General features: G+C 54.6%; 37 protein-coding genes and 1 tRNA gene. 25 read left to right on the top strand and 13 right to left on the bottom strand.

Annotated features, from left to right (window positions below):
• Positions 1-147: 147 nt before the first annotated feature.
• The 3 genes from HMPREF3164_RS00460 to HMPREF3164_RS00470 form a co-directional block, all read right to left on the bottom strand.
• Entirely contained in the window at positions 148-882 is a 735-nt protein-coding gene (locus HMPREF3164_RS00460; RefSeq protein WP_048774519.1) for a hypothetical protein, read from the bottom strand.
• A 172-nt stretch (positions 883-1054) separates the two neighbouring features.
• The gene (locus HMPREF3164_RS00465) at positions 1055-2500 is read right to left on the bottom strand and encodes an NADH dehydrogenase (RefSeq protein ID WP_070448439.1); all 1446 of its coding nucleotides are present in this window, start codon (positions 2498-2500) and stop codon (positions 1055-1057) included.
• 267 nt (positions 2501-2767) lie between these two features.
• The gene (locus HMPREF3164_RS00470; protein WP_070448460.1) at positions 2768-4333 is read right to left on the bottom strand and encodes an MFS transporter; all 1566 of its coding nucleotides are present in this window, start codon (positions 4331-4333) and stop codon (positions 2768-2770) included.
• A gap of 193 nt (positions 4334-4526) precedes the next feature.
• Here HMPREF3164_RS00470 and HMPREF3164_RS00475 point away from each other — a divergent pair, with 193 nt between their 5' ends.
• Positions 4527-5117: a TetR/AcrR family transcriptional regulator gene (locus HMPREF3164_RS00475; RefSeq protein ID WP_070448440.1), complete on the top strand. Its 591-nt coding sequence runs from the start codon at positions 4527-4529 to the stop codon at positions 5115-5117.
• Positions 5118-5302: 185 nt separating this feature from the next.
• Here HMPREF3164_RS00475 and HMPREF3164_RS00480 read toward each other — a convergent pair whose 3' ends face one another.
• Positions 5303-5788 (bottom strand): SRPBCC family protein, encoded by a 486-nt coding sequence (locus tag HMPREF3164_RS00480; protein WP_070448441.1) that lies wholly within the window; start codon positions 5786-5788, stop codon positions 5303-5305.
• 185 nt (positions 5789-5973) lie between these two features.
• Between HMPREF3164_RS00480 and HMPREF3164_RS00485 the strand changes: the two genes are divergently transcribed.
• The 7 genes from HMPREF3164_RS00485 (at position 5974) to HMPREF3164_RS00515 (ending at position 12879) form a co-directional block, all read left to right on the top strand.
• Complete coding sequence (locus HMPREF3164_RS00485) at positions 5974-6297, top strand: putative quinol monooxygenase (RefSeq protein WP_070448442.1); 324 nt, start codon at positions 5974-5976, stop codon at positions 6295-6297.
• 129 nt (positions 6298-6426) lie between these two features.
• A complete protein-coding gene (locus tag HMPREF3164_RS00490) occupies positions 6427-7230 on the top strand; it encodes an NUDIX hydrolase (RefSeq protein WP_070448443.1) in 804 nt (267 codons plus the stop codon).
• A 399-nt stretch (positions 7231-7629) separates the two neighbouring features.
• The gene (locus HMPREF3164_RS11265) at positions 7630-8271 is read left to right on the top strand and encodes an MmpS family transport accessory protein (RefSeq protein ID WP_246822536.1); all 642 of its coding nucleotides are present in this window, start codon (positions 7630-7632) and stop codon (positions 8269-8271) included.
• Between the two features lie 107 nt (positions 8272-8378).
• Complete coding sequence (locus HMPREF3164_RS00500; protein ID WP_070448444.1) at positions 8379-8843, top strand: MmpS family transport accessory protein; 465 nt, start codon at positions 8379-8381, stop codon at positions 8841-8843.
• A 258-nt stretch (positions 8844-9101) separates the two neighbouring features.
• Positions 9102-9704, top strand: coding sequence for a class I SAM-dependent methyltransferase (locus HMPREF3164_RS00505; RefSeq protein ID WP_246822537.1), 603 nt, complete (start codon positions 9102-9104; stop codon positions 9702-9704).
• Between the two features lie 309 nt (positions 9705-10013).
• Entirely contained in the window at positions 10014-11789 is a 1776-nt protein-coding gene (locus tag HMPREF3164_RS00510) for an ABC-F family ATP-binding cassette domain-containing protein (RefSeq protein ID WP_070448446.1), read from the top strand.
• A 232-nt stretch (positions 11790-12021) separates the two neighbouring features.
• The gene (locus HMPREF3164_RS00515; protein WP_070448447.1) at positions 12022-12879 is read left to right on the top strand and encodes a bifunctional transcriptional activator/DNA repair enzyme AdaA; all 858 of its coding nucleotides are present in this window, start codon (positions 12022-12024) and stop codon (positions 12877-12879) included.
• A 404-nt stretch (positions 12880-13283) separates the two neighbouring features.
• Here HMPREF3164_RS00515 and HMPREF3164_RS00520 read toward each other — a convergent pair whose 3' ends face one another.
• Positions 13284-13913 carry a superoxide dismutase gene (locus HMPREF3164_RS00520; protein WP_006886979.1) on the bottom strand — a complete coding sequence of 210 codons (630 nt, stop codon included), beginning with the start codon at positions 13911-13913 and terminating at the stop codon, positions 13284-13286.
• 1683 nt (positions 13914-15596) lie between these two features.
• Here HMPREF3164_RS00520 and HMPREF3164_RS00525 point away from each other — a divergent pair.
• The 14 genes from HMPREF3164_RS00525 (at position 15597) to pknB (ending at position 34695) form a co-directional block, all read left to right on the top strand.
• Positions 15597-16139: a MarR family winged helix-turn-helix transcriptional regulator gene (locus HMPREF3164_RS00525; RefSeq protein ID WP_004006328.1), complete on the top strand. Its 543-nt coding sequence runs from the start codon at positions 15597-15599 to the stop codon at positions 16137-16139.
• A gap of 223 nt (positions 16140-16362) precedes the next feature.
• A complete protein-coding gene (locus tag HMPREF3164_RS00530) occupies positions 16363-16887 on the top strand; it encodes a ferritin (RefSeq protein WP_013398195.1) in 525 nt (174 codons plus the stop codon).
• A gap of 238 nt (positions 16888-17125) precedes the next feature.
• A complete protein-coding gene (nhaA, locus tag HMPREF3164_RS00535; protein ID WP_070448448.1) occupies positions 17126-18481 on the top strand; it encodes a Na+/H+ antiporter NhaA in 1356 nt (451 codons plus the stop codon).
• A gap of 395 nt (positions 18482-18876) precedes the next feature.
• Positions 18877-22179: a bifunctional lysylphosphatidylglycerol synthetase/lysine--tRNA ligase LysX gene (lysX, locus tag HMPREF3164_RS00540; RefSeq protein WP_083297305.1), complete on the top strand. Its 3303-nt coding sequence runs from the start codon at positions 18877-18879 to the stop codon at positions 22177-22179.
• A 341-nt stretch (positions 22180-22520) separates the two neighbouring features.
• A complete protein-coding gene (locus tag HMPREF3164_RS00545) occupies positions 22521-24074 on the top strand; it encodes an alanine/glycine:cation symporter family protein (RefSeq protein ID WP_070448449.1) in 1554 nt (517 codons plus the stop codon).
• Positions 24075-24122: 48 nt separating this feature from the next.
• Complete coding sequence (locus HMPREF3164_RS00550) at positions 24123-24473, top strand: PLD nuclease N-terminal domain-containing protein (RefSeq protein WP_070448450.1); 351 nt, start codon at positions 24123-24125, stop codon at positions 24471-24473.
• A 121-nt stretch (positions 24474-24594) separates the two neighbouring features.
• Positions 24595-24681 (top strand) — tRNA-Leu (locus tag HMPREF3164_RS00555).
• 252 nt (positions 24682-24933) lie between these two features.
• The gene (locus HMPREF3164_RS00560) at positions 24934-25842 is read left to right on the top strand and encodes an FhaA domain-containing protein (protein WP_048780282.1); all 909 of its coding nucleotides are present in this window, start codon (positions 24934-24936) and stop codon (positions 25840-25842) included.
• On the top strand, positions 25842-26318 hold the full coding sequence (locus tag HMPREF3164_RS00565; RefSeq protein ID WP_004006321.1) for an FHA domain-containing protein FhaB/FipA: 477 nt from the start codon (positions 25842-25844) through the stop codon (positions 26316-26318). Before HMPREF3164_RS00560 ends, HMPREF3164_RS00565 begins: the two co-directional genes overlap by 1 nt.
• A gap of 3 nt (positions 26319-26321) precedes the next feature.
• Positions 26322-27908 carry a PP2C family protein-serine/threonine phosphatase gene (locus HMPREF3164_RS00570; RefSeq protein WP_048754705.1) on the top strand — a complete coding sequence of 529 codons (1587 nt, stop codon included), beginning with the start codon at positions 26322-26324 and terminating at the stop codon, positions 27906-27908.
• The gene (locus HMPREF3164_RS00575; protein ID WP_210398353.1) at positions 27892-29364 is read left to right on the top strand and encodes an FtsW/RodA/SpoVE family cell cycle protein; all 1473 of its coding nucleotides are present in this window, start codon (positions 27892-27894) and stop codon (positions 29362-29364) included. Before HMPREF3164_RS00570 ends, HMPREF3164_RS00575 begins: the two co-directional genes overlap by 17 nt.
• A complete protein-coding gene (locus tag HMPREF3164_RS00580; protein ID WP_070448451.1) occupies positions 29357-30796 on the top strand; it encodes a peptidoglycan D,D-transpeptidase FtsI family protein in 1440 nt (479 codons plus the stop codon). Before HMPREF3164_RS00575 ends, HMPREF3164_RS00580 begins: the two co-directional genes overlap by 8 nt.
• On the top strand, positions 30793-32517 hold the full coding sequence (locus HMPREF3164_RS00585) for a protein kinase domain-containing protein (protein WP_070448452.1): 1725 nt from the start codon (positions 30793-30795) through the stop codon (positions 32515-32517). Before HMPREF3164_RS00580 ends, HMPREF3164_RS00585 begins: the two co-directional genes overlap by 4 nt.
• Positions 32518-32565: 48 nt before the next feature.
• Positions 32566-34695, top strand: coding sequence for a Stk1 family PASTA domain-containing Ser/Thr kinase (pknB, locus tag HMPREF3164_RS00590; protein WP_070448453.1), 2130 nt, complete (start codon positions 32566-32568; stop codon positions 34693-34695).
• A 160-nt stretch (positions 34696-34855) separates the two neighbouring features.
• Here the strand turns inward: pknB and HMPREF3164_RS00595 are convergent, their stop codons facing one another.
• Genes HMPREF3164_RS00595 through HMPREF3164_RS00600 form a run of 3 tightly spaced genes read right to left on the bottom strand, consistent with a single transcriptional unit; the run spans position 34856 to position 36442 of the window.
• Positions 34856-35488, bottom strand: coding sequence for an aminodeoxychorismate/anthranilate synthase component II (locus tag HMPREF3164_RS00595; protein ID WP_070448454.1), 633 nt, complete (start codon positions 35486-35488; stop codon positions 34856-34858).
• Positions 35489-35511: 23 nt separating this feature from the next.
• Entirely contained in the window at positions 35512-35673 is a 162-nt protein-coding gene (locus tag HMPREF3164_RS11115; protein WP_004006314.1) for a hypothetical protein, read from the bottom strand.
• Positions 35674-35689: 16 nt separating this feature from the next.
• On the bottom strand, positions 35690-36442 hold the full coding sequence (locus tag HMPREF3164_RS00600) for a class E sortase (RefSeq protein ID WP_070448455.1): 753 nt from the start codon (positions 36440-36442) through the stop codon (positions 35690-35692).
• Between the two features lie 157 nt (positions 36443-36599).
• On the opposite strand from HMPREF3164_RS00600, the gene HMPREF3164_RS00605 reads away from it, so the two are divergent.
• Complete coding sequence (locus tag HMPREF3164_RS00605) at positions 36600-36941, top strand: cell division protein CrgA (RefSeq protein WP_048754707.1); 342 nt, start codon at positions 36600-36602, stop codon at positions 36939-36941.
• Positions 36942-36951: 10 nt separating this feature from the next.
• Complete coding sequence (locus HMPREF3164_RS00610; protein WP_070448456.1) at positions 36952-37161, top strand: long-chain fatty acid--CoA ligase; 210 nt, start codon at positions 36952-36954, stop codon at positions 37159-37161.
• A 61-nt stretch (positions 37162-37222) separates the two neighbouring features.
• Here HMPREF3164_RS00610 and HMPREF3164_RS11485 read toward each other — a convergent pair whose 3' ends face one another.
• Together HMPREF3164_RS11485 and HMPREF3164_RS00615 are read right to left on the bottom strand one after the other, a co-directional pair.
• Positions 37223-37354, bottom strand: a complete 132-nt coding sequence (locus HMPREF3164_RS11485) for a hypothetical protein (protein ID WP_256387480.1) — start codon at positions 37352-37354, stop codon at positions 37223-37225.
• A gap of 444 nt (positions 37355-37798) precedes the next feature.
• On the bottom strand, positions 37799-38716 hold the full coding sequence (locus HMPREF3164_RS00615; protein ID WP_070448457.1) for a LysR family transcriptional regulator ArgP: 918 nt from the start codon (positions 38714-38716) through the stop codon (positions 37799-37801).
• 189 nt (positions 38717-38905) lie between these two features.
• On the opposite strand from HMPREF3164_RS00615, the gene HMPREF3164_RS00620 reads away from it, so the two are divergent.
• Positions 38906-39226 (top strand): hypothetical protein, encoded by a 321-nt coding sequence (locus HMPREF3164_RS00620; protein ID WP_013398181.1) that lies wholly within the window; start codon positions 38906-38908, stop codon positions 39224-39226.
• 18 nt (positions 39227-39244) lie between these two features.
• Here HMPREF3164_RS00620 and HMPREF3164_RS00625 read toward each other — a convergent pair whose 3' ends face one another.
• The 3 genes from HMPREF3164_RS00625 to HMPREF3164_RS00635 all read right to left on the bottom strand — a co-directional run bounded on the left by HMPREF3164_RS00625 (position 39245) and on the right by HMPREF3164_RS00635 (position 41022).
• Positions 39245-39553, bottom strand: coding sequence for a hypothetical protein (locus HMPREF3164_RS00625; RefSeq protein ID WP_246822538.1), 309 nt, complete (start codon positions 39551-39553; stop codon positions 39245-39247).
• Between the two features lie 283 nt (positions 39554-39836).
• On the bottom strand, positions 39837-40397 hold the full coding sequence (locus HMPREF3164_RS00630; protein WP_048754710.1) for a hypothetical protein: 561 nt from the start codon (positions 40395-40397) through the stop codon (positions 39837-39839).
• 187 nt (positions 40398-40584) lie between these two features.
• Positions 40585-41022 carry a putative immunity protein gene (locus tag HMPREF3164_RS00635; RefSeq protein WP_070448459.1) on the bottom strand — a complete coding sequence of 146 codons (438 nt, stop codon included), beginning with the start codon at positions 41020-41022 and terminating at the stop codon, positions 40585-40587.
• Positions 41023-41282 lie beyond the last annotated feature (260 nt).

Consider the following 41282-nt stretch of genomic DNA (forward strand, 5'->3'; position numbering starts at 1 on the left):
GGATCCAATGACATCTTACCGTCGGCACCTTCTAAGCCATATAGCTGTGTATATTTTGGCTCTTGTTGGGAATTCTCCGGATTATTCGATGCACTTTGCTTTTCCACGGGAGGCTGCGGGTCATTGTTCTCGGAGGTTGAAAAATTCTTATCGGTGCTCATGGTGTTCGCCCTTATCTTTCTTCTGGGACCTAACGTTAACGTGCTGCCAAGGAACTTCTACAATCGGATCTTCATGGTGCTTCTTCAGGGTTTTTAAATCATCCGTTTCGTATATTGCATTCTTGAAACCAGATAAAGTATTATCTGGCGTTGGGCGTTTATCAGTATCCATATTTTTATTATGAGAGGATAGTTTTTTCTTTTTCCAGTTATATATAATCACTGCAATAATAGTGAAAACGCTTATAATCGCCTCAAGAGCGCAGGCGCCTAGCAACCACCGCAATGGTTGAATATCGGCACTTGTTACATTTGGAGCCGACATCTCCATCACGAACCATGTATAAAAAGCAGCAATAGGCGCAACAACGAGCAGACTATAGATGTTCGTCCCCAAAACCCATGCGGTTTTGGTTCCCCGAATCATCTTTATACATGCCACAGCTTGCAGCAGAATATAAACGATAAAGGGCGAAAAAAGGATGAGTAGAAGAAGAAATCCTTCAAAATCATCAAAATCACTGGCAAGGAGGGAAAATACCACACCCTGGAGAATCATGGTTTCGAGAATTAGCCTAATAATCTGCACAGTTATAAAGATAGAAAGAAGCAAGTTCCGATTCCCAGCTGAATCTGCCGCTGATTCTTTCTCTATCTCATGAATATCTTGAGCCTGGACCGTTCCATGCTCAGGTTTTGGAAGGTTCTTATCAGTAGTCATGGATTCACCCTAAGCTTATAGCCTGGGTATTCAGTGAAAGCTTCCTGGATATTCTCAAAAAATAATACTTTTAAATTTATCTGATACTAAAAAGGCTCTTTATTTACATAAAGCAAGATTTCTAACGCTTTATTGAAATAAAGAGCCTTTTTCGCACCCCGAGATATGCGTATTACTCAGGTGAACCTTCCGATGCCGATTTCGGAGAATCCGCACGAGCACTATCAGCAGCACCGTCTATGTCATACGTTTCTGCCGAGCCAGCATCCCCGGAACCCGCATTCTTCTGCGACTTCTGCCCCTGCTCTCTGCGAACCTGAACCAGCGGGATCTGCCCGGTGCTGAGGTCCTCAACCAATTCGTCGGTCAGGGTCGGACCGTTCACCACTTGAGGCTGCGAAGCTGCCGCGGACTCAGCCTCCGAGGCATCGCTCGCCGCATCGTCAGGGTGCTCGGTGTAGAGGGGCACCGCATCCGTCGCCGGTTCAGCCTGCATAAGCACCCGCCCCTTCTTGCGCTTGCGCCTAAAACGCTTCTTCTTACCCGGTTTGAGCTCATGAAGCTGCACGTCAAGCCCGGATGTCGCAGTTGCCCCCGCACCCTTCGGCGGTTTACGTTCCAGGGTGTAGATAACGCGTGCAGGCTTCGGTTCCATGCCGATTTTGGCGCGCATCCAGTTGATGATGCGGTCAAGCCAGTTGTAGTCTGCGGTCGCCTCAACTACCTGGTGGTTACGCGGAATCATGCCCACATCGCTGAGCACGCGCGGGTATTCATCAATCTCTTGAATGCCCGCCATGTACATGTTCTCGCGGAACTGCTGCGCAAACTCGTGCTGCCCAATAAAGAGCAGGTCAGAGTAGGTTTTTGCGGTCAGCCGCTCGGTGTATGACTGTACGGAATCGCGGCTGCCTCGCTTGGCGCCGTAGGTGTCCCAGAAATAGAAGTACACGTTATTGGCGATAATCGCCGAACGAATCTTGTTTTGTAGGTACCAGAGCCCGCCAACGGCGAGAAGCCCAATAATGATAATGACGAGCGAGCCAACCGGAATTGAATAGTCCACATAGTTATCGGCACTGCGGGTTATAAACATGCGGTACAAATACGCCCCGAACGAGATCAGCACCGGAATACCCAAGAAAATGGTGGCTATCGGAATCCAAATAAATGCGAAAAGCCACAGAATAAGACGATAGTAAATAATGGAATCGCCAAACCCGATGGGGGTAGGCTTTACGGGAGAATGCGCGCGTTTCATCAGCAGGTTGAATAGGCGGTTATTCTCGATACCGACCTTACGCAGCTTCGATTCGAGTGACGCACGCTTGAGGAAAACCCGGTAATTTTCAAGGATCTCGCGCTGTTCGGCGGTAAGTTCATCCTCGGGCGGCAGGTCGCCAATGTCGATTCCCGCTTCCGCAAGCAATTTGCTCCACAGCTCTAAGCGGGCAAGTTCCGAGGGTTTGGCTTGGGTTTGTGATTGGTAGTTTTTATAGGAGATGAAAATGGTACTGGCGCCGATGGCGAGCGTGACCATAGGCGCCATCCAGTCTTTAATATCCACGTGGTTATCCTCCCGGTGCGCGGCGACTGTAGCGGCTGCCCTTGTGCGCATCCTAGTAGCCTGAATGCGCGTATGCGGCGGCAAAGAACGCGTAAGCTGACGCGGCACCTACTCGCTGAAGCTGGTACTTCTACCGTAACATCTGAGCTTCTTCCTGCCGCGTTCATTTGGTTTCCACGTAAAATTTTATTCCCTGAATTATGGGTCTTCTGCGGTCTTTCCGGCGCCTACTTCCGCACTAAAAGAGCCTTTATGTGAATAAAGAGTATTTTTTACCGCTTTATTTACATAAAGGCTCTTTTTAGCACCGGAGTTTTTCTAGTGCTCTGCTTTCTCCAGTTCGGCGGGTGCCGAGCGGAGCATCCGGTAAGTGAAGACCGCCAGAACCGCCAGAAGCACGGCGCTAAAGGCTGCGGTCACCAGCACACCCGAGTCAAACGCGGCGTGTGCCGAATGCAGCAGCTCGGTACTTAGATCCGAGGGAAGCTGCCCGGCAACTGCGGTCGCGCCGCCGAGGGTTTCACCTGCCGCATGGGCCGCATCCGCACTAAGACCGGCGGGCACCGTCACCTGTGCGCGGTAAATTGCGGTCAGCATACCGCCGATCACCACGGTACCTAGCACGGTGCCGAACTCGTAGGCGGTCTCAGAGATTGCCGACGCAGCACCCGCCTTATTCGCTGGAACGCTGGAAAGAATCAGGTCATTCGAGATGGTCTGCGCCGCACCCACGCTCAACCCTAAGAACATGAAGGAAGTCATGAGCAGAAGGTCGTTGCGCGAACCGAAGAACATCACAAACAGGTACCCGAGCGCGCCCAAGGCAAGCCCTGAAGACACAATCACCGCCGGGTGGAACCGCGAAACGAGCTTAGCGGCGTACAGGCCCGCAATAATGGTGCACGCCAGCCCGGGAATCAGGAACAGTCCAGCCTGCATGGGAGAGTACCCCGAAACCAGCTGCAAATGCTGCGAGACGAAGAAAAGGAACCCAACATCTACGAACATGGCGAACAGGTTCGCCAGAATCCCCCCGGTGAACACGGTGTTTTTGAAGAGGCGAACATCGAGCATGGGGGTGGTTCCCGCACGCCCGCGGCGCAGCTGACGACGTACAAAGAAGAACCCGAACACGGCGCCAATAAGGGCGGTGCTGAGTGCGAGCGCATCCACGCCTGCCTCAGAAATATGGGTGAGTCCGAAGGTTATGCCCGTCATGGCGATCATAATGAGCAGGATGCTCACCATATCGAGCGGGCCGGGGTTTGGGTCTTTCGATTCGGGCACGGTCATGGGTGCGAGGGCAAGGAACGGTACGAGTACGGGTACCGCCATGAGGAACACCGACCCCCACCAGAAATGGCTCAGCAGGAATCCGCCCACGATGGGACCGAGTGCTGCACCGGCGGAGAAGCCTGCCGCCCACACGGCGATTGCGGTGCGGCGTTCTTTCGGGTCACGGAAGATGTTGCGAATGAGTGAGAGCGTGGCGGGCATGAGCATGGCGCCGAAGAACCCGAGTACGGCGCGGGCGATGACAAGCAACAGGGCGGTAGGTGCGAATGCGGCGAGTGCTGAGATAACCGCGAACCCGACGGAACCGATCAGCAGGATTTTACGCCGCCCGATGCGGTCCCCCAGGCTTCCCATAGGCACGAGCAGCCCGGCGAGCACGAGCGAGTATGCGTCTACGATCCAGAGTTGCTCGCTGGAAGATGGTTCGAGCGCCTGCGCGATTGAGGGCACGGCGAATGCGAGCACGGTGTTATCGACCGAGACAAGCAGCACCGGCAGCATGAGCACGGTCAAGGCAATCCACCGTTTGATTTTCTGATCGGGCGCGTGAATAGGCAGCGCCTCGGTGACGGGGTATGAGTTGTTCATCGTTGTGTTCACACGCATCTGGGAGTTTTCGGCACTTGCGGCAGATGCGCCGGGCGGCAAGTGCTCATAGCTCGCAGAGGGGTTGCTGCTAGAGGCTTTGCTTGGGGTAGTGAGGATGCGCCATACAGGCAACCACGGACACACTAACTATACCAACTAGACGGTAAAGTTTCTAATCCGTAGAATGGTGATTATGACTACCCCAGCCAGCGCATCCGAACCCCGTGCGACCCGCGCCAACAACTCGCGCGAGCAGATTCTAGACGCTTATGAACACCTGCTGGTACAGGCCGGTGAACGTGCCGCCACCCTTGATGCGGTCGCCGCCCAAGCGAAAGTTTCTAAGGGCGGTCTGCTCTATCATTTCGGCTCGAAAAAGGCGCTCTTTCAGGCGCTTTTAGACCGCACCCGCACCTACGCAGACGAAGACCTTGAGAAGATGCGCGCCGCACCCGAGGGGGCCAGTGCCTATTACATCAACACCTCAACCTTTCAGGGCACCCCATTCGATATATGCCTGGTTGCCCTCTCGCGGTTGGCACAGGATAAGAACCCGGCGGCACGCGAACTCATGGACGAGATTCAGGGGCAGTGGTATGAGCTGATTCGCGCGGAGATTGGGGACGATAAGATGGCGCGCACCGTGCTTTTGCTGGGGGACGGCATGTATTACAGTGCAGCGTTTGCGGGAGGCATGGCAAACCCGGCGGCACGCAAACGCATCAAGGCCGATCGGGATATCCTGCTGGATGCGCTCGACATTCTCAGGCGCGCGGCGCGGTAGTTCGTGCGGCGCGGTAGTTTTTGTGTTGGCGCCTGTGCGGGACGTATTCAGGCATTTATCGCGAGAAGCGGGTTTTGGGTCAAAAAGGTAGAAAATATCGCCTTCTCGGCCAAAAATCCGCTTCTCGCTGTATCAGCTAGGGGCGCGATAGTCAGAGAAACATGCGAAAAGCGGCCTGTTACACTCTACCCCTCGAAGGTGCGATGCAGTTTCGCCAGCGACAGCGCAATATTACGGCGGTTACGCGCGAACGCACCAACCGTACGGAATACGGGCGCAGCGGGGATGAACCCAAAAATTTTCGCTTTGGAAGCGTCCCAGGTTTCACGCACGGTCACGGTGCCGTCGTGGTTATCTGCGATCTCCCAGGTCCAGTAGTGGTCGGCGGGCATGCGCCACGAGAGGGCCTGGTTCTTCTCGGCGCGCACGACCGTGGGAGACATGCGGTATGGGAAACCCAGGAACATTTTTTCGGTGAAGGTATCGCCCTCACGCAGTTCAGAGGTCTCAGCGGTTACCAGTCCACGTACTGATCCGCCTCCGTCAAGCTCGGTGTGGCGGGCGGGGTCGGCAATCAGGGCGTACACATCGCTCGCAGCCGCCCGCAGAGTAGTTTCGGCGGAGATCATGGCGGGGTCAGTCTCAAGGAACTTTATCTGTGCAGTAGTCATACCTTTAACCCTACCCCGTGAATACCCCACGACTAGCCGCGAGCAGGTGGTTTTTGGCCCGAGGAGGTTGGAAAATCCTACCTTGTCGGCGGAATCCGACCTGCTCGCGCGTTAGAGCTCTGCCCGCGCGAGTGCATCCTGTGAAAGAATAGGAGTGTTCCGTATCTTGCGTATTAGGAGTCGTCATGATTTTTATTGTTGTGAAATTTCCCGTCAAGCCCGAATACACCGAAAAATGGCTGGATTTAACCCGCGACTTCACCGAGGCAACCCGTGCCGAACCCGGCAACAAGTGGTTTGAGTGGTCGCGCAGCGTTGAGGATCCGAATGAGTTCGTGCTGGTAGAGGCGTTCGAGGACGATGCCGCGGCGGCTCATGTAAACTCCGCGCATTTCGCCCAAGCTATGACCGATATGCGCCCGGCTCTGCGAGAGACTCCAAAGATTATCTCCCGCCAGATTGACGGCGACAGTTGGGGTGCTATGGGCGAGCTGAACATCGAGAATTAGCCGCTTTACTTCAAGAGTCCAACCATGCAGCGCGCGTATCCGCCGGATGCGCGCGCCGTAAGTCGTGTAACGCCGTTTTTACCCTTAAAATGGTTATAGTGCACACAAAAATAAGTACAGGAGTCATGGATGAACTCATCACCACATTACGCAGCTGAGGTCCCCGAAGAGCACGAGGCCGACCACAGTTCGGTTTCATTAGCGGTTTCTACCGTGATTCTTGCATTACGCCACAAAAAGAATAGTGCGCGCCCAAGTCTTTGGCTGCCGCTGGTGCGCCGCTTGCGCGAACCTTATAAGGGTCAGTGGGCGCTTCCCGGCGGTCCCTTGCAGTCCCAGCAGTCTCTAGAGCAGGCGGCGGGGTACACGCTCAAGCGCGCGACCGGTCTTGAGCCTGGGTACCTTGAGCAGCTGTATGCGTTCGGTGATGTTTTGCGTGCCCCGGAGGCACGTGCGGCGCGCATTAATGGCACGCCGGTTCCGGCACCTGGGGCGGATCATGAGCGTGTGGTTTCGGTGGTTTATTGGGCCTCGATCCCGGCGACTGAGGTTTCGCAGACTCGCGTGCACGAAAATATTCGCTGGTTCCCGGTAGATGAGCTTCCCGAGCTGGCTTTCGACCACAACGAGATTGTGGAGTACGCCCTGTACCGCCTGCAGAATAAGGTCGAATATTCGCGTATTGCGCACTCATTCTTGGGCGATGAGTTTACGTTGGCACAGCTGCGTGAGGTGTACGAGGCAATTCTCGGCCGCCCGCTGGATCCCGCGAATTTCCGCCGCCAGATTGCAGCCTCGAAATCAATTATTGATACCGGCCGGCGCATTGAGGGCACCCGCCACCGCCCGCCGCGCCTGTACCGTTACAATACGACGCAGGCTTATGCGGATGCGGGCCCGCTGGGCATGTACCGCGAGCGCCGCGAGTCTTAGACGAGTTCCGGGAGCGGCAATTTTGTGCCGCTCAGGGGTCGGATCGTGTGGAGTACTAATAGTCAGGCATTCTAAATCCGGGGGTGTTTTCTTCATACGGGAGCACTAAAGTGCTCCCGTATGAAGAAAACGCTCCCGTTTTTGTACTCTCCACATCATGACGTCTTGGTCAGCAGAAAATCCTGCATTAAGAATCCTTGTTACTGTGGCAAATCTGCGGTGATTGACAGAGAAGAGCCCTCAGACATTAAGTTTTGATATCTACACATAAATAACAAAGCCAGACATGAAAAATTTTCTGTGAGCTTCTTACTAAAGCACAGTGTCAAGACAAGTTCAGCGGTATATCGGCTTTTTCAGACATAGAATCCTCACATCAGACATGAAAAGTTTTTTCTGATGAATAATTTTCGTAGATGGAGTATTATATTTTTTGTTCTCTGCGTAGAACAGGAATACACCATGGAAGGCACCCCTTACAATAACCAACCTTCACTCGCTAAACCCAATGAAAATAAAGCAGGAACCTACACACTCATAGGTTGCCTGGGCTGTGCTGGGCTGTTGGCTCTTGGCCTGGTATTTGTTGGAGTGATAGCCCTCATTGGCGCATCGTCTCCCAGCAGGCCAGCATCGGCAAGCCCCTCTGCTGTTGCTTCTTCTCACATGCCCGAAGAAGCAACCCCAGAAAGCACTGCCGCGCAACCTCCCGCCGAAGAAAAGAAAGAAGAACCGCCACAAAACACTCACACAACCACAAAGAAAAATACGCGTACTGTGACCATTGAAGCTACTGCGTCAGGCTCTGGAAATGCATCCTACGGAGGTTCAGGGTCGCATAACACCGCAAAATTTGAAAATTCATGGTCATATACCGAAGAAATCAGTAAGAGCGACTATTACGCTGTTTCTGTCAGCGGAGACATTTTCAACTCTGATGATTCACAGGTCGTCACCTGCAAACTCATAATTGACGGCAAAGTTAAATCAGAGAAAAGTGCCACCGGTAAATATGGCAGCGCTTATTGCTCTACGTTATAACCATCGAATAGACAAACTCATCACGCAGAGATCTATAATTACTGCGGTACCAATGGCCGGTACCGTTATCACACAAATTACTTACAACTATTTCTAAGGAAACACTGATGTCTCAACCTTCCGCACCTCAATACCCCATGCCCGAACCCAAGAAAAAACCTAAATGGCCTTGGTTTCTTGGTGGCGGCTGCCTGGTCATTCTCCTCATTTTTGCAGGATGCTCAGCGCTAGTTTTTGCTGGCGCAAAATCTGCGTCAGATTCCATTAGTTCTGCGTCAGCCCATGCAGACGAGGATATCAAAGTTGAGCTAGTAGCGACCTCCACCGGCGAAGGACACGTGACATATGGCACACTAGGGTCTACAAGCAGCGCAGATTTTAACGGCGAATGGAAGCAAGAAGATCAGACTAAGCGCAAAGACGGTTATAACCTCCACGTCAGTTCCACCGAAGACGGCGTAGAAGTAACGTGCAAGATCATCGTTAACGGCGAAGTTAAAGATGAGCAGAAGGCTACAGGAGACGGATACTCCAGCGCCGATTGCCACCTTTCCGCAGATTTCGGGTACTAAGATAATTAATTTCTCAGGCTCGCCACAATAAAGCTGTCCCAGCTACCGGGACTTATTAGTAAGTAACAGTAGCTCATGGCAAATCAGAGCTCCGGCATCTTTGAAGGTGCCGGAGCTCGATTTTTATGAGAGTGCAAGCAGAACTTACGAGGCAGTTTGCCCAAAGTCAGCCTCGCGCCAGCAGGCACAAATATGTAAATATAAAGCTACCTGCGTATATACGCGTTCTGCAGCCTCAACGTGGAAAGGGATCGCCTAGTGACAGTCAGCAGCAGGTATGGGGCGCGGGCGGCGGAATATTGTGAAGCACTGGGGTCGCTCGATCAGATGGAACCGACTGATATTGCCCTGATCACCTCGTGGGGCGCATCCGTGCCAGGCAGTATTCTTGATGCCGGATGCGGCCCCGGGCATTGGGCGCGCCTGCTCGCCTCCGCAGACCGGCTCGTCACAGGCATAGATGTAACCCCCGAATTTATTGCCCATGCCCGCGCCGCCTCTAGCGCCCCAAACCTTAGCTTCGAGGTCATGGATATGGCACACACGCCCTATACTGACGGGTCTTTTGCGGGAATTCTCGCCTGGTATTCGCTCATTCACACGCCGCCAGCTCACCTTACCGGCACACTCACCGAGTTCTATCGGCTGTTGATTCCGGGAGGAAGCCTTCTTCTGGGGATGTTTCTGGGCGAACACGGATTGCCCTTCACACACGCCGTGACAACCGCCTATTATGTGAGCGTTCCAGAGTTTTCCGCACTGTGCGAGAAGGCTGGGTTTACGGTGGAAGAAGTTCACACCCGCAGCACCGGGAGGCACCGCGACCACCTGGCGATTGTGGCGCGCAAGCCAAAAGATTAATGCGCCCTATGATTGACAGGCGCTATCGCCACTCCCTACACTAGAGGTTATCCGGGTCACATTCCGGATTGTTCCTGTCTATTCCACCGAGGCGCACGGAAGCGCGTCGGCACACGAGGAGGCACCAGCACATGAACGGCTCCCGAGCATAGCCCGGATCAAAACACCAGGTCAGAGCGCTTTTATGCGCCCACCCCACTACCCGGGCTTACGTGTATCTACACACCGTGCTCGGGTTTTTCATGCCCTCACGCCTAACGCGCGCTGCGCTGGCGGGGATCCGAGCACCGACTCGAAGGAACTCGGCCCATGCCACACCACATTACACTCGACCATATTTCGTATGCGCATCCGGGTGAACCCCCGCTTTTCACCGACCTCTCCGCCGTATTTTCCGCGCCACTCACCGGGCTTATCGGCGATAACGGCACCGGAAAAACTACCCTCTTCAGGCTTATCCTTGGCGAAATAAAGCCTAGTCACGGCACAATCAGCACCCCGCCACGCATAGCGTATCTTCCGCAAGATTTGGGGTTGAGCGAGCATCAGCATCTTGCCGATATTTTTGGAATTACAAAAATTCTGCGAGCGCTTGATGCGCTGGAATCGGGCAACTACTCCCCCAGCCTTTATGACACCATCGGCGACGCCTGGGATATTGAAGAGCGCACTCTAGCGACCCTTGCCGAGTACGGTTTTAGTCCTGCGCTCACCACGGATGCTGGCGACCCGCATGCCATTCGCGACCTTTTGATGCGCCCCCTTAGCACCTTTTCGGGTGGTCAGACGGTCACTGCCGCCCTCGCCGCGCTTCTGCACTCGAACCCCGAGTTTATTCTGCTGGATGAGCCCACGAATAACCTGGATTCCGCCGCGAAGAGTCGGCTTTTCGCGACTCTTGAAACCCTCACCTGCCCGGCGCTGATCATCAGCCATGATCGCGATCTGCTCGCGCATATGAAAGCAATCGCCGAGCTGCACGCCGACCGTGAGGGACGGGCGCATCTGCACACATATGAGGGCAACTACGATACCTACCGGGCGGCGCGAAAGGCCGAGCAGAGCGCCGCGCATCGCCGCGTGAGTGAGGCGAAAAATGAGGCGCGTAAGGCTGAACGCGAGCGCGTCGAGAACCAGATTAAGCTCGATCGCAACGTTCGGCGAGGCCGCGATTTTGAGCGGTCGAAGCGGAAACCTGGGCTGGCGATGGGTCTGGATAAGAACAGTTCAGAGCGCTCTGCCGGGAAACTTCGCGCGGCACACGAAAGCATGGTGGCGGATGCGCGTGCGGCAGTTAGTGAAGCCCAAGAGAACCTGCGCGTGCAGGAGCGTATCTATCTGGAACTCGCGCAGGATGCGCTCCCGGTGGGGCGGAAGGTACTGGAATTACAGCGGGTGGGGAAGGACTCTTGCGTGTCTGCGCAACAGAGTGCCGAAATTAAGAACGCATACACCCAAAATATTGTTTCACATGAAACACAACCTTATGAAGTTGATTATTCGTCCCGCGGCCAAGACTTTCCCGAGGCTCTTATCCTGACCGGGCCCGAACATTTACGCATTACGGGAGCAAACGGCAGCGGCAAGACCATGCTTCTCAACGCGATAGCACACGCGAATGACCCCGACTACCGCTCCCCCGTGCCGCCCGCTTACCGGGTGCTCTACCGCCTGGGCAACGCCGCGTATCTGCCGCAGCGCATCACGCTTGATCCTGAACGCACCCTCCTTGAAACCGTGCAGCGGGCGAACCCGGGGGCAAGCGAACAGCATCTTCGCGACCAACTGGCGCGGCTGCTGTTCAGGCGCGAGAGCGTGCATCAGCGTATTGGGGAGCTTTCCGGGGGCGAACGTTTTCGCGCTGCGCTGGCGACGGTTCTGCTCACCGACCCGGTGCCGCAGCTTCTTCTGTTGGACGAGCCCACGAATAACCTGGATATTTCGTCAGTGGATTGGCTGGTACAGGCGCTCGATGCCTATACCGGCGCGCTCATCGTCGTCAGCCACGATGAGGATTTTTGTGAGCGTATCCGCATCGACCGCACACTCAACCTTTCGGTGAAAACCCTTGGGGAAATGTCATGATAAACATTCTTCGTTCCATCCCGTGGGCATTCCGTATAACCCTTCGCTTCACAGACAGGGTGACTAATCGGCCACTTCAGCCAACCCCACCAATCCGGGAGAAGTTTCTTATTCCGGAGCGATGAGAATATTCCCGTTTCTACGCCTCCCGCGCACAAGGTCAAGAATCGGGTCGTTTTCCGCCCGGAACATCCGTATTCTCTAGTGTTAAGACCTTGAACTAGGAGAATCTTTGAGCATCACAGACCGTCCCGCAGCGAGCACAGACCCGATCGAGCAGACCGTCCAGTTCGGGCGCATAGCCGCCGCTATCGAGTACCTATATGACCACGCCGCAGATCAGCCCACGCTCGCGCAGGTATCCCAAGCGGTTCATATGAGCCCCGAATACCTGCAGCGGCAGTTCCAGCAGTGGGCGGGAGTGAGCCCCAAGAAAATGCTGCAGCATATCAGCCTTGAACGGGCAAAGGCGGCGCTCGCTGGGCAGCAGAGCTCGCTCGATGCGGCCTGGTCGAGCGGGTTCAGCGGCACGGGACGCCTGCACGATGCGTTCGTCACCATTGAGGGCATGACCCCCGGCGAGTACAAGAACGGCGGGGCGAACCTGCGCATCGTCTGGCGTTACGCCGCGTCCCCTTTCGGCATGGTGCTGATCGCCGCAACGGATAAAGGCATATGTCATATGGCATTCGCCGATAACCCGGATGCGGCTCTCACGAACCTGCGCGCCGAATACCCAAATGCGCAGCTGCATGAGGGCGAGCATCCTTTTCACGAGCAGGCGTTAAGTATTTTCGGTGGAGGCGGGGGGCGCATCGCCCTGCATTTGAAGGGTACGCCGTTTCAGGTGCAGGTATGGCGTGCGCTTTTGAATATTCCGCAGGGTGCCGTGCAAAGTTATGGGTCTGTGGCTGAGAGTATTGGACGCCCGCGTGCCGCCCGTGCCGTGGGAACCGCTGTGGGACACAATCCGGTTGCCATGATTATTCCCTGCCACCGAGTGATTCGTGAGAGCGGGGTGATCGGGGATTACCGTTGGGGCCGCGGCCGCAAAATGGCGCTTCTCGCCCAAGAACTCGGCGCGGCCTAGCAAACATCGATCCGTCCCAGTTTTACCCGCTTTTACGCTTTCGAGAGCATCCCGCGAGTATGTGTACTCTTCGGAAGTCCGCAAAGTTCAAAGGGGACCCGTTTGACTCCTCGGTGAAAGTTACACAATTGCCATCGAGAGTTACATTTTTGTCACTTTCATTCCGTTTTTTATGCCAAAGTGACAAAAACCCGTCTGAAAGTTACATTTTGTCACCCAAAATCACCAGATTTGTAACTGTCAGCTCAGTCAGACGCTCATATTGTCACTCTCGGAGTTACAACATGTAACTCGCAGTCAATCGCAGATAAAACAAGTGCCCGGCGCCTCTTCTAACGAAGGCACCGGGCACCCGCCCGTATACGATACGCCCTGAGTGCGAGCGCATCGTTAATTCTTAAGGACTACTCGGGAAGCACCAGACCCTTGGTCTGCGACACTGCGCGTGCGAAGCGCTCAGCGACGTCTGCCCAGTTCACGATGTTCCAGAATGCCTTCACGTAGTCGCCCTTCACGTTCTGGTAGTCCAGGTAGAAGGCGTGCTCCCACATATCCAGCTGCAGAACGGGAATCAGTGCAACCGAGATGTTGCCCTGCTGGTCGTACAGCTGCTCAATGATGAGGCGCTTGCCCACGGTGTCCCAGGCGAGAATTGCCCAGCCGGAGCCCTGAATGGTGAGGGCAACGTTGGTGAAGTGCTCACGGAACTTGTCGAAGGAGCCGAAGAACTCGTCGATAGCCGCTGCGAGCTCGCCGGTGGGCTTGTCGCCGCCCTCGGGGGAAAGGTTCTTCCAGAAGATCGAGTGGTTGGTGTGACCACCCAGGTTGAAGGCAAGATCCTTGGACAGCTTGGAAACGTTGCCGTAGGAGCCGTTTGCGCGTGCTTCCTCAAGCTGCTCTAGTGCAGCGTTCGCGCCTGCAACATAGGCTGCGTGGTGCTTATCGTGGTGCAGCTCCATGATCTTTGCGGAGATGTGGGGTTCGAGCGCCGCGTAGTCGTAGGGGAGTTCGGGAAGAGTGTACTTTTCAGCCATAGTGTATGCCCTTTCAATCAGAAGATGGCGTCGTTACAAGAGTACCAGCGTTTGCCTGCGAGTTCAGTGGGTTCTGGGCATTGTGCGGGGATGCTGTGCATAGGGTGGAGAAAGTTTTCCACAGGGGTGGATAAACCCGTGGATTTTATTTCAAATTCATCACGATTTCGGAGTATTTGCCGGATTTTTGCGGGGTCCAGACCCGCAAATAACAGGTATGTAAGTTATCCACGCTGTGGATAAACTTTGTGGATAACCCATAATGATATTCTCTATCGCGCATAGATAGGGACGATTTATGACGCCAAAAGCCGAAAATTAGTGTCGTTATGTTACGTGTAATTTTTACCGTGTTCGCTGTGTTTTAGCGTCTTTTCGCCCATAAAAACTCACGTGCTAGTACCGCATATAGTTTTCACAAGCAAAATTTAGTGTGTGCATAATGCACAACCTATTCTGTGGATAATGACCGGTGGAAATTGTTCACAAAGTTTTCCACAGGTGTGGAAAGTATCTGTTTAAAACTTGTCTCGATATCCTCAAATTTCTGGATGCGTCCACCGAAAATTTTCATCTCAGAGTTTTTTCGTGTATTTGCACGGATTAACGGGCGCGTTCTAAGACACAGTGGGCGTGATGCGTGTGTGAGCCAGATTCCCTAATAACAGTCATGTAAGTTCTCCACACTGTGGAAAAGTACTGTGGATAAAGCCCTGAGAAGAGTTCATGCGGGTCATATCAGCCGCTCCCCTCCCTTAGAACACACATACGTTGCCCCTGTCGTTCCGCGTCGTGAGAGAGGTGCCTTCACCCTGTGAACGTCAGAATGCGTAGGAACGCGACACGCCGGGCGCATCCTACTCTGCTGGGGTAATTAAGGTATGGGTCTAGCGTGCTGCCCACAATCCGTATAAGCCACCATGCACCACGCCGTGCAGAAAGGCATGAAAAATCCCCCTAGACCGTGACCGTCGGGGGAAAAAATTAATAGAAAACCCCCGAAATATCGGGGGATTAGAGAGGTAGACACCGCATAATCTTTTTGATGTGCGCTTGCCCACCTATGAGGCATTCTTGCTAGTGTGGGCGGGGTGCTTAGGGTATTCTTAAAAAGAACGGCGCGGGGACCGCCCAACCACGAACAGTACCCGCACCGCACAACCGCCGGTAGAAATGCAGGTTACCTGCACACCGACGACAATCACCGATAAATAGAGAGTCGAACCCTGTCGGTTTGAGCTTCCGGTCTCGCCCCGCGGGCTTCTTTTTCGACCCCGTTATGCATACCAGTGTACACGCTTATTTATCATGTGCAAACCCAAATGGTATTTTTTCCCAAATTTTTTTAATCATTTTGTAATATTCCTGGCGAGTACTACCTAAGTAGCCTCAAAATTTTACCTTCTTTACGTGTAAAACCTTGAATTATCAAGTATTTTTTACAGGTAATCATTACAATGATTTCATTCGGGAAGCGCTATTTCCCGGGCAAATTGTCGAAGACACGCCGACAATGGTGTGACGTATTTCGGACAAATTTGTGCCGTCAGTGTGTACTTTAAGGAAAGACATACCAAGTTTTGAGCAATATCTGAGGGTTTGCTGTCTTAACAAGTACAATGAACTTTACACACCTTATATATGCGCTCAGTTTAAAAGCTGGAGGTGCGAGGAGGAACACTCATGCCCAAACAAGCAACCACCGTCTCTGGCGATCTTCCAGAGAAGGCGGAGCCCAAATGGCTAAATGAAGAAGAACGTGAGGGATGGCTGTTTATCAGCTCGATCATCTTCAACCTCACACGGCAGCTCGATAATCAGCTTCAGCAGGATGCCGATTTGAGCTATGTCGAGTACATGGTACTTGTTGGACTCTCAGAGTCAGAGGATCACGAGTTGACAATGACGCAGCTGGCACTGGTCACAAACACTCTGCCGGCGCGTCTTTCGCGCGTGGTCGCCAGACTGGAGAAAGACGGGTACGTGTCCCGGTCACTCAGCGCCGAAGACCGCCGTGTCAGCATTTGCCATCTGCTTCCTCAGGGTTTGCAGAAGCTTCAGGATGCGGCACCCGGTCACGTAGCACAGGTACGTCACGAGATTTTCGACCACCTCACGGAAGATCAGGTGCGTGCTTTAGCTAATATCGGCGAAAGCATCTTGGGCGATAAGCCTTCTAAACTTATTTCATCGTCGAGTTTGCGGCGCGGAAGTTACCCCGCCTAAGCCTGCACGAACGAATACACCCGGATTTTCCGAGGCTTGCGAGCACATCATAACGGTTCTGTTGTGGTGTGATAGACCGAGCTCAGGAACCCCTAAATAAGCCTCCAGATTAGCCTTTTCTCTCTATACAGTGCTGATTTGGCCCTCTATGATGGGTTCGACAGCGTTGCACTGTACCCTACGCGAATAGAACACACACCCTAATTTCAAGGAGAGAAAAGTTATGTCTAAGTCCTTCTACGATCTGCTCAACGAACAGATCGGTCACGAGTTTGCCGCATCCCACCAATACCTTTCAATGGCGATTTGGCTTGATGGTGAGGACCTTCCCCAGTTGGCGCGTTACTTCTACCGCCAGTCTTTGGAGGAGCGTGGGCACGCCCTCATGATGGTTCAGTACAAGCTGGATCGCGGCCACAAGGTTGAGATTCCAGCAGTTCCGAGCGTCAAGAATGATTTTAAGGATGTTCAGGAGATCGTGGATCTTTCCCTGGCGCAGGAAAAGGAAGTCACCGGTCAGATCGAGGCTCTTTTCTCTGCAGCGCGCAACGAAAACTATGCTCTGGGTGAGCAGTTCATCCTCTGGTTCCTGAAGGAACAGGTTGAGGAAGTTGCATCGATGGAAACTCTCGTCACCATCGTGAAGCGTGCAAACGGAAATCTCTTCGACATCGAAAACTATGTGGCTCGTGAGCTCGATGAGTCGCATGGCGAAGACAGCTCCGCTCCTGCCGTTGCAGGTTCCTAAAGTATCTCACACCTCATAATTGCATAATTTTTATATTCTCGCTCCGAGTCGATATTACGGCAGGGGCGAGAATATTTATATTGACCCTGAAATTTCGCTTACGTTATAGAATATATGCCCAAAAGGGCATATATTGGTTAAGTATATTTATACCTTTAGAAGCAAAAAATACCATCTCCTAGGTAGGAGCGTTAGAATAGTAAGAATTATTCCTATCCGGAGGATAACTACAGAGAATATGACCCAATCACAGACACCGAATTCAGAAAATACAGTTTTCAGCCGCGGATCCTACAGCAACTCTAAGCGAGTTGCAGATATTTTGCGCACGGAGTCCGTGGGCGGCAGCATCCTGCTGGTGGCGACCGTTCTCGCGGTAGTTCTTGCCAATACCCCACTGGCAGATATTTATTTTGGGGTGCGCGATACCGTTATAGGTCCCGAAGTTCCAGGATTTCACCACCTTCACATGAAGATAGGCACCTGGGCGGCAGACGGTCTCTTGGCAATATTCTTCTTCCTGACCGGTCTTGAACTCAAAAAAGAGTTCGCGATCGGTGACCTCAAATCACCGGCAACCGCGATCGTTCCCATCGCAGCAGCCTTTGGCGGCGTGATTACCCCCGCCATCATCTACACCGCTATCAACTTCAGCAGCCCCACCGCTATACATGGCTGGGCTATTCCCACGGCAACCGATATTGCCTTCGCGGTTGCCGTACTTGCGGGCGTGGGAACGTTCCTGCCCTCGGCAATGCGCATCTTCCTTCTTACCCTGGCAGTGGTTGATGACCTGATCGCTATCTGCATTATTGCAATCTTCTACACCGGCACCTTCCACGGCGAATACCTGCTCCTTGCGATCATCCCTATCTCACTGTTCGCCTTTATCGCCTATCGTGGCGAAAAAATGCTGCACCTCAAGCCCGCCGCGGCGTGGATTCTGCTTCTGCCCCTGGGCTTTATCACGTGGGCGCTTTTCCTTGAATCCGGTATTCACGCAACCATTGCTGGCGTGGTGCTTGGTTTCTGCGTTCCGGTTAAATTCAATAAACGTACCGAAGCTGCGGGTGCGGATGCGGGTCTCGCCGAGGTTTTCGAGCATCGTTTCCGCCCGCTTTCCACGGGTATCTGCGTGCCAGTCTTCGCCTTCTTTAGCGCCGGTGTTGCTGTGGGCGGTTTTGAGGGTCTTGGGCGAGCCCTCACCGACTCAGTCTCCCTGGGTATTGTGTTCGCCCTAGTCTGCGGCAAGACCATCGGTATTACGGGAACCACCTGGCTGGTTACCAGGTTCAGGCACGCCAACCTAGACCCGGATGTGCAGTGGATTGACGTCATAGGCCTTGCGGTTACCGGCGGTATCGGCTTTACCGTGTCGCTTCTGGTGGCAGAGCTTTCCTTCTCCGGTGGATCACCGCACGGTGAAGATGCCAAGATCGCTATTCTCTGTGGTTCGGTAACCGCCGCAATTCTGGGTGCTCTGATTCTCTCCCGCCGCAATAAGCACTACCGTTTGCTGGCGGAAAAGGAGAGCGTAGATGCCGATATGGATGGTATTCCGGATGTGTTCCAGCAGCGTAAATCACAGTCTTAGCCAGACTGTGTTTTGCGGCGGAGTATTGGTAAGTACCTTGCCCAAGCGTTAAGAATCCGGTGGTGACACCCCTAAGAATCACCACCGGATTTTTATATTCTCATTCCAGAATATAGTTGATATTTCGCAGGTTTGAGAGCTTTTTTCTAAACATCCAACCCAACACCTCTAACCATGCTGCACCCTTTCAGATATATTCTATTTTTGGAATATATCGATATCGGCGAGTCTACCGCGTATGCCATATGGCATTCAAAGCACCCCTGCACGGCAACCCCTGGCAGCGCTTTCAACCTCCACCCCAAAGGTGCGCTGTCTTACGTCTTCAGGTTCTGCGCATACACACGGTATGTCCGTAGAATGAAAAGTACCGAGTGATTGGTGGAGAACGGTTTATGGCACATCAGAAACGGGGCGCAGAAGCCCATCACACGACATCACGCTATGCGGAAATCATCGCCCGCTGGGTTATCGGTATCTACTCAATCGCGACAATTCTGACGCTTTTCACCTGGATTATTTCCCCGCTTCGCAGGGGCCACGGGTTCACCTGGTGGGAAATCACCGCGAGCCTGCTTAACATCCCATCAAGTCATACGCTGGTGAGCGCGGTCATCATGGTGGTCATGACATCCGCTCTGATTACCCGTAAACGAGCCGCCCTCTACGCCGTCATCTTCTTTCAAGTCATCGGCATCCTCATCGGAACACGAAGTGCGCTTCTGCTCTTCTTCCCCGATAACGTGATGCCGAGCGAAGAATTTTTCTCCTCCACACTCGACACCGTAGCTATTATTGTGGCGGCTATCTTTATTCCGCTTCTCATCCTGGCACGCTCTGCCTTCCCGGCGCATATAGGCCGAATTTCATGGGTATTGGCAACCGTGGTCTTCCTCGGCGGGCTAACGGTGACAACCCTGCTGGCCTGGTATTTTGGGCATCACGTGCCGGGGGTTACGGTTCCCCACCTGCTCAAACAGGGGTTAGGGCTCGATAGTTTTCCCGAACTCAAGGGTGCAAACCCGGGTGCCACGGTGGTGGGGGCAGCATCCGTGTTCTACGGAATTTTTGCACTGATCGCGGTGTATGTGGTGGTGCGGGGGTACCGTGTCCCTAATACCTGGACCGCCGATCGGGAATTGCGCCTGCGCGAACTTTTACAGGAGTATGGCGGGAACGATTCACTCTCGTACTTTGCAACACGCCGCGATAAGCAGGTGATTTTCTCGGCGGATATGCGCGCCGCCGTCACCTACAGGCAAGTGGGCTCTGTATGTTTGGCGTCCAGCGACCCGGTGGGCGATCCGGCGTCCTGGGGTTCCGCAATCGACCGGTGGATGCACCAGGTGCGCCGCTACGGGTGGATTCCCGCCGCCATCAGCGTGAGCGAAGACGGCGCCAGAGCTTTCGCACGCCGGGGACTGGGCGTAATCCGCATGGGGGACGAAGCCATTCTAGAGGTCTCACGTTTTAGCCTGAACAATACCTCGCTTACGGGGGTACGCCACGCCCACCAGCGGGTTCGTAAGGCCGGGTACACGCTGAAAATCTGCAGGCATCGTGAGCTTTCACCCGAGCAGCTGCACGAGGTGGAAAATAACGTAAACGCTTGGCGTCACGGCAAGGTTGAACGCGGGTTCTCGATGGCACTCAACAGGCTCTCAGACCCCGCAGACGGTCGCAATCTGCTTGTTTCAGCGCATGATTCTGCTGGCACAATGGTTGCGCTCCTCTCATTCGTGCCGTGGGGCCGCACCGGCATATCGCTGGATGTGATGCGCCGCTCCCCTGACAGCCCCAACGGCATCGTGGAATATATGGTTGCCCAGCTTATGGAGGATGCCCCCGACTACGGCATCACGCGTGTTTCACTGAACTTTGCTATGTTCCGCCATGTGTATGAGAACGCAGATCAGTTCGGTGCTAATGCCTGGAGCAGGTTCGCTTCTCGGTCGCTGGGGGTTTTAGACAGGTTCCTTCAGTTGGAGAGACTGTACCGCTTCAACCTCAAGTTCGCCCCGGAGTGGATGCCGCGCTATATGGTTGCGGAACCGACGCTGGCCTTTCTGAACGTTGCGGCAGCGGCTGGGGTTGCCGAGGGCTTCCTGCCCGATTTTTCAGCACGTAAACAGCGCCATGAAGTGCACCGCCTGACTGAAGACCAGATCGCGCGAGTGCACGAGATCGAGCGTATGCATCCGGGCGAGGCGCAGGCCCCCGAACACCGCTTCAGCGATCAGACCAAGCACCGTATTCGTCACCTGCAGATGCTTCGGGATGCCGGTATGAACCCGTACCCGTTGGGAGTCACATGCGAGTATTCGACGGTGCAGGTGCACGATGGGCTGAGCGGCCATACGCTTCCAAGCGGGGAGTTTACCATGTCGGGCAGGGTGCGGTTTATTCGCAACCACGGCGGGGTTATCTTCCTGACCCTGTCTGAGGAAGGCAAACAGGTACAGATTATTGCCGAGCGCAGCCTTGTGAGTGAGCGCGAGTTTCGGCTTCTCAAGTCCGCCGTCGATACGGGCGATATTCTGCTCGTGACCGGCACGGCGGGGGCTAGCCGCACCGGGACCGCATCCGTCATTGTGCACGGCTGGCAGATGGCGGCGAAGTGTCTACACCCCATTCCGTACGGGGCGTTGAATGATCCGGAGGCGCGCATCCGCAAACGCTCGACCGACCTGTTGGTGCATCCGCAGCAGCTTGAAAACCTTCGGATGCGCTCCTCACTGATCACTGCCATTCGCCGCACGCTTGATGATGCAGGGTTTACCGAGGTTGAGACCCCGATTCTGAATACTATTCATGGCGGTGCGAGCGCGCGCCCCTTCAAAACTTTTATTAACGCCTATGGCGCGGATTTGACGCTTCGCATAGCACCCGAGCTGTATCTTAAGCGCCTGGTGGTTGGCGGTTTGGGCGCTGTTTATGAGTTAGGGCGGGATTTTCGCAACGAAGGCGCGGATGCCACCCATAACCCGGAGTTCACGGTGTTAGAGGCTTATAAGCCTTACGCAGATTACACGGTCATGCGCAAGCTTACCGAAACGCTCATCAAGAACGCTGCCCGGGCCGTCTATGGTTCTGAGGTACTTCCGCTGGGCGAGAAGGGCAGTACCGAGCGTACTCTCACGGATGTTTCGGGTGAGTGGCGGGCAGTTTCGGTATGCGAGGCCCTTTCGCGTGCGCTGGGGCGCGATATTTCGAGTGAAACAGATTTTGAGACTTTGCTTGAGCTGGCGCATGAGCATCAGATTCATGTGCGTGATGACATGGGCGCGGGTGCCATTCTTGAGGAGCTTTATGGTGAGCTGGTAGAGTCAAAAACTGTGTTCCCCACGTTTTATACGGATTTTCCGGTGGAGACCTCTCCCCTGGCGGGTGCGCATCGCACCAAGCCGCACTTGGTGGAACGCTGGGATTTGGTGATTAACGGTATGGAGATGGGAACCGCCTATTCCGAGATGACGGATGCTTTAGAACAGCGCCGCCGCCTGACCGAGCAGTCTCTCAAGGCTGCAGCGGGAGACCCGGAAGCCATGCAGATTGATGAGGATTTTCTGTACGCCCTTGAGACCGGGCTTGTCCCGACGGGCGGGTTGGGCATCGGCATTGATCGCTTGGCGATGCTCATGGCGCAGACCCAGATTCGCGGGGTGCTTTCTTTCCCGTTTGTTAAACCCGTGAAGTAGCATGTAGTCAAAGATTCATTTTCTCCACTAGAGAGTGTTTTTATGTCCATTAAACGATGTTTGATATGAGTTGTGGTTCAGCCATAACTTTTTGATGTTTTTGCTTGTCAAACGGAGTATCACCCGTGTTCCGGCTATATTAATTATTCGTTACAAATGTGGACAAGACCCCCAATGAGATTGCCGTACACCCTTCATCAACGGAACAATAAGTACCTGTAATTTCTAAAGGGAATTTCTTTCCCTGGCGTGCGGTCTACCCGGTTTGCACCTTCGCGCCTTCATGCCCGCATAGTTGCTACCCCTATGACGCTTCTATGCCGTGACGAAAGAGAAAACCTGTGGACTCACTTGTGAATTATATTCAGGACATCAACGCCTCCACCGCTGGTGCGACCAGCGTGGTTGACAGCATTCAAAGCTGGATATGGGAAAACTTTCTGTTCGTTGCCTTGATTGTCGTGGGCTTGTTCTTGACGATCCGCACCCGTGCCGTGCAGTGGCGTTCCCTGCCCGAGATGCTGCGCGTCCTCACCGACCCGTCCGGCCACGAGGCCGATGGGCGCAAGAGCATTTCCTCATTCCGCGCGTTCACCGTTTCGGCGGCATCCCGCGTGGGCACCGGCAATATTGCTGGCGTGGCGATCGCTATTGCAATGGGTGGTCCCGGCGCGGTGTTCTGGATGTGGGTCATTGCTGCCGTGGGCGGCGCATCCGCTTTTGCCGAATCCCTGCTGGGTCAGCTGTATAAAGAACGCGGCAAGGATTCCTATATTGGCGGTCCTGCCTACTATATGCAGCGTGGCCTGAATGCACGCTGGCTGGGCCTGATTTTCGTGGGCTTTATCGTGCTCACCTATAGTTTTGTGTTCTGCGCGGTACAAACCAATGCGATCGTGGAAGCTAGCGCGAATTCCTTGGATATCGGTATTTCCGGTACCGAGGGTATGGGTTTCCGTATCGTAGTAGGCCTTTTCATTGCCGCACTGACGGCTGCGATTATCTTCGGCGGTATTCGTGCGATCTCGTCGGTAACCGAGTTTCTGGTGCCGTTCATGGCGGTGCTGTACATGCTGCTGGGGCTGTTCGTGGTTGCGCTCAATGTGGGCGAAATCCCGAACGTTCTGCTCATGATTTTCCAGGGTGCTTTCGGTCTGCGCGAGTTCGTGGTGGGCGGCACGATGGGCGCCGTTATTTGGGGCATGAAGCGCGGTCTGCTCTCGAACGAGGCCGGCATGGGTACCGCCCCGAACGCGGGCGCAACCGCAACTATTTCGCACCCGGCAAAGCAGGGTTACGTACAGGCTTTGGGCGTGTATTTCGATACGATGCTGGTCTGCTCGGTCACCGCGTTCATTGTGCTTCTGTCGAATCCTGTCTATGGCGATAAGACCCGCGGTGCGGGCCTGACTCAGGATGCGCTTGCCCACCAGCTCGGCACCTGGGCCACCCACTTCCTAACCATCGCGATTTTCCTCTTCGCCTTCTCCTCGGTCATCGGCAACTACTATTACGGCGAGTCAAATATCCGCTTTGTGACCGAAAAGCGTTGGGCGCTGACTGTGTTCCGCCTGGTGGTGCTGGGGTTTGTGTTCTTTGGCGCGATCGCATCGCTGAGCCTGCTGTGGACCACGGCAGATATGCTCAACGCGGGCATGGTGATCGTGAACCTGATTGCGGTGGTGTGGCTTTCGCCGAAGGTCGTTGCGGTGCTCAAGAACTACGAGCGGCAGCGCAAATCCGGTGTGGAGCCTATTTTCAAGGCATCCGATATGCCTGAGATTAAGAATCTTGCGGCTTGGGACGGCACCGACGAGGTGACCACCCGCGAGTTCTGGGCTGAGCGTGATGCGGCAGCTGCGGCCAAACGCGCCAAAAAGGCTGCGAATGTATAACGTTTCACCTAGATAACTCTCCCCGCAGCGCCCGAGGACATAAATTTTATGTTCTCGGGCGCTTGGCGTATCCTCTGGCATACTAAAGACGTGCTGACTTTAGGTTTTTCGGTATTTCCTCTTGTGCTTTTTCAGAATCCGACGGCGCAGGCAATCTACCAGTACACGGTGCTTGCCCTGATTTTTATCTGGATTGCTTCGGTGCTGTACTGCATTTTGACGGTGCATCGCAGCCCCTACTTCAACGAGATTCAGAAGCTCAAATGGCTTCTGTTCATTCTGGTACTCCCGTACTTTGGTGCGCTGGCGTGGTTTTTGCGCGTGCATCGCGAGAAAAAGGATGCGGCCGCCGCGAACCAGACCGATACCGCCTCGAACCCTCACGACGAAGGAAAATAACATATCCTATGACAATTTCAACCTTCGGTGAGTAAGTTCACGAATACCGAAGTGGACGGTCTGTTACGGAGCCTGTATAGTTCTATATGTTGCCTGCGGCTCTTTGGGTCGTATGACACTTGCGCGAGTGGCGGAATAGGCAGACGCGCACGGTTCAGGTCCGTGTGCCCGTGAGGGCGTGGGGGTTCAACTCCCCCCTCGCGCACCAGCAATCCCCGGTTCTGATGAGCCGGGGATTTTTGTTGTGTCGGCAACATTTGGGGTTTTCGAGTCTATATTTTACGAGTAAAAAGTATATTATCGGCATGGTGGTCACACTATCCCCTAGAATAGAGTTGGGTGTGTGCACTCACACCTAACACAGCAAATGCACAGCTACAAAAGCTAGACTGAACCCTTCGGGTTCCCAACCACGGGATGCCAGGGGTGACATCCGGCCCGAGCCATAAAGGAGGAGGCAATGAAGTTATTTGACAAGTTGGAACGACTGGAGCAAGGCATCGGTCGTACCGTTGGCTTTTCTAAAGGCTTTGGCACCTTCGCAAAGGCTGATGTAGCTAACCGTATTCGCACGTCGATGGATGATGCCTCATATGTGGACCAGGGCGGTCACACGATGGCACCAAATATCTTCAACGTTCGCTTTTCGAGCGCCGATTTTTCGCGCGTGCGGGAGTGGGGCAACCCATTCGCGGTTGAGCTGTGCAATCTTGCTATTTCACATGCGCGTGCGCAGGGGTATTCGCTGATTGGGGCTGTACGTATTACCTTCAGTCCTATTGCCGATCTCGAAGCCGACGAGTTCGAGGTTGTGCCCAGTTTTGAGGCGTTCCAGGCTCCGCCCTCGGGTGCGACGAACTATGTTCCTCCCGCCGGTGCCGCCCACGGCGCCTCCGACTACGCCCCTGTTGCCCCGGCTCGTGATACCGGTCTGCCGACCAGAATTACAAAACCGCGGGCTACTCCGCCGCGCCGCACGGAACAGCCTCAGCAGCAACAGCAGGCACCTGCCGCGTCCGCGCCGAAACCGCGTTCCCCGCAGAACCCCCCGCAGCAGCAACGTGCTGCGGCGCATCATGCCTTTGTGGATATTAACGGGCAGCGCTATGAGCTTTCTGGGGCACCTCTCGTCATCGGTCGCGGTTCCGATGCGTCCGTGCGGCTGGCTGACAAGGGTATTTCGCGCCGCCACCTACAGATTTCCCGCCAGGGAGGCAACTATGTTGCCACCGACTTGGGCTCAACCAATGGAACCCGGCTGAATGGTTTTCCGCTGAAAACCCCTACCGTTCTCCAAGATGGAGCGGTGCTACAGTTGGGCGGAGCCCGAGTTCTCTTCCGCTCAATTGCCTCTGGAGGTATACGTTAATGGCATCCGAGCTAACTGTAACCATACTGCGCTTTGCGTTTTTGGGGTTGCTCTGGTTCTTTGTGTTTTTCGTGGTGGCAGCCGCCCGCCGCGATTTGGGGCTGGGTAAGAACTTCCGCTCCGTACCCGTAGAATCTGCCGCAGACTCGCAGCCGCAACCGCAGCATATTGCAGCTCCTCCTGCACGTCCTTCCCGCTTGGTGATCACCAAGGGAGTGCAGGCGGGAGCTATGATGCAGTTGGGTGACTCCCCGGTTACTATCGGTCGCGCCAATGATATTGAGGTTTCGTTGCAGGACGATTACGCCTCCGGTCGCCATGCCCGTCTGTTCCCACAGGGTTCTCGCTGGTTCTTGGAGGATTTGGGCTCAACCAACGGCACATTCGTAAACAACCAAAAGCTGACCCGCGCTACTGCTATTGAGCCGGGTGTCGATTTCCGTGTGGGCGGAACGACTATGCAGCTGAGGGGGTAATCGTTGAAGATAGCCTTTCGCTTTGAAGCCCGTTCCGATACGGGCGTGAAACGCAGCAAGAATGACGACTCCGGGTACGGTGGGCGTTATCTTGCTGTTGTTGCTGACGGCATGGGCGGGCACGTCGGTGGTGACGTCGCTTCCGCTACCGCCGTTTTGAACCTGACCCCTTTGGACCACCCCGACTTTGACGGTACCGGCGGCATATACCTCGCCGACGAAATCCAAAGTGCCAACGCCATTATCAATGATCTGGCAACCAGTGATCAGCGCCTTGCGGGCATGGGTACCACCTGCACCGCTCTGCTGGTGGACGGCGAAAAGATCGAGATGGCCCATATTGGCGACTCGCGAGCCTATCGTTTACGCGCCGATGAAGACGGCGGTTTCGAGCAGATTTCGACCGATCACACCTTCGTGCAGCGTCTTCTCAACGAGGGCCGCATCACTCCCGAAGAGGCAGAGAATCACCCGCACCGCAACGTGATTATGCGCGTGCTTGGCGACGTCGATGCCTCCCCCGAACTTGAGCTGCAGACTTTAGAAGCCATTCCTGGTGAGCGCTGGGTGCTTGCTTCCGATGGTTTAGAGGCGGTGGTCTCTGATGAAGAGATCGAAGCCGTCATGCGTTCCACAGATGATCTGGGTGAGATCGCGGACGTTCTTATCCAGATGACTCTCGACGGCGGCGCACCCGATAACGTGACGGTCGTGGTTGTACAGGTTATTGACCGCGAAGAACTTCCCGCCGACGAACCTGTAGGTCCTTCTGCCCTGCCAGAGACCGGCGAGATCGATACCTCACTGACAACCTCTGAGCTTGAGGAAATCACCGAGGAAGTAAACGCCGAAGAGGGTCTGTCCGATCACGACCGCGCGCTCAAGAAGTTCCGCCGCGCCCGTGACCTCACAGATTCCTTCCCCCACGATGGCGACGCAAGCGATCAGGATGCGGTGTACTTTGCCCGCACAAATGCCGCCATTTTGCGCCACGAGCTTGGTTCTCGCCCGCATCAGCTGGTGGGCAGCGCTGCCGTGGCAACAGAGACCGGGCGTATTCCGGCAGTGACGAGCCGCACCCTGGAGCATCGGGCCTCTTTGGCGCAGCGCGTGCCGATGAGTACCGAGGAACCCGCAAAGCTGCCAGACGAGCTTGAAGAGCTTCTGGCGGACCCGATTCGACGCCGTCGGCGCCCGATTCTGCTGGTGAGTGCAGCAGTAATCCTTGTGCTGGCGCTCATTGCGGGTTGGAGCGGGCTGAAATGGGTTGAGGGCCGCTACTACGTTGGTGAAAATAACGGTAAGGTCGCCGTCTATAACGGTGTTCCGCAGTCGTTGGGGCCAATCCATCTCTCCCATGTGGTCGAGGAAAGCGAAGTGGAAACTTCACAGCTGCCCGAACATACACGCACGCTTTTGAAGAATACGATTCACGCGGATAATCTTGACGATGCACGGGTTATCGTAAACCGCATGCAGGCTCAGGTGAATCTGCAGGATGACCGGAATACACAGCCTTCCGGCGCGGCTTCGTCCGGCGCGCAGACAAGTCAAAAAACTTCAGCAACGGAAGGTGGTAATCGTGGCTAGGCTATTACGTGATGCACACATACCCCGTTCGCGTCGCCTGATTGAGCTTGTTCTGCTCGTGGTTGCGGTCGGCATCGGCTCATTTTCCATGTACCTGATTGACCCCGAAACGGCGTGGGACATGGGGAAAAACCCGTGGATTCAAGGTACCGTGGTGCTGGGCGTGTGCGCGCTCATCGCGCATCTGGTGCTTCAATTCCGGGCGCGTTACGCCGATCCGTTTATTCTGCCGCTCGTTGTGGCGCTCAACGGAATCGGGCTGGCGATGATTTTCCGCATCGACAAGGATCCCGCCATGCAGAAGGCCCCAGTGGGCGAGTCGCAGCTGTTCTGGACGGGCTTCTCAATGATCCTCTGCTCCGTTGTGCTGTACTTCCTGCGGGATCACCGAGTGCTGCGTAAGATCACCTATATTTCGCTGGTGCTCTCCTTCATCCTGCTTATCATGCCGCTTATCCCCGGCCTTGGTACCGAAATCAACGGCGCACGGATTTGGATCAGGCTCGGCGGGCGTACCTTCCAGCCCGGCGAAATTGCAAAGATTACCCTGGCAATCTTCTTTGCGGGCTACCTGTCCACACACCGCGATTTGATTCTCACCGCGGGTAAGCGTCTGGGGCCCATCAATCTGCCGCGTCTGCGCGATTTGACCCCAATTTTCTTGGCCTGGATGGTCAGCATCGGTGTGTTGGTTTTCCAGAAGGATCTGGGTTCTGCAATCCTGTTCTTTGGGCTGTTCATGGCGATGCTGTACCTCTCGACCGGCAAGATTTCCTGGCTTGTAGTCGGCGGTGTCGGCGTGGTGGTTGGCGGATACTTCGCCTATAACTCCATTTCTCACGTGCACGCCCGTATCTATGGCTGGATGCACGCCTTTGATCCCGAGGTCTATATGTCCTCCAGCGGTGGTTCCGGTCAGATCCTTCAGGGTATTTTCGGTCTGTCCTACGGCGGTCTCTTTGGCCGTGGATGGGGTCAGGGCCTTACCTCTTTGGTGCCGTTCGCTAACTCGGACATGATTATTACTTCTCTCGGTGAGGAACTCGGTCTGATCGGCCTAGGCGCTATTTTGATGATGTTCCTCATCCTCATCTCGCGTGGCTACCGCGCAGCATTGGGCACTCGTGACGGTTTCGGCAAGCTCTTAGCGGCAGGCCTTTCCACGGTTATGGTGCTTCAGCTCTTCGTGGTGGTTGGCGGTGTAACCCGGTTAATTCCGCTGACCGGTTTGACCACACCGTTTATGTCTGCCGGTGGTTCATCCCTGGTGGCTAACTGGATTATCGTGGCGTTGTGGCTTTCGATTTCGCATACCGCGCGAGCGCCTCACGTCGTGGTCGGGTTCGATGTTCCCGAAAGTATCGACCACGAAGACTACAGCTATGAATCTGAGGGCGCAACCAGCGTTCTCGCCCGTATTTCAACTCAAGAAGCAGGAGGTGACCGCAATGGATAGGGCAATTCGCCGCATGTGGATGGCCGCAGGTTGCGTTTTTATCCTGCTCATGGGTACGTTGAGCTATATCCAATTCTTCGACACCGAATCTCTCAAAGATAACCCGTGGAACTCGCGTTCTCTGTACGATAACTACGGTGCCAACCGTGGCTCTATCGTGGTCGATGGAACCGAAATCGCCTCGTCGGTGAAATCGGATGATGAGTATAACTATCAGCGCGTGTACTCTGAGCCGGAAAAGTATGCGGCGCTGACGGGTTATTTCTCGTCAGTGTATGGTTCTACCGGTGTCGAGTCCGCTATGGACAAGGAGCTTTCGGGTACTTCCGACAGCCAGTTCTACGATCGTGTTGCTCAGCTCTTCTCGGGTTCTTCGGCACGCGGTGCGAGCGTCGAGCTCACCGTGGATTCCAAGCTTCAGGAGCTTGCTAACAACCTGCTGCAGGGTCGTAAGGGTTCTATTGTGGCGATCAACCCCAAGACTGGCGAAATCTTGGCGATGGCCTCGTCTCCCTCATATGACCCGAATACGCTCGCATCCCACGATGGGTCTACGGTAGTCAGCAACTATGAGGAACTGAACTCGAATCCGAATAACCCGCTTTACAACCGTGCTATTGCGGGTAACACCTATTCGCCCGGCTCAACCTTCAAAATTATTGATGCCGTCGCAGCTTTGGAGTCCGGCAAATATGATGCGAACTCCACAATCGATAACCCCGCACAGCTTCCCCTTCCGGGAACCAATGTGTCGCTTCCGAACTTTGCGGGCGGTCAGTGTGGAGGACGCACCAAGGCTACGATTGAATGGGCTATGGCGCAGTCCTGCAACACTCCTTTTGCGCAGATCGCAATGGATTTGGGTGAAGATAGGATCTCTAGGACTGCCGAAAACTTTGGTTATGGTCAGGATTTGAAGATTCCGCTGGCGGTGGCTAAGTCGAGCTTCCCGAAGGGTATGTCGCAGAGCCAGCTGGCGCAGGCATCCGTGGGTCAGTACGATGTACGCACCACCCCGCTGCAGGTGGCGATGACTTCTGCTGCGATCGCTAACGGCGGTGTGCAGATGAAGCCCAATATGATTCGTTCTGTCAAAACCAGTAACTTGAGCGTGCTCTACGAGTTCTCACCCGAGAAGTTGCGCACCTCAACTTCTACTAAAGTCGCCGATCAGGTGAAACAATGGATGGTGAACTCTGTGGATAACGGTATTGCCCGTAACGCAGGCGTGCCCGGGTATAAGGTTGCTGGTAAGACCGGTACCGCAGAAACTACGGGTGGTTTGAATAACTCTTGGTTTACCGGGTTTGCCCCCGCCGATGATCCTCAGATCGCCATTGCGGTGGTCTATGAGGATATGGATGCAACAACCGGTTCCCAGCTTTCGACAAATGCAGGTAAACAACTTTTTGAGGCGGTGTTGAACAAGTGAGGCCTTCGGCTGATATCACCTTGGGCGGGCGCTACACCCTAACCGAACGTATCGCTATCGGCGGTATGGGTGAGGTCTGGAAAGCTCGCGACAAGGTTCTCGGACGCACCGTCGCCGTTAAAATCCTGAAAGAGGAGTATACGGGTGACCCCGGGTTCTTGGAGCGTTTCCGTGCGGAGGCGCGCCATACTGCGCTCCTGAACCACCCCGGTGTTGCCAATATGTTCGATTACGGTGAAGAGGATAACTCTGCATACTTGGTGATGGAGCTGGTTCCGGGTGAGCCGCTGTCGAGCATCATCGAGCGCGACGGCACGCTGCCGCCGGATCGTATCCTGAACTTTATTGCGCAGACGGCTCGCGCGTTGGCTGCTGCACATGCTCAGGGCCTCGTGCACCGCGATGTGAAGCCCGGTAACCTAATGATCACCCCGGATGACCGGGTGAAGGTTACCGACTTCGGTATTGCTAGGCTTGCGAACCAGGTTCCGCTGACCGCTACTGGTCAGGTGATGGGTACAGCCCAGTATTTGGCGCCCGAACAGGCAACCGGTCAACCTGCAACCCCGTCCTCCGATATGTACTCGCTGGGTATTATCGGGTACGAGTGCCTGGTCGGTCACCGCCCGTTCACGGGTGAATCACAGATCGCGATTGCTCTAGCTCAGGTGAACGATCCGCCACCGCCGCTGCCGGAGAGCATCCCGGCGCCCGCCCGCGCCTTGATTATGTGCCTGCTTGCTAAGGATCCTGCGGAGCGTCCTAAGGATGCTACCGCGCTGGCATCCGCTATTGATGCTATTCGCCGTCGCGATATTCCTGCGGCGATTAAGGCCGTGCCCACGCTGGAGGCGTTCTTGCCGGAGAATCTGGATACCGCCCAGACCTCCCTGATCGCCGAGCCTATTTCGGCATCCGCCGCTCCGAAGTTCGGATCTGGGTCGCACTTCACGCCCGGTCCTTCGACCGCTCCGATTCCTGAGCCCGGGTCAAAGGCTGCGGCCGCACGTACGGCACAACAGGGTCCGAAGAAACGCAACTGGGTATGGATCGTCGCTATTGTGGCGGCACTTGTGCTTATTCTCGGTATCCTCTGGGCTGTCTGGGCGGCCAACAGCCGTGCAACCCCCACTCCGAATACCACCAGCTCGGCAGCACCCAGCTCTGCGGCAGGGACTGTCACGGTAGCCACCCCGAGCGAGGAGTCCTCGGCTGCAAGCAGTACTCAGAAGCAGAAAATTAACCTGCAGGCACGCAGCTACGAGGGTCGTCCCCTTCAGGATGTTGTCAATGACCTGAAGAACCTGGGTCTTTCGCCCAGGACTGAAAGTGTTGAGTCTGAAGAGCCCGCCAACACCGTTCTGTCGATTTCACCGGCTGGTTCGGTAGACGAGGGCAGCACCATTACCGTGCGTTATTCAAGCGGTTCTAAGTCAGTGTCTCTTCCGAACGTTGAAGGAAAGAACTACGAAGAAGCTGCGCCTTCGATTACTTCACTTGGCGTTAATGTTCGTATTCACCTCGAATACTCTGAGACTGCACAGCCCGGTACGGTGCTGCGTACCAGCCCCTCTCCTGGCACTAAAGTGTCAGTTCCTAGTATGGTAGAGATGTATGTAGCTAACGAGAAATCAGGTACGAGGACGGATTCTGACTCGTCGCCATCCGCAGCTACGCCTTCAAGCGCGTCGACTTCTTCTAGTCCTCGTACTGGGCGTTAGTGTCTGAGTCCACTCACATCAAAAACTATTTTTACCCCAGGAGAACGTATGGACCTGTTGGTTCCTGAAACGGTAGATGGCCGTTATAAGGTACTCGATGTTATCGGTACCGGTGCGATGGCTACCGTATACGCGGCGGAGGATACTCGTCTCGGTCGTAAGGTCGCGATGAAGATCCTGCGCCCGGAGCAGGCCCAAGACAAAACCTTCCGTTCACGGTTTAAACGTGAGGCGGAGGCTGTCGCATCCCTGAACAACCCCGGTATCGTTGCGGTGTACGACACGGGCGCTTATTCCCCGTCAGATCCCAACAGCGGATATGGCGTTGATGATGCCGCCGACGATGACGAGGCTAAGATCCCGTACATCGTTATGGAATACGTTGATGGCAGGACGCTGCGCAGTGTGCTTTCGTCGGGCGGGTACATTCCCGTGCGTGATGCGGTGGGCTACGCAGAGCAGCTTTTGAGCGCTCTGAAATACAGTCATTCGATGGGTATTATCCACCGCGATATTAAGCCCGCGAATATTATGGTGCTTCCCCGAACCGAGGACGACGCCGCGAAGGGGCAGCCGGGTCAGATTAAGGTGATGGACTTCGGCATCGCCCGAGCTATTGAAGAGGCTGGCGAGGCTCTGACAAAGGCCAATGTGGTGATGGGTAGCGCACGCTACATGTCTCCCGAGCAGGTCAGTGGTAAAGAAGTCGACGCGAGAAGCGACCTTTATTCGGCAGCATGTGTGCTGTATGAAATGGTTGCTGGACGTTCCCCCTTCGATGCGGAAACTAACGTTGACTTGGCGGCAAAGCATCTTACCGAGCCTCCCGCCGCACCGAGTACCTTTAGCCCGCTGAGCGTACCCCCTGAGCTTGATGAAGTTATTCTTCGAGGTCTTGCCAAGAACCCGGATGATCGTTACCAGACCGCCGATGAGTTTTCGCAGGCGATCCGTCAGGGAGCGGGTCTGCAGGTTGGCGGCGGTATGCCGCAACAGGTTCCTGATGACTCCATGACCACCGCTTTTGCGCCTCTTGAGGCTCCCGCAGCGGGTGCGGCAGGAACCGGTACGGGTGAGGTTGATTTCGATGCCTACACCACGACCATGCCGCAGGTTTCGACTCCTGTTGAAGACGCGAACCTCAACGGTTTCTTCGATGACGATGAGTACGGCGGGGAAGAATTTGTTGAAGAGGAAGAGTTCCTTCCCGCCGAGCAACCCCGTAAGCGAACCTGGGTTCGTTTCCTCGTTGGTCTTGCTATTGCAGCATCGCTTCTGCTGGGTATCGGCTCGTTCCTGTACTACCAGGGCAAGCTCAATGAAGTTCCGCAGGTCGCTATTCCTACCGTGATGAACCAGTCGAAGGACGATGCCGAGAACCAGCTGCGCAATGCTGGTTTTGCCGTGGAGAGCCGCGGGGCATACTCCGAGAACGTGAAGAAGGGCGATGTTATTAGCGTCAGCCCTGGCGAGGGTACGAAGGCGGCTAAGGGTTCTACCGTATCGCTAACTTACTCGAATGGTCCCGAGCGCGTAACCCTGCCCGATAACCTGCAGGGTCAGAGCGAAGCCTATGTGCGCAACGCTCTGAAGGAGCTCGGCCTTAAGGATGGTCGCGTCAGCACCGTTGAGAGCGCATCTGTTCCCGCCGGTATGGTAGTTTCTCTAGAGCCTGAGAAGGCTGAAACCGATGCCAACGGTAAGACCACGATCGAGGCTGGCAGCAACGTAAACCTGGTGCTGTCCTCCGGTAAGGTCAAGGTTCCTTCGCTCGTGGGTCTGACGAAGGATCAGGCTATTGAAGCTCTGACTGCGTCCGATGTTCTGCTCAACACCAATATTGAGACCGTTCAGACAAGCTCTGCGGCACCGAATACGGTGATTTCTCAGAGCTCCGCTGCGGGTACTCTGGTGGCCCAGAACAGCACTGTTACTATTCGTGTAGCGGCTGCCCCGGCGGCGACCGCATCTGCCTCACCGCGTGCGACTACCCCGTCGACGAATAATAACAACAACACCCAGCGCCAGCAGGGCAATCAGCAGCAGAATCAACAACAGCAAGGTCAACAGGGCCAGCAGGGCAACGCTCCTGTACCTTCTGCAACGCCAAGTGCCGCTGTTCCTTCATCCAAGGCCGTACAAAACGGCAAGGAGAATGAAGAGAAAGAAGAAAGGTAAGGCTGGTTTGCTCAGGTAAATCCTGGTCATATATGTGGGGCGTGCTTTAGAATTTGAATCTAAAGCACGCCCCACATATATTTCTTCGGCTGTACCGCACACATAGAGAAGGCGCCTGACAGACCTACTTGGGTCTGTCAGGCGCCTTTACCGCTGCCCGCTAGGCAATTAGTGGGGACAACGATTTGGCACGCTCAGCGGCCCCCTCAAACCCCGTTTCTTCCAGCCAATTACCCAGCATCAGATAACCGCTCTCGGTAAGCACGGATTCCGGGTGGAACTGCACGCCATGCATGGGCGCATCCCGGTGCCGCAGCCCCATAATAATGCCGCTCTCAGTCGTCGAGGTGGTTTCCAAGACCTCAGGCATAGTCTCTGGGACGACCGCCAGCGAATGGTAGCGAGTCGCAGTGAAGGGGTTCGGTACGCCTTTGAACACCGAGTCATTCTCGTGAACCAAGGTTGAAGTCTTGCCGTGCATCAGCTCGGGGGCGTGCGTGACGGTACCGCCAAACGCCTCCGCGATAGCTTGATGCCCCAGACACACGCCGAGCAGGGGTTTATGAGTCTGCGCAGCCCAGCGAATGGTATCGATAATGACCCCGGCCTCTGCAGGCGCACCCGGCCCCGGAGAGATGAGCAGACCGTCATACTCGGCAGCCATTGTGAGCACGGTATCAAGGTCATACTCGTCATTACGGATTACGGTTGTTTCAGCTCCGAGCTGCTGCAGATATCCGACGAGAGTGAACACAAAACTATCGTAATTATCGATAACCAGGATGCGGGTCATGGCTTCTCCTTTGGCAAGCGCCGCTAATGGTTGATGGTAACGTCAAAGTTGAACGGACCGTACTCGGCAAAATTCGGAAACACAAATTCCATGAGGGCGTATACGATCACGGCGATAAGCAGAATAGCAATGATAATGCGAACCCATAGAGGTCCGGGAAGATGACGAAAAATCCAACCGTACATGTTATATCCTCTCGGGTTAGGCGGGGTTCTGGGCTGCTTGGGCAATTTCCGCAGGCGCGCCAGCAGAGTTAGGCTGCCAGGATTCAAAACGGGCGTGCACAATATAACGTTCTGTGTCACCGTAACGCGGGTGACAGGTCGTGAGCGTCATAATGCGCTCCGTGGGCTCTTGTCCGGGTTTGCTCGGAACCGGCTCGATCACCTCAATATTGTCAGGCTGCACAATCACATGCTCGTACACGGTGTAGGTGTAGTAGCCGTCTTTGGTGCGCACATAAATGTGATCGCCCACCTGCAGCTTATCGATATAGTCGAGCACTGCCCCGCGTGTCTGCCGGTGCCCTGCGAGCGCGAAGTTGCCCACGCCGCCCGGCATGGCGGTTCCGTCGTAGTGTCCCAAACCGAGGGTATCGATCACGTCTGCGCTGGTACCCTGCGCGGCGGGGCGCTGGTAGTCTGCACCAAACCGGGGAATGTAGACAACCCCGAATCCTTTTCCGTGTTCGGGTTCGGCTTCAGGCTCCGGGGGATTTTGGGGATCCCACTGTTCGACTGGCGCGGCGGAGCTGAACTCGTGCGTCAGGGAATCGACGGCTTGGGACTGTGAACGGTTTGCGTCTATATTGGTCCACCAGAGCTGCCACACGACAAAGAGCAGCAGCACAAGACCAACGGTGATCAGAAGCTCACCCGTGATTTGGATGGTCCACCGCAGAATAGATTTATGAGGCTGAACTGCCTGATGCGCTTTCGCGGATGCATGCGCCATAGTTTTGGGTGTCCTCCATAGCGGGATGTTACCGTCCCAGTCATTACACTTTCTTTAATGACAACGCCGGTGAAAGGTGAAATCATCCCGCGAGTCTGCAAAGATAGTTTTTAACGTACTACATAAGGTTACCCATACATCTGAGGCGGAGGAAAATATGTCCCCTAAGTCGACTGCGAAAAAGTCGAAAAAGACTGCCAATACTAAGTCAAAGAAGTCACAAGACAAGAAATCGGCTAAGGTCGTTGAAGAAGATGCGAGCGAGCTCCGTCTGTTGGAGGTCGCTCGCGAGATGGAAACGAGCGGGACACAGAGAGAGGGTACTCCCCTGTGGTATCGAGTAGTGATGTTTTCGCTCGTTGCGCTGGGTATTCTCTGGATTATTGCGTATTACATTTTTGAGGGTCGGCTTCCTGTGCCCGGTATTGGCATGTGGAATGTGACTATTGGCGTGGGTGCCATGATGGTGGGTATGGTCATGATGACTCGGTGGCGTTAGGTTTAGGGCTATGTCCGAATCGGATGGGTCTCCTTCGCCTCAAGAATCTCAGGATGCCCCGCATGGCTCTACCTCCGATCCCATGCGGAGTACCGAGGATATTTCAAAACGTGCGGATATTCGTGCCGCCCGTGTGGAGGCAAGGCTGCGCCGCTGGGCGTTGATCGGGTTTATCGTCGCTGCGGCGTTATTCTGGTTGGCGTCTCTTTTCTTCCGTTAGATCACGTATAAGCGAGGCGGTGCTGTATCCTTGGGGTGCGCCCGCCGCGTTCTTCTTGCTTTTAATCGTGCTGAGGCTCTGCGACTGGTTCTTCGCGCAGGGGCTGCAGAATCCGCACGAATACGATCATGACGATCAGCTCCACCATCGTCTGGGTCAGCGCTGTGTGCTGCATGAGGTCGGCCTGTGGCACGCACTTTCTTTGAGTCGTTCCACATGCTGTGTCATATACGGGGGTATACACCCGAGAATCCCTGTGCAGAGCGCAAAGATGACGTAGAACAGTACCCGTGTGAACAAGATTCTAGGGCGCTTCATCGATGCGACGTGCAGTAGAAAATACTGCCAAGATCTTTATATGCGAATATTCCAATATAAGCATATATACTAGTCAATTGAAGTTTTAAGGGGCTAGTAAAAACAATGGTTTGTGTAGCAGCAAGCGTAGCAAATAAAGGCCGCAACATAATCTGCAACAGCGCCAACACCACCAGGAATGCTGCCAAGGCGATCGTGGAAGTAAAGTCATAACCAGTAGAATACCGCCACGAAGTTGAGCGTTATCAGCCACAGGGTGAATCCGTGCGATGCAGAATTGGGTGCGGTGCGTTTGATGTCGTTCGCCCCTAGCTGTCCGTCATGAGTTCAAGAGCCCCTGATGAGCCGCATCAGCAACCCGACGACTAACTTTTTCCAGAACGGGCGAGTTGATATTCCAGTGCTGCCAGTAAAGTGGGAACTCCACAGGGTTCTGAGCGAGTTTCACAAGTGTTTGGGCGGCGAAATATTCGCTACACTGTGCCTCCGGCAGCAATCCCCACGCAATGCCCTCGTAGACCGCCTGCGCGTAATCTGGTGATGAAGGAATATAGAGCGTTGGGCTCTGCTCGAATTCGGCTCTGGGCAGTTTTAGGTCTTCCTCAATCAGAGCGCGGGCAGCATCCTGCACAAAGTCTTTACGATCATATTCCACCACTGGTGCCCGGTTCAGATCATCACGGGTAGTCTTCGCAGGGAACCCCGGAAGGTAACGATCCACATACGCTGGCGATGCCACACACCAGTAACGCGCCACGCCCAGGTAATCTACCGAGCATCCGGGGATTTTCCCGGGCTGTGAGGTTATGGCAGCCATAACTTCCCCGGTACGCAGAAGGGCTGAGGAATGAAATTCACCTTCACGCCGCAGGTCACAGAAAATTTCGTCCTCCTGAGCGAGCGTGCGTATGGCCTCCAAAAACCACGTTGCTAAAGAATCGGCGTTCAGGGCTATAGAGACTGTCTGGAATCCACCCTCGCCCATGAGTTCTCGTTCCAGTTCAAGCTGTAGGAATTCACTTTGCCGGGCAATACGTAACACGCTCTGCCCGGAGGCTGTTGGGGTAACCGGGTTGGTGCGCTGCAGCAGAACTTTACCGGCCAGCTGTTCCATTGTTTTTACACGCTGTGATATTGCGGAGGGGCTAACCCCAAGAATGTCGGCAGCAGCGTCGAAAGTACCGTACTCGATGACCGTAACGAATGTTTTGAGATGGTCGGTCGTAAAACGTGTCATAAGAACATCTTACGTACGTTGAAATAACTTAGCTAGGTTTACGGGGTTTTCAGACCTTTGCGCCCTGCCTATGTTCTATTTGACGTACACCATTTTCACCTTGGATGCACACCTCTAAGATAAAAGCAATGGGACTATCCCCATCCAACGTGTCTACATTGTCATCTAACCACCCGAAGGATATCCTCCATGGTCAAGCCACCATTCATGGAAATTGCATGCCCCGTTTGTTCCAAGCCCGTGAAGACTTTAGAACGTTATCCTCGCTCGCTCTGTCCCGAATGTTCTGCACGGGTGACTGACCGGTCTGGCCGCCCGGTTGTTTTCTACGATATACAGGTGCTGCCGACTCCCAACAGCTCAGGTGTAACACTGCTTGGCGGATTTTACGGATATTACGCCAATACCGGGCTGCAAGAAACCTACTCCAGTTCAACCTGCTACGTTGATGGAATAACCTGCGAGGCAAAGAATGCCCGTTTTGGCGGCATTGTGATCGAGGCGCTATGAGCCCACCTTCACCTCTGGCTATGAGTCTGTACTCCCGGATTCAGTGGCTTCTTCGAGACCATTATCCTTCACCGTCTCCTTATCGGTAGATGCAACGGGCTCTGTACTATCTTCTTGCGCCGATGCGGACCACAGTTCATAGCCCTCCAGTGTCTCTTCGGCGCCCGTACCTGAAAATGGAGAGTATATATCTCGAATTATCAGGATTTTTCGCAGACGCAGCACCATCGGTTCTAAGAAGTCAAGCGCGTGCCGACCGTCGCTGCTGGTCGTCGCCACAAAGCTCAGCCCAGAGGATACCGCAACGATCATCGTCACCTTAAGCATGACCGCGTTGTAGTTGACTTCAAGGTCTAAAATTTTCAGATGTTCGGGCTTGGTTCCTACTCACAGCTCGATGGTTTGGTCGGTAACCGCCACAGAAGCAAACCATGAGAAGAAACCGAACACCAGCAGCGAAGAAAACAGTTTGAATCAGCTGCCCCAAGATCGGGATTGCCAGCAGGTTCAGCCACTGCCCAATCGACAAAGAGCGATGAACGGTAATGTCGTGCTCGGCCTCTTCTCTTGTACTGTACTGTCTGCGATACCTCGTTCCGATACGGCATGCCTAGCGCTCATAGCTGTCAAGCATACCCGATACAAGAGACTCTGCTCGAAGTTCAGCCCCAAAGAATCGGGCGCACGCCTTCAAAATAAGTTCTGCGCCATAACGTTGGATCGTATAAACACCCAGCTCGTCGTACTCAGCCGCAAGTTCACGGGGTTTCGCTAAACCAGAGGTGATTTCCATAAGCGAAGATTCTGCGCCGTCTTCGTCGAAAAGTAGGCTAAACCCGCTGTCATCACGTAGAAGCTGATGCAGTTTAGTATCGGGCAGAGGCAAAAAGCCCAACACGTCCTCGGGCTCATAGTAGATTACCTCAGCAAGAGTTGTTACATACCCCTGCGGGTCTTCTTCGGTAAGAACTGTATCCGTAAGCTCCAGATAGCTTTCTTCGTCCCGCAGAAGCTCCCGCGGCCACCACAGATGGATATACTCGGTGCACGCCAGCCATAGTTCCGCTAAAGGCAGCTTAACCTCGGCGGTGAGCGCCACCGTCCGGTATTTTGAGGTGTCCTCTCCCGTATACGGTTCCTGCTGTCGGTCTGAAAAAAGCGGATACTCCATACATTCACTCTAACGCGAGAACAGGTATTCGTCGGTACTTGATACAGTAAACGTTCCAGAAACTCGTTCAGAAGAATGTGCAACGATTGGTATTAGTATTCCCGTGATGAAGCCTCAGGCACGCTATCACAGACCGGTAAAAAGGACTTCTCTGGCTTTCGAAATTCTACGTGTGGGTATACGCTGCTTAGCGCGCAAAAACATAGCTGAAAAATCGAGCAGGAATATGTGACCGTTGCCATTCGAGCTCTTCGGTCAAAGGTTCTCCCGAAAGCACTTTGCGAGTATATCGCTCAATATTGCGTGCATGGGCACCCATATGGGCTATGGCAATCGCGTGTCCGCAGGCTCTAGCTACGGCTTGCGCAGACGGGGTCTTACAGTCCCGGGTCGTAGCATGGCAGAGCAAAGCGTGCTGACGCATAGTTCCAACTGATAATGCACCGCGGTTGAACTCAGCGATCGCAGCAAGCCCCTGCTGAAGCCTAGGATCAGCAGGATACTGCTTCTCGAAAATAGGCAGTATCCGATACATACAGTCTGCCGCCCAGACGATAAGTTCACGCCTCTCATCTATCGATAGCGTCAAATCCTTCGGGTCTGGGGCAGATTGTAAAGTCTCCATGCCCCTAAGATAACAAGAAAGCATACGCGCTCTCACAGATTTTCAACGCCCTGATGCGCCGATTATATTTCATGAGGTCTTCTTAGCCTTTAGAGTATTCACCAACGCACGCTATGAGAACACAGCAGAGCCGATAGCTCTCAAGGAGAATGCAAATCAGCGGTTAAAACAAAAGAGACCCCTCACGGGGTCTCTTCCATACATATGTAATTAACTAACAAACCCTCAGGTTTGTTGTTTCAAAACTATACAGCGAACGC

The sequence above is a fragment of the Rothia sp. HMSC08A08 genome, from assembly GCF_001808385.1.
GTDB lineage: Bacteria > Actinomycetota > Actinomycetes > Actinomycetales > Micrococcaceae > Rothia > Rothia dentocariosa.

Excerpts from the sequence above, each read along its gene's own strand:
- HMPREF3164_RS00460 (WP_048774519.1), bottom strand. The coding sequence starts at position 882 with ATGACTACTGATAAGAACCTTCCAAAACCTGAGCATGGAACGGTCCAG.
- HMPREF3164_RS00465 (WP_070448439.1), bottom strand. The coding sequence starts at position 2,500 with ATGCGCACAAGGGCAGCCGCTACAGTCGCCGCGCACCGGGAGGATAAC.
- HMPREF3164_RS00470 (WP_070448460.1), bottom strand. The coding sequence starts at position 4,333 with ATGAACAACTCATACCCCGTCACCGAGGCGCTGCCTATTCACGCGCCC.
- HMPREF3164_RS00475 (WP_070448440.1), top strand. The coding sequence starts at position 4,527 with ATGACTACCCCAGCCAGCGCATCCGAACCCCGTGCGACCCGCGCCAAC.
- HMPREF3164_RS00480 (WP_070448441.1), bottom strand. The coding sequence starts at position 5,788 with ATGACTACTGCACAGATAAAGTTCCTTGAGACTGACCCCGCCATGATC.
- HMPREF3164_RS00485 (WP_070448442.1), top strand. The coding sequence starts at position 5,974 with ATGATTTTTATTGTTGTGAAATTTCCCGTCAAGCCCGAATACACCGAA.
- HMPREF3164_RS00490 (WP_070448443.1), top strand. The coding sequence starts at position 6,427 with ATGAACTCATCACCACATTACGCAGCTGAGGTCCCCGAAGAGCACGAG.
- HMPREF3164_RS11265 (WP_246822536.1), top strand. The coding sequence starts at position 7,630 with ATGAATAATTTTCGTAGATGGAGTATTATATTTTTTGTTCTCTGCGTA.
- HMPREF3164_RS00500 (WP_070448444.1), top strand. The coding sequence starts at position 8,379 with ATGTCTCAACCTTCCGCACCTCAATACCCCATGCCCGAACCCAAGAAA.
- HMPREF3164_RS00510 (WP_070448446.1), top strand. The coding sequence starts at position 10,014 with ATGCCACACCACATTACACTCGACCATATTTCGTATGCGCATCCGGGT.
- HMPREF3164_RS00520 (WP_006886979.1), bottom strand. The coding sequence starts at position 13,913 with ATGGCTGAAAAGTACACTCTTCCCGAACTCCCCTACGACTACGCGGCG.
- HMPREF3164_RS00525 (WP_004006328.1), top strand. The coding sequence starts at position 15,597 with ATGCCCAAACAAGCAACCACCGTCTCTGGCGATCTTCCAGAGAAGGCG.
- HMPREF3164_RS00530 (WP_013398195.1), top strand. The coding sequence starts at position 16,363 with ATGTCTAAGTCCTTCTACGATCTGCTCAACGAACAGATCGGTCACGAG.
- nhaA (WP_070448448.1), top strand. The coding sequence starts at position 17,126 with ATGACCCAATCACAGACACCGAATTCAGAAAATACAGTTTTCAGCCGC.
- lysX (WP_083297305.1), top strand. The coding sequence starts at position 18,877 with ATGGCACATCAGAAACGGGGCGCAGAAGCCCATCACACGACATCACGC.
- HMPREF3164_RS00550 (WP_070448450.1), top strand. The coding sequence starts at position 24,123 with ATGTTCTCGGGCGCTTGGCGTATCCTCTGGCATACTAAAGACGTGCTG.
- HMPREF3164_RS00560 (WP_048780282.1), top strand. The coding sequence starts at position 24,934 with ATGAAGTTATTTGACAAGTTGGAACGACTGGAGCAAGGCATCGGTCGT.
- HMPREF3164_RS00565 (WP_004006321.1), top strand. The coding sequence starts at position 25,842 with ATGGCATCCGAGCTAACTGTAACCATACTGCGCTTTGCGTTTTTGGGG.
- HMPREF3164_RS00580 (WP_070448451.1), top strand. The coding sequence starts at position 29,357 with ATGGATAGGGCAATTCGCCGCATGTGGATGGCCGCAGGTTGCGTTTTT.
- pknB (WP_070448453.1), top strand. The coding sequence starts at position 32,566 with ATGGACCTGTTGGTTCCTGAAACGGTAGATGGCCGTTATAAGGTACTC.
- HMPREF3164_RS00595 (WP_070448454.1), bottom strand. The coding sequence starts at position 35,488 with ATGACCCGCATCCTGGTTATCGATAATTACGATAGTTTTGTGTTCACT.
- HMPREF3164_RS11115 (WP_004006314.1), bottom strand. The coding sequence starts at position 35,673 with ATGTACGGTTGGATTTTTCGTCATCTTCCCGGACCTCTATGGGTTCGC.
- HMPREF3164_RS00600 (WP_070448455.1), bottom strand. The coding sequence starts at position 36,442 with ATGGCGCATGCATCCGCGAAAGCGCATCAGGCAGTTCAGCCTCATAAA.
- HMPREF3164_RS00605 (WP_048754707.1), top strand. The coding sequence starts at position 36,600 with ATGTCCCCTAAGTCGACTGCGAAAAAGTCGAAAAAGACTGCCAATACT.
- HMPREF3164_RS00610 (WP_070448456.1), top strand. The coding sequence starts at position 36,952 with ATGTCCGAATCGGATGGGTCTCCTTCGCCTCAAGAATCTCAGGATGCC.
- HMPREF3164_RS00615 (WP_070448457.1), bottom strand. The coding sequence starts at position 38,716 with ATGACACGTTTTACGACCGACCATCTCAAAACATTCGTTACGGTCATC.
- HMPREF3164_RS00620 (WP_013398181.1), top strand. The coding sequence starts at position 38,906 with ATGGTCAAGCCACCATTCATGGAAATTGCATGCCCCGTTTGTTCCAAG.
- HMPREF3164_RS00625 (WP_246822538.1), bottom strand. The coding sequence starts at position 39,553 with ATGCTTAAGGTGACGATGATCGTTGCGGTATCCTCTGGGCTGAGCTTT.
- HMPREF3164_RS00630 (WP_048754710.1), bottom strand. The coding sequence starts at position 40,397 with ATGGAGTATCCGCTTTTTTCAGACCGACAGCAGGAACCGTATACGGGA.
- HMPREF3164_RS00635 (WP_070448459.1), bottom strand. The coding sequence starts at position 41,022 with ATGGAGACTTTACAATCTGCCCCAGACCCGAAGGATTTGACGCTATCG.